Source organism: Mycolicibacterium gilvum, assembly GCF_900454025.1.
Classification (GTDB): Bacteria; Actinomycetota; Actinomycetes; order Mycobacteriales; family Mycobacteriaceae; genus Mycobacterium; species Mycobacterium gilvum.
Window position 1 is genome coordinate 2,928,416 of the sequence record NZ_UGQM01000001.1, and the last position, 57,671, is coordinate 2,986,086.

47 protein-coding genes, 1 tRNA gene and 1 pseudogene (2 of these 49 running past the window's edge) are annotated in these 57,671 nt (G+C 65.2%); 25 read left to right on the forward strand and 24 right to left on the reverse strand.

The genetic code is table 11. The features are described 5' to 3' along the window. The 8 genes from DYE23_RS13950 to DYE23_RS13990 form a co-directional block, all read left to right on the forward strand. Positions 1-695: the 3' portion of a ParA family protein gene (locus DYE23_RS13950; protein WP_115327434.1), read on the forward strand. Its footprint begins 217 nt before the window's first position; the window shows 695 of its 912 coding nt (coding positions 218-912); its start codon lies off the left edge, out of view; the stop codon is at positions 693-695. Beyond that, positions 692-1,519: a segregation/condensation protein A gene (locus DYE23_RS13955; RefSeq protein WP_011894355.1), complete on the forward strand. Its 828-nt coding sequence runs from the start codon at positions 692-694 to the stop codon at positions 1,517-1,519. Before DYE23_RS13950 ends, DYE23_RS13955 begins: the two co-directional genes overlap by 4 nt. Positions 1,520-1,527: 8 nt before the next feature. Next, the gene (scpB, locus tag DYE23_RS13960) at positions 1,528-2,259 is read left to right on the forward strand and encodes an SMC-Scp complex subunit ScpB (protein WP_115327435.1); all 732 of its coding nucleotides are present in this window, start codon (positions 1,528-1,530) and stop codon (positions 2,257-2,259) included. Position 2,260: 1 nt separating this feature from the next. Continuing rightward, on the forward strand, positions 2,261-3,004 hold the full coding sequence (locus DYE23_RS13965) for a pseudouridine synthase (protein WP_011894353.1): 744 nt from the start codon (positions 2,261-2,263) through the stop codon (positions 3,002-3,004). After that, on the forward strand, positions 3,001-3,687 hold the full coding sequence (cmk, locus tag DYE23_RS13970; protein ID WP_115327436.1) for a (d)CMP kinase: 687 nt from the start codon (positions 3,001-3,003) through the stop codon (positions 3,685-3,687). Before DYE23_RS13965 ends, cmk begins: the two co-directional genes overlap by 4 nt. Beyond that, positions 3,684-5,123 carry a ribosome biogenesis GTPase Der gene (gene der, locus DYE23_RS13975; protein WP_115327437.1) on the forward strand — a complete coding sequence of 480 codons (1,440 nt, stop codon included), beginning with the start codon at positions 3,684-3,686 and terminating at the stop codon, positions 5,121-5,123. The genes cmk and der overlap by 4 nt, the downstream gene beginning before the upstream one ends. A gap of 48 nt (positions 5,124-5,171) precedes the next feature. Continuing rightward, entirely contained in the window at positions 5,172-5,939 is a 768-nt protein-coding gene (locus tag DYE23_RS13980) for a sulfite exporter TauE/SafE family protein (protein WP_172527917.1), read from the forward strand. 212 nt (positions 5,940-6,151) lie between these two features. Beyond that, the gene (locus DYE23_RS13990; protein WP_115327440.1) at positions 6,152-7,087 is read left to right on the forward strand and encodes a sulfite exporter TauE/SafE family protein; all 936 of its coding nucleotides are present in this window, start codon (positions 6,152-6,154) and stop codon (positions 7,085-7,087) included. Here the strand turns inward: DYE23_RS13990 and DYE23_RS13995 are convergent. After that, positions 7,067-8,584, reverse strand: a complete 1,518-nt coding sequence (locus DYE23_RS13995) for a cryptochrome/photolyase family protein (RefSeq protein WP_115327441.1) — start codon at positions 8,582-8,584, stop codon at positions 7,067-7,069. The two genes, DYE23_RS13990 and DYE23_RS13995, sit on opposite strands and share 21 nt — an antisense overlap. 69 nt (positions 8,585-8,653) lie before the next feature. Between DYE23_RS13995 and DYE23_RS14000 the strand changes: the two genes are divergently transcribed. Together DYE23_RS14000 and DYE23_RS14005 are read left to right on the forward strand one after the other, a co-directional pair. Continuing rightward, positions 8,654-8,727: transfer RNA gene (locus tag DYE23_RS14000), tRNA-Pro, on the forward strand. Positions 8,728-8,906: 179 nt separating this feature from the next. Continuing rightward, a complete protein-coding gene (locus DYE23_RS14005) occupies positions 8,907-9,890 on the forward strand; it encodes an abortive infection family protein (RefSeq protein ID WP_083612342.1) in 984 nt (327 codons plus the stop codon). A 24-nt stretch (positions 9,891-9,914) separates the two neighbouring features. On the opposite strand, the gene DYE23_RS14010 is transcribed toward DYE23_RS14005, so the two are convergent. The 6 genes from DYE23_RS14010 to DYE23_RS14035 form a co-directional block, all read right to left on the reverse strand. Next, the gene (locus tag DYE23_RS14010) at positions 9,915-10,724 is read right to left on the reverse strand and encodes a tyrosine-type recombinase/integrase (RefSeq protein WP_235660390.1); all 810 of its coding nucleotides are present in this window, start codon (positions 10,722-10,724) and stop codon (positions 9,915-9,917) included. After that, entirely contained in the window at positions 10,721-11,143 is a 423-nt protein-coding gene (locus tag DYE23_RS31400) for a hypothetical protein (protein ID WP_235660391.1), read from the reverse strand. The genes DYE23_RS14010 and DYE23_RS31400 overlap by 4 nt, the downstream gene beginning before the upstream one ends. Next, on the reverse strand, positions 11,143-11,349 hold the full coding sequence (locus DYE23_RS14015; RefSeq protein ID WP_073696401.1) for a helix-turn-helix transcriptional regulator: 207 nt from the start codon (positions 11,347-11,349) through the stop codon (positions 11,143-11,145). Before DYE23_RS14015 ends, DYE23_RS31400 begins: the two co-directional genes overlap by 1 nt. A 7-nt stretch (positions 11,350-11,356) precedes the next feature. Further along, the gene (locus DYE23_RS14020; RefSeq protein ID WP_308207175.1) at positions 11,357-12,649 is read right to left on the reverse strand and encodes a replication initiator; all 1,293 of its coding nucleotides are present in this window, start codon (positions 12,647-12,649) and stop codon (positions 11,357-11,359) included. A 74-nt stretch (positions 12,650-12,723) separates the two neighbouring features. After that, complete coding sequence (locus DYE23_RS14030) at positions 12,724-14,127, reverse strand: FtsK/SpoIIIE domain-containing protein (protein WP_073696403.1); 1,404 nt, start codon at positions 14,125-14,127, stop codon at positions 12,724-12,726. Between the two features lie 75 nt (positions 14,128-14,202). Continuing rightward, entirely contained in the window at positions 14,203-14,586 is a 384-nt protein-coding gene (locus DYE23_RS14035; RefSeq protein WP_073696404.1) for an SCO3933 family regulatory protein, read from the reverse strand. A gap of 161 nt (positions 14,587-14,747) precedes the next feature. On the opposite strand from DYE23_RS14035, the gene DYE23_RS14040 reads away from it, so the two are divergent. Both DYE23_RS14040 and DYE23_RS14045 read left to right on the forward strand, forming a co-directional pair. Further along, entirely contained in the window at positions 14,748-15,950 is a 1,203-nt protein-coding gene (locus DYE23_RS14040) for an NsdA family TPR-like regulatory protein (protein WP_073696405.1), read from the forward strand. Between the two features lie 29 nt (positions 15,951-15,979). After that, positions 15,980-16,687, forward strand: coding sequence for a creatininase family protein (locus DYE23_RS14045; protein WP_073696406.1), 708 nt, complete (start codon positions 15,980-15,982; stop codon positions 16,685-16,687). Positions 16,688-16,884: 197 nt separating this feature from the next. Here DYE23_RS14045 and DYE23_RS14050 read toward each other — a convergent pair whose 3' ends face one another. From DYE23_RS14050 to DYE23_RS14080, 7 genes are all read right to left on the reverse strand, one after another. Beyond that, positions 16,885-17,763, reverse strand: coding sequence for a DUF4062 domain-containing protein (locus tag DYE23_RS14050; protein WP_115327443.1), 879 nt, complete (start codon positions 17,761-17,763; stop codon positions 16,885-16,887). A 62-nt stretch (positions 17,764-17,825) separates the two neighbouring features. Then, positions 17,826-18,719, reverse strand: a complete 894-nt coding sequence (locus tag DYE23_RS14055; RefSeq protein WP_073696408.1) for a hypothetical protein — start codon at positions 18,717-18,719, stop codon at positions 17,826-17,828. Next, positions 18,716-19,252: a hypothetical protein gene (locus DYE23_RS14060; RefSeq protein WP_073696409.1), complete on the reverse strand. Its 537-nt coding sequence runs from the start codon at positions 19,250-19,252 to the stop codon at positions 18,716-18,718. Before DYE23_RS14060 ends, DYE23_RS14055 begins: the two co-directional genes overlap by 4 nt. Then, positions 19,249-21,345 carry a UvrD-helicase domain-containing protein gene (locus tag DYE23_RS14065; RefSeq protein ID WP_073696410.1) on the reverse strand — a complete coding sequence of 699 codons (2,097 nt, stop codon included), beginning with the start codon at positions 21,343-21,345 and terminating at the stop codon, positions 19,249-19,251. Before DYE23_RS14065 ends, DYE23_RS14060 begins: the two co-directional genes overlap by 4 nt. 18 nt (positions 21,346-21,363) lie before the next feature. Next, positions 21,364-25,467, reverse strand: a complete 4,104-nt coding sequence (locus DYE23_RS14070; protein WP_073696411.1) for an Eco57I restriction-modification methylase domain-containing protein — start codon at positions 25,465-25,467, stop codon at positions 21,364-21,366. Next, entirely contained in the window at positions 25,464-28,331 is a 2,868-nt protein-coding gene (locus tag DYE23_RS14075) for a DUF8741 domain-containing protein (RefSeq protein ID WP_073696412.1), read from the reverse strand. The genes DYE23_RS14070 and DYE23_RS14075 overlap by 4 nt, the downstream gene beginning before the upstream one ends. Next, positions 28,328-33,463: a DEAD/DEAH box helicase gene (locus DYE23_RS14080; RefSeq protein WP_073696413.1), complete on the reverse strand. Its 5,136-nt coding sequence runs from the start codon at positions 33,461-33,463 to the stop codon at positions 28,328-28,330. Before DYE23_RS14080 ends, DYE23_RS14075 begins: the two co-directional genes overlap by 4 nt. Positions 33,464-33,608: 145 nt before the next feature. Here DYE23_RS14080 and DYE23_RS14085 point away from each other — a divergent pair, with 145 nt between their 5' ends. The 4 genes and pseudogenes from DYE23_RS14085 to DYE23_RS32035 all read left to right on the forward strand — a co-directional run. Beyond that, positions 33,609-34,220, forward strand: a complete 612-nt coding sequence (locus DYE23_RS14085) for a type IV toxin-antitoxin system AbiEi family antitoxin domain-containing protein (RefSeq protein WP_073696414.1) — start codon at positions 33,609-33,611, stop codon at positions 34,218-34,220. A 113-nt stretch (positions 34,221-34,333) separates the two neighbouring features. After that, entirely contained in the window at positions 34,334-36,022 is a 1,689-nt protein-coding gene (locus tag DYE23_RS14090; RefSeq protein WP_073696415.1) for a DUF262 domain-containing protein, read from the forward strand. After that, positions 36,019-37,236 carry a type II toxin-antitoxin system HipA family toxin gene (locus DYE23_RS14095; RefSeq protein ID WP_073696416.1) on the forward strand — a complete coding sequence of 406 codons (1,218 nt, stop codon included), beginning with the start codon at positions 36,019-36,021 and terminating at the stop codon, positions 37,234-37,236. The genes DYE23_RS14090 and DYE23_RS14095 overlap by 4 nt, the downstream gene beginning before the upstream one ends. Positions 37,237-37,515: 279 nt before the next feature. Then, positions 37,516-37,638, forward strand: a pseudogene (locus DYE23_RS32035) (acyl-CoA dehydrogenase family protein); the annotation flags it as partial. A 55-nt stretch (positions 37,639-37,693) separates the two neighbouring features. On the opposite strand, the gene DYE23_RS14100 reads toward DYE23_RS32035, so the two are convergent. The 4 genes from DYE23_RS14100 to DYE23_RS14110 are packed head-to-tail and all read right to left on the reverse strand — an operon-like array spanning position 37,694 to position 42,062. Next, the gene (locus DYE23_RS14100; protein WP_235660393.1) at positions 37,694-40,045 is read right to left on the reverse strand and encodes a multicopper oxidase domain-containing protein; all 2,352 of its coding nucleotides are present in this window, start codon (positions 40,043-40,045) and stop codon (positions 37,694-37,696) included. Between the two features lie 60 nt (positions 40,046-40,105). Then, entirely contained in the window at positions 40,106-40,267 is a 162-nt protein-coding gene (locus tag DYE23_RS31405; protein WP_235660397.1) for a hypothetical protein, read from the reverse strand. Further along, the gene (locus tag DYE23_RS14105; protein ID WP_099961744.1) at positions 40,264-41,364 is read right to left on the reverse strand and encodes a DUF8744 domain-containing protein; all 1,101 of its coding nucleotides are present in this window, start codon (positions 41,362-41,364) and stop codon (positions 40,264-40,266) included. Before DYE23_RS14105 ends, DYE23_RS31405 begins: the two co-directional genes overlap by 4 nt. Then, positions 41,361-42,062 carry a helix-turn-helix transcriptional regulator gene (locus tag DYE23_RS14110; protein WP_115327444.1) on the reverse strand — a complete coding sequence of 234 codons (702 nt, stop codon included), beginning with the start codon at positions 42,060-42,062 and terminating at the stop codon, positions 41,361-41,363. The genes DYE23_RS14105 and DYE23_RS14110 overlap by 4 nt, the downstream gene beginning before the upstream one ends. 82 nt (positions 42,063-42,144) lie before the next feature. Between DYE23_RS14110 and DYE23_RS14115 the strand changes: the two genes are divergently transcribed. After that, positions 42,145-42,909, forward strand: coding sequence for a DUF2249 domain-containing protein (locus tag DYE23_RS14115; RefSeq protein WP_099961742.1), 765 nt, complete (start codon positions 42,145-42,147; stop codon positions 42,907-42,909). Positions 42,910-43,047: 138 nt separating this feature from the next. Beyond that, entirely contained in the window at positions 43,048-44,331 is a 1,284-nt protein-coding gene (locus DYE23_RS14120; protein ID WP_235660399.1) for a hypothetical protein, read from the forward strand. Positions 44,332-44,355: 24 nt separating this feature from the next. On the opposite strand, the gene DYE23_RS14125 is transcribed toward DYE23_RS14120, so the two are convergent. After that, positions 44,356-44,979, reverse strand: a complete 624-nt coding sequence (locus DYE23_RS14125; RefSeq protein ID WP_115328964.1) for a TetR/AcrR family transcriptional regulator — start codon at positions 44,977-44,979, stop codon at positions 44,356-44,358. A gap of 15 nt (positions 44,980-44,994) precedes the next feature. Then, positions 44,995-45,765, reverse strand: a complete 771-nt coding sequence (locus DYE23_RS14130; RefSeq protein ID WP_099961741.1) for an SDR family NAD(P)-dependent oxidoreductase — start codon at positions 45,763-45,765, stop codon at positions 44,995-44,997. Between the two features lie 91 nt (positions 45,766-45,856). On the opposite strand from DYE23_RS14130, the gene DYE23_RS14135 reads away from it, so the two are divergent. Genes DYE23_RS14135 through DYE23_RS14150 form a run of 4 tightly spaced genes read left to right on the forward strand, consistent with a single transcriptional unit; the run spans position 45,857 to position 50,049 of the window. Continuing rightward, positions 45,857-47,101 (forward strand): alkyl sulfatase dimerization domain-containing protein, encoded by a 1,245-nt coding sequence (locus DYE23_RS14135; protein WP_115327445.1) that lies wholly within the window; start codon positions 45,857-45,859, stop codon positions 47,099-47,101. After that, positions 47,098-47,847, forward strand: coding sequence for an SDR family NAD(P)-dependent oxidoreductase (locus DYE23_RS14140; protein WP_013471736.1), 750 nt, complete (start codon positions 47,098-47,100; stop codon positions 47,845-47,847). The genes DYE23_RS14135 and DYE23_RS14140 overlap by 4 nt, the downstream gene beginning before the upstream one ends. Positions 47,848-47,860: 13 nt before the next feature. Further along, the gene (locus DYE23_RS14145; protein ID WP_011894339.1) at positions 47,861-49,042 is read left to right on the forward strand and encodes a sulfotransferase family protein; all 1,182 of its coding nucleotides are present in this window, start codon (positions 47,861-47,863) and stop codon (positions 49,040-49,042) included. Next, positions 49,039-50,049, forward strand: coding sequence for a zinc-dependent alcohol dehydrogenase (locus tag DYE23_RS14150; RefSeq protein WP_011894338.1), 1,011 nt, complete (start codon positions 49,039-49,041; stop codon positions 50,047-50,049). Before DYE23_RS14145 ends, DYE23_RS14150 begins: the two co-directional genes overlap by 4 nt. A gap of 58 nt (positions 50,050-50,107) precedes the next feature. Here the strand turns inward: DYE23_RS14150 and DYE23_RS14155 are convergent, their stop codons facing one another. The 3 genes from DYE23_RS14155 to DYE23_RS14165 all read right to left on the reverse strand — a co-directional run bounded on the left by DYE23_RS14155 (position 50,108) and on the right by DYE23_RS14165 (position 55,347). Then, positions 50,108-52,456 carry a putative bifunctional diguanylate cyclase/phosphodiesterase gene (locus DYE23_RS14155; RefSeq protein WP_115327446.1) on the reverse strand — a complete coding sequence of 783 codons (2,349 nt, stop codon included), beginning with the start codon at positions 52,454-52,456 and terminating at the stop codon, positions 50,108-50,110. A gap of 117 nt (positions 52,457-52,573) precedes the next feature. After that, positions 52,574-54,094, reverse strand: a complete 1,521-nt coding sequence (locus DYE23_RS14160; RefSeq protein ID WP_115327447.1) for an HNH endonuclease signature motif containing protein — start codon at positions 54,092-54,094, stop codon at positions 52,574-52,576. A 41-nt stretch (positions 54,095-54,135) separates the two neighbouring features. Further along, positions 54,136-55,347, reverse strand: coding sequence for a cytochrome P450 (locus tag DYE23_RS14165; RefSeq protein WP_115327448.1), 1,212 nt, complete (start codon positions 55,345-55,347; stop codon positions 54,136-54,138). Between the two features lie 163 nt (positions 55,348-55,510). On the opposite strand from DYE23_RS14165, the gene DYE23_RS14170 reads away from it, so the two are divergent. Further along, a complete protein-coding gene (locus DYE23_RS14170; protein ID WP_011894333.1) occupies positions 55,511-56,104 on the forward strand; it encodes a TetR/AcrR family transcriptional regulator in 594 nt (197 codons plus the stop codon). A 9-nt stretch (positions 56,105-56,113) separates the two neighbouring features. On the opposite strand, the gene DYE23_RS31750 is transcribed toward DYE23_RS14170, so the two are convergent. Continuing rightward, the gene (locus DYE23_RS31750) at positions 56,114-56,236 is read right to left on the reverse strand and encodes a hypothetical protein (RefSeq protein WP_255207395.1); all 123 of its coding nucleotides are present in this window, start codon (positions 56,234-56,236) and stop codon (positions 56,114-56,116) included. 62 nt (positions 56,237-56,298) lie between these two features. Between DYE23_RS31750 and DYE23_RS14175 the strand changes: the two genes are divergently transcribed. Together DYE23_RS14175 and DYE23_RS14180 are read left to right on the forward strand one after the other, a co-directional pair. Further along, positions 56,299-57,435, forward strand: coding sequence for a serine hydrolase domain-containing protein (locus DYE23_RS14175; RefSeq protein ID WP_013471732.1), 1,137 nt, complete (start codon positions 56,299-56,301; stop codon positions 57,433-57,435). 224 nt (positions 57,436-57,659) lie between these two features. Continuing rightward, positions 57,660-57,671: the 5' portion of a helix-turn-helix transcriptional regulator gene (locus DYE23_RS14180; RefSeq protein ID WP_235660400.1), read on the forward strand. The gene runs 945 nt beyond the window's last position; the window shows 12 of its 957 coding nt (coding positions 1-12); the start codon lies at positions 57,660-57,662; its stop codon lies beyond the right edge, outside the window.

Genomic DNA, 57,671 nt, shown 5'->3' on the forward strand with positions numbered 1-57,671 from the left:
GCCTCGCCGAGTACGGCAGACGGGTGCTGCTGGTCGACCTCGACCCTCAGGGCGCGCTGTCGGCGGGTCTGGGTGTGCCGCACTACGAGCTCGAGCACACCGTGCACAACCTGCTGGTCGAACCGAGGGTGTCGATCGACCAGGTGCTGATCAAGACCCGCGTGCCCGGGCTGGATCTGGTGCCGAGCAACATCGACCTGTCGGCCGCCGAGATCCAGCTCGTCAACGAGGTCGGTCGCGAGCAGACGCTGGCCCGGGCGCTGTATCCGGTGCTGGACCGCTACGACTACGTGCTGATCGACTGCCAGCCGTCGCTGGGGCTGCTGACGGTCAACGGGCTGGCGTGCAGCGACGGCGTCGTCATCCCGACCGAGTGCGAGTTCTTCTCGTTGCGCGGCCTGGCGCTGCTGACCGACACCGTCGAGAAGGTGCACGACAGGCTCAACCCGAAGCTGGAGATCAGCGGGATCCTGATCACCCGCTACGACAATCGCACCGTCAACGCGCGCGAGGTGATGGCCCGCGTCGTCGAACGGTTCGGCGATCTGGTGTTCGACACCGTCATCACCCGTACCGTCCGATTTCCCGAGACCAGCGTCGCGGGCGAGCCGATCACCACCTGGGCGCCGAAATCGGCTGGCGCCGAGGCGTATCGGGCGCTGGCGCGTGAGGTCATCCACCGGTTCGGCGCGTGAGCGAGCCCGTCAGCCCGGACGAGCCCGCCACCGAGTCGACCCCCGCCGGATTCCAGGTCCGGCTGAGCAACTTCGAGGGGCCGTTCGACCTGCTGCTGCAGCTCATCTTCGGGCACCGGCTCGACGTCACCGAGGTCGCGCTGCACCAGGTCACCGACGAGTTCATCGCGTACACCAAGCAGATCGGCCCCCAGTTGGGTCTCGACGAGACGACGTCGTTCCTGGTGGTCGCCGCGACGCTCCTCGACCTCAAGGCCGCCCGACTGCTGCCCGCCGGTGAGATCCACGACGAAGAGGATCTTGCCCTGCTCGAGGTGCGGGACCTGTTGTTCGCGCGGCTCCTGCAGTACCGGGCGTTCAAGCACGTCGCCGAGATGTTCGCCGAACTGGAAGCCGCGGCGATGCGCAGCTACCCGCGGGCGGTGTCGCTGGAGGACCGGTACTCGGATCTGCTGCCCGAGGTGATGCTCGGCGTCGATGCGACTCGGTTCGCGGAGATCGCCGCCGCGGCGTTCACGCCCCGCCCTGTCCCGTCCGTCGGTCTCGACCATCTGCACCAGGTGTCTGTCTCGGTACCCCAGCAGGCGGCGAACCTGATCGCGCTGCTCGAGCGGCGGGGGATCGGCCAGTGGGCATCGTTCACCGATCTCGTCTCGGACTGCCAGGTCCCGATCGAGATCGTCGGGCGCTTCCTCGCGCTCCTCGAGTTGTACCGGGCGCGGGCGGTAACATTCTCCCAGCCAGAGGCGCTTGGCGTGCTCCAGATCTCGTGGACAGGGGAGCGGCCGGACAGCCAACAGTTGGCGACCGCTGACGCGGAATAGAAAAGACTATGACAGAAGACATTTCGACCGGCACTGCGCCCGACGCGGTCACCGACGTCGACCCCGAAACAGATGTGATCGACGAGACCGATGACGCGCCGGCCGTCGAACTCGACGACACCGAGCTGGACTCGGTGCTCGAAGCCCTGCTTCTCGTGGTCGACACACCGGTGACAGTGGACACACTTGCCGGTGTCATCGACGCGCCCTCGGCGCGGGTCGCGGCCAGGCTGCAGGTGCTCGCCGACGGATACGCCGCCCGCGACAGCGGCATCGATCTGCGCGAAGCCGCGGGCGGATGGCGGATGTACACCAGGTCGCGGTATGCGCCGTATGTGGAGAAGCTGCTGCTCGACGGCGCTCGCTCGAAGCTTACCCGCGCCGCGCTGGAGACCCTCGCGGTGGTCGCCTACCGCCAGCCGGTCACCCGCGCCCGGGTCAGCGCGGTCCGTGGCGTCAACGTCGACGCGGTGATGCGGACGCTGATGGCGCGCGGGCTGATCACCGAGGCGGGTACCGACGCGGACTCCGGGGCTGTCACGTTCGCGACCACCGAGCTGTTCCTCGAGCGGCTCGGGCTGACGTCGCTGACCGACCTGCCCGACATCGCACCTCTGCTACCGGACGTCGACGTGATCGACGATCTCAGTGAAACCCTCAGCGACGAGCCTCGTTTCATGAAACTCAACGGCGCGTCCGCTCCCGAGGCGCCGGCGGCCATCGACGTGGATCAGGACTGACATGACAGACAACGACGGAGTACGCCTGCAGAAGGTGTTGTCCCAGGCCGGAATTGCGTCCCGCCGTGTCGCGGAGAAGATGATCCGCGACGGCCGGGTCGAGGTCGACGATCGGATCGTCACCGAGCTCGGTACCCGTGTCGACCCGGCGGAGTCGGTGATTCGCGTCGACGGCGCCCGCATCACCGTCGACGACACGCTGGTGCACCTGGCCATCAACAAGCCGCGCGGCATGCACTCGACGATGTCCGACGACCGCGGCCGGCCGTGCGTCGGCGACCTCGTCGAACATCGGGTTCGTGGTAACAAGAAGCTGTTTCACGTCGGACGTCTGGACGCCGACACCGAGGGGCTGCTGCTGCTGACCAACGACGGCGAGCTCGCCCACCGGCTGATGCACCCGTCCTACGAGGTGCCCAAGTCCTACGTCGCGACGGTGCTCGGTTCGGTTCCGCGCGGGCTCGGCCGCAAGTTGCGCGAGGGCGTCGAACTCGACGACGGTCCGGTGCAGGTCGACGATTTCGCGTTGGTCGACACCACGCCCGGTCGCACGCTGGTCCGCGTCACGCTGCACGAGGGGCGCAAGCACATCGTGCGACGGCTGCTGGCCGAAGTCGGCTTCCCGGTGCAGAACCTGGTGCGGACCGACATCGGCGGGGTTTCCCTCGGCGATCAGCGGCCCGGGAGCATCCGCGCGCTCACGCAGAAGGAGATCGGCGAACTGTACAAGGCGGTGGGTCTGTGAGCCGTTCTCTGGTGATCGCGATCGACGGTCCCGCGGGAACCGGAAAGTCCTCGGTGGCAAAGGGTTTGGCGCGTTCGTTGAATGCCAGCTACCTCGACACCGGCGCGATGTACCGGATCGTGACGCTCAACGCGCTGCGTGCGGGGGTCGATCTGGGTGACGCCGCGGCGATCGCGGCGGCGACGGCTGAGGTGGATCTGGCCGTCGGCTACGACCCGGACGAGGACCGTTTCCTGCTCGCCGGCGCCGACGTGTCGGCCGAGATCCGCGGCGACGCGGTCACCAAGGCCGTCTCGGCGGTCTCCGCGGTTCCGGCGGTACGCGCCCGTCTGGTCGAGATCCAGCGTCAACTCGCCGCGGCGGCAGGAAATGTCGTCGTCGAGGGCCGCGACATCGGGACCGTGGTGCTGCCCGACGCCGACGTGAAGATCTTCCTGACCGCGTCCGCGGAGGTGCGTGCGCAGCGGCGTACCGACCAGAACATCGCCAACGGCCGGCCCGGGGACTACGAGTCGGTGCTGGCCGATGTCCGGCGCCGTGATCACCTCGACTCGACCCGCGCCGTGTCACCGCTGCGGGCCGCCGACGACGCGATCGTGGTCGACACCAGCGACATGAATCAACCCGAGGTCGTCGCGCACCTGGCCGAACTCGTCGAGCAGAGAGCGGGGGTGTCCCGATGACCGGCGAGGACGATCAGTCCGGCGGTGACGGCGTCTGGTTCGACGAAGGGGACTGGGAACTCGGCGCCGACGCCGACGAGGTGGCCGCCGCCGTCGAGGAGGCCTCCGCGCCACCGCCGGTGCTGGCCGTCGTCGGCAGGCCCAATGTCGGGAAGTCGACCCTGGTCAACCGCATCCTCGGACGCCGCGAGGCCGTCGTGCAGGACATTCCCGGCGTGACCCGGGACCGGGTCTCCTACGACGCGAGCTGGCTGGGCCAGAAGTTCGTCGTCCAGGACACCGGCGGGTGGGAACCCGACGCCAAAGGGCTGCAGCAACTCGTCGCCGACCAGGCCTCGGTGGCGATGCGCACCGCCGACGCGATCATCTTCGTCGTCGACGCCGTCGTCGGGGCCACCACCGCGGACGAAGCCGCCGCAAAACTGTTGCAGCGCTCCGGAAAACCGGTATTCCTCGCGGCCAACAAGGTCGACAACGAGCGTGGGGAGGCCGACGCCGCCGCGCTCTGGTCGTTGGGTCTGGGGGAGCCGCACCCGATCAGCGCGATGCACGGCCGCGGGGTCGCCGACCTGCTCGATCGGGTGATCGAGGAACTACCGACGATCTCGGAGGTCAACGCCGGTGGCGGCGGCGGTCCGCGCCGCGTCGCGTTGGTAGGTAAGCCGAACGTCGGCAAATCGTCTCTGCTGAACCGGCTTTCGGGCGACGAGCGATCCGTGGTGCACGACGTCGCCGGAACCACCGTCGACCCCGTCGACTCGCTCATCGAGATGGACGGCAAGCTCTGGCGCTTCGTCGACACCGCCGGCCTGCGCCGCAAGGTCGGACAGGCCAGCGGTCACGAGTTCTACGCGTCGGTGCGCACGCACGGCGCGATCGACTCCGCTGAGGTCGCGATCGTGTTGATCGACGCCTCGCAGCCGCTCACCGAACAGGACCAGCGGGTGCTGTCCATGGTGATCGAGGCCGGCCGGGCGCTGGTGCTGGCGTTCAACAAGTGGGATCTGGTCGACGAGGACCGTCGCTATCTGCTCGACCGCGAGATCGATCTGCAGCTCGCGCAGCTGCAGTGGGCGCCGCGGGTGAACATCTCGGCGAAGACGGGCCGCGCGGTACAGAAACTGGTGCCGGCGCTGGAGACCTCGCTGGCGTCCTGGGACAAGCGCATCACCACCGGCCAGCTGAACACGTTCCTCAAAGAGGTGGTCGCCGCGACGCCGCCGCCGGTCCGTGGGGGCAAGCAGCCCAGGATCCTGTTCGCGACGCAGGCGACCTCGCGTCCGCCCACCTTCGTGCTGTTCACGTCCGGCTTCCTGGAGGCCGGGTACCGCCGGTTCCTGGAACGGCGGCTGCGCGAGACCTTCGGCTTCGAGGGCAGCCCGATCCGGATCAATGTGCGTGTGCGCGAGAAGCGGGGCCCGAAGTCCCGTCGGTGATCCGGACCGGCCCACCCCGATAGGGTCGGTCGAGTGTCTGTCCTTGAGATGGTCCTCATCGCCGTCGCCGGTGTCGGAGCGGGTGCGATCAACGCCATCGTGGGTTCCGGCACGCTGATCACCTTCCCGACGCTGGTGACGCTGGGTTTTCCGCCCGTGACCGCGACGATGTCGAACGCGGTCGGCCTTGTCGCCGGCGGTGTGTCGGGAACCTGGGGATACCGCCGCGAACTGCGCGGTCAGTGGGACAGGCTGCGGTGGCAGTTGCCGGCGTCGTTCATCGGCGCGGCCGGCGGTGCCTGGCTGCTGCTGCATCTGCCTGAGCGGGTGTTCATTCAGGTCGTGCCCGGCCTGCTGGTCCTCGCGCTCGTGCTGGTGGTGCTGGGCCCTCGGATCCAGAACTGGGCGAAGACCCGCGCCGAGGCCGACGGACGCTCCGCCGACCATGTGTCGGCCGCCCGGATGACGGCGCTGGTCGCCGGAACATTCCTCGTCGGCGTGTACGGCGGCTACTTCACCGCGGCGCAGGGGATCCTGCTGATCGCGGTGATGGGGGCGTTGCTGCCCGAGGACATGCAGCGGATGAACGCCGCGAAGAACCTGCTGTCGCTGGTCGTGAACATCGTCGCCGCGGTGGGCTACACGGTGGTGGCGTTCGACAGGATCAGCTGGGCCGCCGCGGGGCTGATCGCCGTCGGCTCGCTGATCGGCGGGTTCCTGGGCGCCCATTACGGGCGCCGTCTCTCACCCACCGCGCTGCGCGCGGTGATCGTCGTGGTGGGCCTCGTCGGGCTGTGGCGTCTGCTGACGGTGTAGGCTGACCGAGGTTTTGCAGGCTCACAGTAGGGAACCGTCGAATGGCTGATCGCGTGCTCATCACGCCGGCGCCGTCCGATGTGTCCGCTCTTGAGGGATTCTGGCCGTCGCGGCGCCTGATGGCTTTCGACGAGTGGTGTTGTCCGCGTCCCTGACGCGCCCCCACCCGTCCTTACGGTCACCTGCGGTGACCACAGCCCCCGAAGGCAGCCATGCGTTCGCTTCTCATCTTCACCCTTGTCGGTGCAGGCGCCCAGCTCGTCGACGGCGCCCTGGGGATGGCCTTCGGCGTCACGGCCACCACCCTGCTGGTGCTCTCGGGCGTCGGCGCGGCCCAGGCCAGTGCGGCGGTGCATCTCGCCGAGGTCGGGACCACCTTCGCGTCCGGGCTCTCGCACTGGAAGTTCAAGAACATCGACTGGGCGTTGGTGCTCAAGCTGGGCGGGCCGGGTGCGGTCGGCGCGTTCCTCGGCGCGACGGTGCTCTCGTCGCTGTCGACCGAGCACGCCACCCCGCTGATGGCGGGCATCCTCGTGGCCATCGGCACCTATGTGCTGTTGCGGTTCTCGTTGCGCACCCCGCTGACCTTCGGGGCCAGGGGAGCCAGCCACAGCACGAAGTTCCTTGCGCCCCTGGGGTTGTTCGGTGGCTTCATCGACGCCTCGGGCGGCGGTGGCTGGGGGCCCGTCACCACCAGCACGCTGCTGTCGCAGGGCAAGACGGCGCCGCGGACCGTGATCGGGTCTGTCAGCGCGTCGGAGTTCCTGGTGGCGGTGTCGGCGTCGCTGGGCTTCCTGATCGGCCTGCGCCAGGAGTTCCTGGAGAACTGGCCGGTGGTCGTCGGTCTCATGGTCGGCGGCGTGATCGCCGCTCCGTTCGCGGCCTGGTTGGTCAGCCGGATCAGCCCCGCGCTGCTGGGCACCGCGGTCGGCGGCGTGATCGTGCTGACGAACAGCCAGAAGCTGGTGCACTTCTTCGACATCCAGTGGCCGTGGTCGACCGCGATCTACACGCTGATCGTCGTCGCGTGGGTATCGCTGGTGGTGTACGCGTGGCGGGTGTCGCGGGCACCGAGATTCGCGCCGGAAGGCGCCGACATGGCGCCCGGTGCGACGCCGGACGCGGCGTCAGAAACCATCACGCGCTGACTCCTGTTCCAGCACCGCCTCGAGGTCGCCGAGCCGCTCCATCGACGACACCGCCCGTCGCGTCCGCATGTTCTTCGCGAGCCGGTCGCGGTGGCGGTGGGTGAATGCCCAGTAGCCGGCCGTGAAGGGGCACGCGTCCTCACCGAGGCGCTTCTTCGGGTCGTAGGGGCAGTCGCCACAGTGATCGCTCATCTTGTTGATGTAGGCGCCGCCGGAGGTGTACGGCTTGGTGGCCAGCAGTCCGCCGTCGGCGTGCTGGCTCATGCCGACGACGTTGGTGGGCATCACCCAGCGGAAGCCGTCGACGTAGGCGGTCGCGAACCATTCGGTGAGTTCGTCCGGCCGGTAACCGCGCTGCAGCGCGTGGCTGCCGAGGATCATCAGGCGCTGGATGTGGTGGGTCCAGCCGCGGTCGCGGACACCTTTGAGCGCGTGGTGCAGGCATTGCGCGGTGACGGCGTCGGCGTCGAGGTCGGCCCACCAGTCCGGTAGCGGCGTACGGGCGTTCAGTTCGTTCTTCTGCGTGTAGTCCGGTCCGAAATGCCAGTAGAGATGCCACATGTACTCGCGCCAGCCGAGGATCTGCCGGATGAAGCCCTCGACCGCCGCCAGGGGTGCCTGCTTGTCGCGGTAGGCCCGTTCCGCAGCCTCGACGGCGTCCAGCGGGTGCAGGACGCCGAGGTTGAGCGGCACCGACAGCAGTGAGTGCGACATGGCCCAGTCCTGGCCCATCATCGCGTCCTCGTAGCGGCCGAAGTGGGGGAGACGGTGCTCGACGAACCGGGAGAGTGCGCGCTTGGCCTCGGCGGGCGTGACGGCGAACAGGCGGGGCCCGTCGACGCCGACGGTATCGAGGTTCATCGCGTCGAGATCCTCTCGGACCCGGGCGTCGATGTCGTCCTCGCGAGGTTTGTAGGGAGCCGGCACGTCGAGCGTCGTCTGCTTCTTCGGCGGGGGTTCCCGGTTGTCCTCGTCGTAGTTCCACCGGTTGCCGACGGGCTCGTTGCCGTCCATCAGGACGTCGAAGCGGCGCCGTTGGTCGCGGTAGAAGTCCTCCATCCGAAAACGGGTTCGTTTTCCCGCCCAGTCCTGAAAATCTTTGCGCGGTAGCGCGAATGTGGGGGTCGGCAGGATGTCGGCGACCAGGCCCCGTTCCTTGAGTCGGTGGACGAACCTCTCGGCGGCGTGCGAGGTGGGTTCGTGGACGAGGACGGGCCGCTTGAAGGTCTCCAGGGCGTCGGTGTAGGTATCGGCGCGGAGCAGGGTCGCGCGGTCACTGAGATCGTGGGCGGCGTGGCGCAGCGCGGACAGAACCAGGTGCAGTTTCTGGCGGTGGTAGCGCCGTTTGCGCAACGCGGCGGTTGCTTCGACCAAGAGGACCTCACGGTGGGCGTGCTCGCCACCGTGGACGGCCGGACCGAGCTGGTCGGCGAACAACCACAGGGGAGTGTCGTCGGTGCTCACGTCGTCGGGATGCCCGGTGGCGGGGGTGACCATGCGGTTGGGATTCCGGTGTCACGCTGATGTAAGCTTTCGACCGCCTACCGGCGATCCCGGGAGGCACCGCGGGCTGTGGCGCAGCTTGGTAGCGCACTTGACTGGGGGTCAAGTGGTCGCAGGTTCAAATCCTGTCAGCCCGACAGAGAGAAGTAGGCTTGACCTGCCCTTTAGCCGGAGGAGGCCAGGTGGGTGCCGGGGGTATTGGGACCACCTTGGGACCAGATTGGCCGACCCTCGGTGGGTGCGCTGGTACCTTGGCCACCACTCGTCCGGTTTGTAATCGGCATTCGCTATCGCGGCGGGGACACTAGGGGACGGTATGTCAGACGACCTGGCACTCGACCGTCCGCTGGGTATCGACGGGCAGGCGTGGGCCGCGATCGTTGGTCACCGCGGTCGCTTGGCCGAAGCTAGGCCTGGTGCCGACAGGTCACTAATTCTTGGGCGCGCTAAGGAACTTGCCGAATCTGTCGCAAGAGTCGTGATCACTGAGCGCGGGGAAGTGGCTCCAGCTTCAACAGATTTTCCGGCACTCATCGATTCCGCTCATGCGGTGCTCAAGCGCCAGCCGGGAGCGCATCTCAGCAACGATCCTGACCTACGCAACCTCGTTCAGAACGCGATGAAGATCGTCAAGAGCGTCGGTGTCATCCGCAACACCTTCGGCTCCGGTCACGGCCGCGCTCGCGAGCCTGTGGTCGAGCAGGAGATGGTCGATGTCGTTGTTCCAGCGACGATGCTGTGGGTGCGCTGGGCTCTGCGCCGACTGGCGCCACTGATCCTCGGCCAACCCGCAACTTTGATCAGTGACCTGCTCGACGGTGCGGTCTTCTACAAAGGAAACCTTGCAGAGCGACTACGGGCTGCCAACATCGCCGGCCTCGACGCGGCGATCCAACAGAAGCTCGGGAATGCGGTAGGTATTCGTGCAATGCGCGATACCGTGCTCGTCCAGGTCGAGGGCGTTCAAGCATGTGCGAATTCTGATTCGCTCGACGACTGGCCGGCGCACTACCGGCGCGGTGTGGTGGACGGCCTACTGTTCGACGAGAACGGCAACGCGCGACCTACACGGTGGGCCTTCGAGCGCGTGCCTGGCGTTCTCGGCCCGATCGAGGACCAGGCCGTCGAGCTGGACAGGCTGTGTCGGCTTCTTGGCAACGAGCATTTCGAAACTGGCGATTACCCAACGGACTATGAGCTGTGGTCCTTCGCTAAGGGACTTAGCGAACGGTTTGGGCTGTCCGCTCGCTCGCATTGGTCAAACATCGTTTCGCTCTTTGATCCGGGCGCGCCATTCTGACCCGGTATTACATCGGGGAGCGGTCTAGATTGCCCGCAGCTTGCGCCCAGCGGTCGACGACAGATGGCGCGTGAGCAACTCACCGGCATCAGCGACGGATTGCCGATCGGGATGTAGGTAGCGCTGGGTGGTGGTGATGCAGCCGTGGCCGGCGATCTTGCGCAGGCTGTGCAGTGGGACGCCAGCATCGGCCATCCAGGTAAGGCCCGTGTGTCGAAGGCCGTGCCGTTTAAGCTGGTCGTAGCCCAGCTTGGTGACCACCTCATCCCATGAGGTCGCGTCACGCAGGGTGGCAGTGGTAATGCGGCCGCCCCGCGGGCCGGTGAAGAGCCGGGCATCCGGCTCGCCGTTGGCGACTTCGATCCGCCGCCGGACCAGATCGCGGATCGACTCGATCAGCGGCACCTGGCGTGCCCGTCGGCCTTTGGTGTTCTTGTCGACCAGCCCGCCACCAGAGGCGCTCGTACCGCAATCTTGGAGTTCACCGGGAGACGGCGTGGTCTGACGACACACGGTCCAGACCCAGTTGTCAGTGTCGATGTCGCGCACCAGACAGCCGGAAACTTCACCGATGCGCGCGGCGGTGCAGGCCTCGAAGATCACGGCGTCGCCCCAGCCTTGGTACTTGTCGGCGGAGTTCGCAACCAATGCGTCAGCGAGGCTCACGAGAGCGGACCAGTCCGGTAGTGCCAGGGCACGCGGGTCGTCGAGCTCATCCTCGGCGAGCTTGTACTCGCGCTGCCATCCGCTGATGCGCGCCGGGTTCCGATCGATGATGCCGTCACGGTGGGCCTGCTCCATGACCCGCACCAGCACGGCGAGACTGTTCTTCACGGTCGACCGACTGCAGTCGTCGGCGATCCACGCGTGGACGGCCCGATCGACCGCTCCGTTGGTGATCTGGCGAGAGGCAGATGGCCAAGCGACGGGACGACTCGCTTGCGCCACCCGGCGAGGTAAGGATCGGTGGTTTTGCTTTCGAGGCCACGCAGCGCCAGCTTCATGTTGCCTGTGCCATAGTCGGAAAGTGTCGTGGTTGCCGCGTTCGGATCGATGCCGCGGCCGGCGGACTGACGCATCCGAGCGATCCACTCCTCGGCGGCTTCGCGCGCGGCGAACGTCTCGGATTTGGAGACTCGCTTTTGGGCCGCCGGATCGACCCACCGGACACGTGCGCGGTACACTCCGCCGGAGCGCGGTTCGATATCGGCCGATAACGAAATGCCCAGTGGCAGGGTAACTTTGTCGGCCACTACGCCACCTCGCTTGGATCGAAGCGCCGACTGGCGAGCCACTTCTCAACGTCGTCCGAGTTGTACATGAACACCCGACCAGATATTTGAACGAATGCCGGGCCCTGCGGCGGTCGCGCGGTTCGCCAACGTCGGATGGTCGACGCGTCGACGTGAAGGAGTTCGGCAAGCTCGTTGCTACTGTACCAACGCCCATCCACAAGCATCGTTGGTTCACGCCCCTTCCTTCAATGCGCTGCGCCCGGCGAGCCGTTGCTCACGAGCGCGAGTAGAAGCCGAAACGACCAGCAGGCGGTCACCGACGTTGTCGTAGCCCGAGCGGTCGAACTCCCACATCAGCGGCTGGACGGTGGTGCCCTCCGATCCCGAGTCGGCCTGCTCGCGGCGCCAGGCAGCGCGCTGGTCACGCAGCGCCTTCATGGTCGTCGAAAACTGTCGGGACTTGCTCGTCACGTGCCCTCGGAAGCCGAGGGTGTGCAGCCAGAGGACCATTTCCTGATATCGCTCTTCGCGGGCGACGGAAGCGATCGTATGGAGTATGCGGCGCACATGGTCCGTCACATCGATTTGATCGATTCCTTCCTCGCTCAGACGCCGGGCATCAAGGCCAAGATCTGTCACGGACTTGGTGACGTACTTGGCCAGATAACCGGCAACGCGGCGGTTGTGGATATCGGTGTCAGTGCCGGCCATACCGGCCCCGCTGATGCACTTGATATCCAATTGCTCGCCGAAGCGCAGAACGGCCTCGTTGCCGATCGCGAGCTTGGTGTCGAACGCCGCCCGCCGCACCAACTCGACGAACGCGCCCATCTCCAGATTGGCGTCCGGAGGAGAAAGCGCTTCTCCCGGAGGCGACGCCGCATCCAGTCGGATGACGGCGTGGAAGTGAGGAACGCCCCTTCGTTGTAGCTCAACAACTTTGACGAAGGACGGCCGTGTACCCATCGGATCGACTCCGCGGGTTCTCAGTTCTTGGGCGAGGAATCGACGGAGACGAATCGTAAATCGACGCCAGAGTTCGGGAGCGTGCCAGGCGAACAGAACGTGACCCACGTAGTCATAGCAATCTATGCATATCGGCTGGCCCACGGCGGGGTCCTCAGCGTGATGAGCGCAGTCGCATCGGACGATTCGTCCATGACCGCACTGTGTCGCCTGCCGACCGCCGGGATGGCACTGCCCGTTGTGTCGGATTGTGTGGACAGCGCCGAAACTCGGCGCGGTGAGCGTGACGAACAACTGGGGGTGGTCGGCCACGGTGTTGGGAATACCGTGATGGCCGCCGTCGAGGCCGGCGTGGATCAGCTGCCAGATGTCGCGGGCATACAGATCAGAGCATGACGGGCACGCCAACGCGCGACGGTTGTTACACCTCGTAAGTACGTGATGCTGTCGGCCGAACTCGTCGGAGGCCTCCAGGCGAATTGGGCTCGCGCAGAACCCGGACCTCTCTGCGGTATCCCACCAGGTGTCGAAACCAGGAGACGAAGCCCGCCGCACCATCTGTGCCAGAAGCGCGGTTCCGTCGACGTCGGCCTGTGCCCCTGGCAGCGTGGGGATGTCCGCAGCGAACCTATTCACCGTGCTGACTTTCCAGGGCAGGGACTGAAATGCTCAGCAAGATAGTCGATATCGTCGTCAGTGACATGGAAAGCGCGCACCCTTAGCGGTTCGGCGCGCCCGTCCTGACAGACATACGCCACACCAGGAGTCGCCGTCGATATCTCATCGCAGAGCGCTCCAGCGTCACGGGCAGCGGCGCCCAGGACCATCGTTGTCTGCGTGGTCTCGGTCATCCGCATCCCGACCCGAACGGAGAACAACTGCCGGATCGGTAACACGTCCTTCGAGGGGTCTTGCACTGCCGCGACCACGGAAACACCAACCGCGCGACCCTGAGAGAGCAACAACCCGAGGAGTTGCTCGACTTCGGAACGAACTTTGCGATCGCTGATATAGGCAGTCAGCGAGGCGATCTCATCCACCACGACCACGAGGAGGGGCGCAGAGGTTGACGGGGTGTGCAAGCGGGTGTGCCCGCGAAGGCGCTGCGCCCGGTGCTGCATGACCTGGGCCGCCGCCCGCAGCAACGCGAGTGTGCGTTCGCCGTTGTCGTAGGCGAATCCGGCGAACAGTCGCTGTCCACGACCAAACTCCATGCCTCCCTTGGGATCGACGACCAAGATCCGGACGGTCCCGGCCCGTATTCCTGGGGCGAGGCCGGAGATGAGCGACCAAAGAACTGATCCTTTACCCGCGCCGGTGGCGCCAGCGACCATAATATGGTGGCCCAAGACCGGTATACGCCAAGGCTTTCCGGACTCGATGATGCCGATATCGATGTTCGTGAGGTCAGCACGGGATTCACGGATCGGCCGTCGCAGCCGGATGGAGACGGCCAAAGCATCGCCGTGATGCACGGTGATGTTGACCTCGCCGGGTTTGTGAGAACGAACTGTCACCCGCTCGGCCCGGAAGGCTTCGGCGAGCGCGAGCGTCTTTTTCTGCCAGTCGGCCGCCGACTGCCCGACAAGAATCTGAACGACAACGACGTCACGGGTCGCACCAATCGATACCGACCGAAGCGTCGGCACTAGCGTGCGATTGGCCATTGAGGCCGTCAGACCATGCAACGTGCAGATGGTCTCCCAGCGGTGTCGATAGATCCACCAGGTCCGCCATCGCGACCGCATCCTGGCGGTAATCCATTCGTCGAACGACTCGGGTGAGAGGCATGCCCACGCCGCCAGAGTTGTCCCCGATGCGACGGCGACGAGCAATCCAAGGATCGGCGCGTACTGAATTCCAACCCAGAGGCTCACGAGCAAGGGCAGGCTGATCATCGGAAACAGCACCGACCACCAAATGAGGACACCGAGTCCCTTCGCCACACCCGTGAGGATCAGCGTGATGGTCTCGTCCCACTCGGACTCAGTGCTGCCTGACGCTTTCGGCTTACGGGCGTTCGAGGAATCAAACATTGCATTCTCCTTCGAGAATCGGGGACTGCATCACCGCTTGACCGCGGTCGATGACGCAGTCCCCGACCAACTCGCTCAGGCGGCCGTCTTGCCGGGACCGGCCGGCGTTCCTGATGGGGGCGCCGATCTCGGCGGGGCGACCACCCCAGATAGCGGTGCACCGGAAGCGCGGATGGCGTCTGCCCGGTAGGCGACACCGCTGCGCCCGTCTTGGTTCCAAGGGGACGCGATGAGGCCGTCAACCTGAACGGGCTGGGCAACGCTCACTCCGGGGTCACCGGCGACGGTGACGGCGATGACCTCGGCACCCGAAACATCGAGCGCCATCAGCTGCACCTGCCACAGCGGCTGGCCGGTCTCGCGGTCGATCCGGGGTTGCCCCGTGTCGAATGCCACGCGCTGCTCCGGTGCCCGCGTGCAGACGAACGACACCCCGGTTGTATCAATCTTCAGTTTCATCGGATTTGCTCCTGACCTGTTATTTGTTGTGGCGATCGCCACTAGGCCAGAACACCAGCGGGCTGCCGATCGGTGTAAGGGAGCTGCAGGGAGACGGGGGGAGACCGAAACCGCGCGCAAAGGTGCAGCTAGCTGTCCGGTTGATCAGGCAAAATCGGAATGTGGCCGACGCCGCAGCTTCACGACCAGCAAGCGCACAGCGACTTCGTGCTGCGCGCGCTGATTGGGGCTGGAGTCAGAACGACCTGACCGCTGAAGTTGCGCGGGTTCGGGCAAAGCAGCGGCTGGAACCCATCGACCCTGATTCGCTTCGGCGGCAGATCGTCGAGTTCGAACGGGGGCGTCAGCCAGGCCCACTGTGGAGGGGGCTCTTGGCCGAAGCGCTTCAGGAGGATGAGGACCGGCTATTCGGTTTGGCCGTCGACACGAATCTTCCGCGTCCGCTGCTGGTTCAAACTGAGTTCGACAGCGACGTGCTCGCCGTCATCTTGGAACAGCGTGCGGCGCACATCAGGGCTGAACACCTGTTCGGACCCGCATACGCCCGAGAACTGGTGGACCGTGACTTGACCACGATTGAGGAACTGATCCGCACTGCTCCGCCAGCCATACGCCCCGAGATGCGTCGGGCCGCGGGGCGCATCGCTGAGCTTGGTGGCTGGATTGCCCAGGACAGCGGTGATGGGCTGAAAGCCCTGGAGCTGACGACACGAGCAGAGGATCACCTCCGGTCTGCGGACCCCTCGTTGCAGGCGACCATCCTCATGCGCCGCTCCAACATCGTGCTGCACTCCGATCCAGGTCTTGCGCTCGAACTGGCAGACGCCGCGGCGCGACTCATCAGCGGGATCTCCGTAGGGCGGCTCGCGGCAAGCATCGCGCGCCAGCAAGCGCTGGCAGCTGCTGCCGATCGCGACCGGCGGGCCTTTGCCCGGCTATCTGCGCACGCAATCCACGTCGCACAGATCGAGCCGATTGCCGACGATCATGCGATTTATGCCTCGCCTGCCTACGTTGCCGGCGAGATCGCCTCGGGGTTGATGATGTTCGGCGATGCGGCGAATGCGTTGGAATTTCTCCGCGAACACCATCGGAGCTGGCCTAGCGGCCAGCATCGCGATTTCGCCGTGGCCTCGGCTCGGTTGCTGCGAGCGACGATCATGCTCGGGGACTACCACAGCGCGGTCGAACAGCTTCCGCGGACGGTCAGCGCGTACTTGTCGGCACCGTCAGACCGGACACGGCGCGAACTACGCCAGTGCCGCAAGCTAATTCGTGACCGATCCAGAGCGGCAACGACTCTGCCTCTGCAAACGCTGCGCAGAAAAATCGAGGATACTTTGCGAGGAGACCTAACCCCGTGACTCACAACCAAGGAGAGTTCGGTTTGGACATGCCGACGACGACAACTGAGGACAGCAGGACGAAGGCCCCAGTGGCGCTGCTTCCGATCGGATCATTCGAGCAGCATGGCCCCTACCTTCCCCTTGTCACCGACACACTGATTGCGACAGCCATCGCCGATTCGATCAGCAGCCAGCACAGCGTTTTTCAGCTTCCCGTGTTGGCCTTCGGGTGTTCGCATGAGCACGCGGACTTTTCGGGGACGGTGAGCATCGCCGCGACGACGTTGAACAGTATCGTCTTCGACCTGATCGACGCACTCAACAGTCAGGGAACCCGCGGCCTCGTCATTGTCAACGCACACGGCGGCAACTATGTGCTGGCGAATGCGGTCCAAGAGGCCAACACCAAAGTCGGGATCCGGGTCGGGTTGTTTCCGAGTCGCGAAGACTGGACAGAAGCGCGAGAAGCCGCCGGTATCACCAGCACGAATCATGACGACATGCACGCCGGCGAACTCGAAACGTCAATCCTGCTCGCCACGCATCCCGGCCAGGTCCTCGACGGATGGCAGACCGCCGATCACAGCGCGCCCGACCGTCGGCACCTAGCCACCCTCGGCATGAGCGCGTACACCGATAGCGGCGTGATCGGCTACCCCTCTCTAGCCAGTGCGGAGAAGGGGCAAGCGGTCCTCGACCATCTCGGCAAAGCAGCTGGCGACCTGATCACGGTGCTTTCCGAGCCGCGAACCTGACGTCAACGCCGTGACGGCTCCCGTCCGCTGGCGCTCCCGTCCGCCGCCACGGACCGAGCTTTCGTGGCTAACAGGAGACCGGTTCCGAACGTCGGCTGACAACAGTGGTGAGAATTTTCTTTACTGGGATCAAGACGGAGGTGGTGACGGCCATTCGGGACGGTGGCACCGACAAGCGGCACGGAGCTCGGCCTACATCACAATGGTCTGGACCTGCGAGTGTGGGCCGTCGTCGTCCTCCCATTCGACCCGGAGTTCAACGCGATCCAGCACGCCAGACATGACCGACAACGCGAATTCGACATGTCCCCCGCGACCAGCGAATTGATCGGGGCATCGAACGCTCCGTGGACCAGCGGAATGCTGTTGCGGTCTTCGGCAGGGTGATCCCACGCCAACTTGACGTTCCGGGCGTCACCTTCGCCCTTGTTCTCCAGGATGAGGTAAGTGCGCCGATCAACCTTCGGATTGCCCCGTGAGTCAAACCGCTGGCTTTCCCGGCGCTCGACGCGGGCAACCGGACGTGCCCGCTGCGAGGTGGCAACGGGCTCGGTCACCTGCGGAAGGTTGAGTTGGTCCCGTACCGTGGAGAGAAGGTCGCGGCGGGCGTGTTGGACCAGTTCCTCGACCCCCGAGTACTCCCGGTAGATACCCCAGGACTTCGCACGCTCCTTGAACTTCTGGACCTGCTCGAACTGCTCATTGTCGATCGACCCGGGGATTACGGGTGTGTTGGAGAAGTACAGCAGCGCTGGCTTGCCCGCCGCTACGAATCGTTCCAACTCGTGGACGCTTGCAGGGGTCGCGCCCTCGAGTAGCTGTCCGATCCGCGTCCAGAAAATGCCAATGGCGATGTCAGAGGAGTCGACGATCTGTTCATCCAGGATGTCCTGCGGCGCCGCGCCCAATCGAGGCGTGCTGTTCTTCTCCCACGTGCGTGGCAGCAGCACGACCTTGTTGGCCGGGGTGTGCTCGTCGTTGAACTCCCAGATTGCCTCACGGAGGGCTGTGCGTTCGGCAGCAACATCGGAGGGCGACGCGATCAGCACATGGACGACATGGGCGGGGTAGACCATGCCAACAGTCTGATACCTGGGTCCGACAACAATGTGCTCGGACGGTGCGTGTCGTCCAGCAACTAGTGCGACGTCCTGCGCCGCTCAGGTCGGGTCGGTCTCGGAGGTATTTTCACGAACCGAATACTCATCGATTGGTTGTCGGGATTGTTTTCGTCGGCCGTCCCAATTACCTGGTCGATGACCTGCATGCCCTGCGCCATGAGCGGTCCGAGCTGCTTGTAGCGGAAACCGTGCTGATCGAAATACACAAAACTGCTGCTGTGAGAGGGGATGTCGGTGCCATCGAGGTTGCTCATGACGATTCCGTGGCCCATCTGGGTGGATGGAATGGTCACGGCCTGAGCGTCGGCCCCCACCAGCGGATCCTTACGGTGGACCCGCCGCTGGTTCTCCACCAACAGCTTGATCGCACGGTTGTGACCGTTGGCCTTGTCCTTCCGCAAAATGCGCGGGACGTAGCGAGAGAGAAGGCGCTGTTCAAGGTCACCCAGTCCCGCTCCAACAGAGTGGCTGCCGGTCGTTCGTCCGGGCGGAGGCTGGGCATACCTCAGGCGGAAGCTGTCCGGGTCATGGGTGACGTTCGTGGCTGTGTCGAAGTTGGCGATCTCGGCAACGAGGGGAATCTGCCTGAAGTCGAACCCAGCGACGACGATGGCCAGCCTCTTGTCGGCCCAGGACAACTTGGAGACTCGGCTCTCCGCCTCCAGGCGAAGTGCCTGTACACCGGGAACGAACGCTGTGTAGTCGCACAGCACTTCGGCGATCCATTCCGCCGTCGACTTCCTAGCACGCCGGTCAACACGAGCGATGCCGGTGAACCCCGCCGAGAACGTCTGGTTCCAGCAGACTAACTTCGTGTACTCATCATCGAACACCGCCCCGTTCAGAGTGAGTCGGCGGTCCGACACCTGGATGATGCGGTCTCCAGAAAAGACGGTCTGAAGCAGAGTCACCCTTGTTGGTTCCGATCAAGAGCTTTGAACTGCTTGATCTGCTTGCGCCGAGTCATCGGCTTGGTCTGGATCGCATCCAAACCACTTACAATACAACGAATTTCACGGCGTAGAGCGGTGAAATGGTTGGTCAGGTTCGCGCGTTGTTTCGCCTGATAGCGGCCATCGAAGACTTCGTCGCTCGTAGGCGGTATTCGGGTCTCGTCGAATGCGGCGCGGGCCGATTCGAAGGTGTCGATCAGAGTTTGGAGCTGTCGGGGCGTGGGGGCGACAAAGCTGCCCTTGGTGAGAGCGATGGACTCACTGAGCTTGCGAAGCTCGTCACCGATGTCGGCGGCTGGAATCCGGTCCTGAAGCTGGTTGAGAATCTTCTCAATCCGCCAGTAGTCGAACCGATGCAGGTTGTTCCGCAATTCATTACGCAGCGGGGTCTGTAAGTCGCGGACGTACGCGTACCGCGTGTATTGGTAGTTCACGATGCCCAGGAAAAGGGAGCCCAGGCTGATCAGGATTGCCGCGTAGGACACGATCACGGCTCGACGACCGCGGTCAGAAACGGACTCGGCTCGCCGTGCCACGTGACGAGCAACTCCTCGCGCGCCCGCGTGCAGGCCACGAAGAGCAGGCAGCGTTCGCGTTCCAGGTCCTGCTGGTGCGTCTGCTTGTCGTCCTCGATCGGGGTGACGGCGTTGGTGGCGGGCACCGTCGTGGCGCTGACCCCGGCGACGCACATGCATCGGAACTCCAGGCCTTTCATGCGGTGCATGGTGCCGACGCGCACCGCGTCGTCGGCATCGGCGGCCTTCGCGAGGTCGACGCAGTCGATGCGGGCCTTTCGCAGGGCGCTCTCGATCTTTGATGCCGACCACTTCGCGCGCACCGCGATCCCGATCTCAGATGGCGCGATTCCGCTGTCGATCCAGTCCTGCACCGTCTCGGCGATGAAGGCGGCCTCGGTGTCGGCGCTGTCTTGCCCGCTCAGCTCTGGTGGCTTGCCGTGCACGTGGGACTTGCAGCCGGCGATCGAGTCCAGTCCGCCTTCCATGTCGTCGATCGGTTCGCCGCGGAGCAGACCCAGGCTCCATCCGAGGATCTCGGCGGTGGTGCGGTAATTGATGTTCAGCCGCGAAGATCGACCGGCGATGTTGATGCCGACCTCGCGCAGGCTGACTCGGTTGTCGTAGATGCGCTGGTGCGTATCGCCGGCGATGAAGATGTCATCGGGTGCTTCGGCCACCGCGGCGCGTAGCAGCCGGCACTGGTCGGGGCTGAGGTCTTGCGCCTCGTCGATGATGATGTGCCGGAACGGTTTGTCGGTTGATTCGTCCAGCAGCCGGGTCGCCTCACGCCGGATGGTTTCGTGCGTCCACATGCCCTGCCGGGCCAGAGTCTGCTCGAACTCCGAGATGGCCTGCCAGACCTGCGCGCGTTGAACCGATCCCAGGGCGCGACCGCGGCCGGTCCGTTTGGCAGCCAGGTAGGCGTCGGCGGTGCTGATGCGCCGCGCGAGCACTACCTGTCGCCATTCCTCGGACAGGAACACCGGGTTGAAACTGAGCCCGAGCTCGTCAATCAGTCCGGCCCACAACGCCTTCTCATCCTCGGTGCCGAGCAGGTGCGGTGCGCCGTAGGTCTTGCGGAAGACACGGTGGGCGATGCGGTCGACGTGCGACACCTCGATGCGGCTCTCGGCCTGCTCGTCGTCGACGAGCATGTCCAGGCCGGTCTGCAGCGTCTCGGACAGTGTCGAGGTGAAGGTGGTGACGAGCACCTTGCCCTCGCCGCGTTTGGCGAGCATGTGTGCGCGGTGCAGGGCGACGACGGTCTTGCCGGTGCCCGGCCCACCGGTGACACGGGCCGGTCCCTTGTAGGAGGCGTCGACGACGGCACGCTGGGTCGGGTGCAGGTACACCCGCCAGGTGGCGAACGGGTAGGCAAAGACATCCATCAGTTCGTCGGGTCCGCTGACGAGGACGACGCGGTCGCTGCTGCGCAGGATGGCGGCGTCGATGTCCTCCGTGTCGACCGGTTCATCGAGAATCTGCGCGCCGAGGTCGGCCCACACCTCCTCGGCAGTGAACCCGGCGGCCAGGCCGAACAGCACATCCCACTGCGTCTCGGGCAGAAAGGATTTCGCCGCATCCAGTTGTGCGGCGTCGGTGACGGTCCGGGCGAACGCGAGCACCTTCTCGTCGATGCCCAGCTTGGTCAGCTCACCATCTTTGACGTGGGCGAAGATCGGGGCGCCGGCGGCCTTGGCGGCTTCTTCGCGTTCGGGGATCTGGCGGTCGAGTTCGGCTTCGTCGCGGATCTCGATGCCACCCGTGGCGGAATTGACCGATACGTTGCTGCGCTGCGCCCACGCGTAGGCATCGTCGTGGTGCAACACCTTCAGCAGGGTGTAGACGTCGCCGGTGACGGGAGCGAGCACGATGCCACGCCAGGCCTGGTCGATGCGGATCGACCGGTAACGGGGGTTGCGGGCATTGTTGATCTTCTCCAGGTGCAGCCCGGTGTGGGTGGCGGAGTCGAACTCGTCGAAGACCTCGGCGACCCGCTTGGCGACGGGCTTCTCCATTTTGGCGAGGTCGGTGATGAATCCCTTGTCGATCGCGAGTGTCGGCATTGTTCTTCCGTTGCTTGTCTATCCGGGGTGACGGGGGCCGTGGCCGGCGGGTGGATAGGCGAGCGGCTTCCAGCCCTTGCCGCCGTTGGCGATGGCCTCGGCCATGCGGTCGTAGGCCTCAAGGACAAGGCGTTTCGTGCGGAATTCACCGAAGTCGCGCTCGTCGTATTTGCGGACGATGGGAAACGAATCGAGTACGTGTTCGGCCTCGTCACGACTGAGACCGTAAACGTGCAAGAAGCAGGCATCGAGATCGGCGCGAAGTTGTGCTCTGCGCGGGGGTTGCCAGCGGAAGGGCGCTCCGTTGTCACCAAGGTCTTTGGCATAAGGCTGCAACCGCGTCGACGTACACGACAACTCAAGCACGTACGGAATCAGCCATTCGCCGAGTGAGTCATGTGGTTGCCATGGTGCAGGCTCTCCGAATGCGCCTGGTGCGGGCGTAGCGAGCTGGTGGATGACAGAGTAGGTCATATGTGTACCACTCAGCTTCTGGCGTGAAATGTAGTCGAATACGATGCTTGACCAGAGCCCGTGAAGGTATGGAGCACGGGACGCATCCTTCGGGAACACGAGTGGGAAGACGTGCCCTACAGCGGATAAAGGTAATACCGCCGGAACGAATGTGCGCACCTTCTCCATGCCCGTAATATCGCGCCAACCGAGAAGCCATTCGGCTTCCCACCTGCCGTCTACTTTGTCCGCAAGTTCTTTTGAAGCAACCCAGTATCGTGCGAGTGACTCAAGATCTGGATCGTCGTGTTCGTTGTCAGTGATCCGCGGCAGTGTTTGCATCCTTAACTGAGCTGCCGTTGCACCCCTGTAGGTCGAGAACCGATGGTCGAAGTGCCACAGTAGTTTTCCCTCGTACAAAGGAACGTAGTTCGTCCCGCCGCGCCTGTAAGCCCAACCGTCGAATGTCGCGCCGGCAAGATCATCCGCTGAATGAAAGAGTTCAGAGTCCGACGACATGTTGAAGAGCCCTTGGCTGAACGAGAGGCCCCACGGGTTGCCGTCGGGGTCACCCTCGCGGATGAGCACGGGATGGCGGGAGTAGATTCCAAGCGTGATATCCGCGTCCTTGCGGCTGCGGAACATCGGCAGTGTCCCGGTATTCGGGTTCAGCGTCAGAACTTCCTTGGCTGCCAGCTGAAATCGCTTGTCGGGTACATCGGAGAGGTGGCGGCTGAGGAATGCAAACTTGGTACGTTGAACCTTGCGCTGAACTCCAGTTATCGCTGTGACGGCAAATCGGTAGGCGTGATGTACATCTCGAAAGACTTTGGCTTCGTTCTCGAAATCATAAAAAGCATACAGGCGGTGACTGCTCAATGTGTCTGCGAAGAATGATGCCGTGTTGCTGTCGGTAGCAAGGCCGGTCGGAGTGATCACTCCTGCTATCCCGTCGGGGCTCACGACTGTGCGCATCGTTTCGGCAAAGATACTGTAGGTGTTGATCTTTCCCTGTGCAGTGAGCGGGTACCGACCAGCGCGTACCAGATGAGTGGTTGCATCTGACTGACGGCGAGCGCTGTTGTAGAGCTGATACAGTTCTGGATCATTGTCCGCGAGCTTCGCGATCATCTTTTTGCGCGCATCAGCGTTCGCGGCTTTTTCTATGTCGGTTCGCCCAAGGTTGCCAAAGAATTGTTTGTCCTCCAGTTGAAGTGATTCCCACGGTGGGTTACCGACGACGCACGAGAATCCGCCCGTCCATCCGGTACCGGCGTCGGCGCTGCCATCGTCGGGGACAGTGAAGATGCCAGGAAATTCCAAGTGCCAGTGGAAGAACCGGTACTGGCGGGCCAGGGAATTGACCTGGTTGATGATGGTGTCGGGCACTGATTCCGGGGTTTCGGACAGCGCGCGCACGGTGGCGTGAGTGATGCCCTGGCCCGACGTGGTCGACCCGGTCTTGGGTTGCACGAAGGCTGCGCACCAGGCGTCGGCCACTAGTTTGGCGGCGATAAGGTCGGGGTCGGCTTCCAGTCGTCGCCAGGCGTCGGCGCGCGCCCGGAGCGCTGCAACCGTGGCGACGGTACCGGTGTCGGCCTCGTGGGCAGCTTTGGTGAACTGGCTGGTTTCGACGTTGAGGGTTTCGGGTCCGAAGCTGAGGGACAGCTGATTCTCGTCGGTTTCGCGTTCCTTCTTGTTGCGTTTCTTGAGCAGCGAAGTCCACTCGCTGTCATCGTCGCCCAACACTTTGAAGGCCTCGTCAGGAATGTTGTGCCGCAACAACTCCGGGGTGGTGCCCAGCAGAGCGTTGCCAACACGGAAGTGCGCGTCGAGGAACGGGAACGGCCGGTCGGCGTCGAAGGCCTCCAGCCACAACGCCACCTTGGTGATCTCGATGGCCAGGTCGTTTAGGTCCACACCGTAGACGCAACGTTCGATGACGTCGGCGGTGGCCGCCCGCAGCGCACCAGGGGTGGGCTCGGTTTCCCCGGTCCGGACAGTGGCCAGCGCACTGGCGATCCGCCGGGCTGCGGCGACAGCGAAATGTCCACTGCCACAGGCGGGATCGACGACTGTGAGTTCTAGGAGCGCCTGTTCGGGATTTGCTTCGCGGAAGGCTTCGTCGATCAGCGGGTCGAGTGCCTCGTCGAGCACCAGCGCGATCAGGTCCGAGGGGGTGTAGTAGGAGCCGGACTTCTTGCGGTCGTTGCCGGTGGCGACGTCGAGGGTGAACGCTCGCTCGTCGGCGTGGTAGCGCGGTGTGTAGGCCAGCAAGCCCTCGTACATTCCGCCGAGTTCTTCGCTGTCGAGGTTGCGGTAGTCGACCGGGCGCGGCAGCCCTGTGACGGGGTCGTCGATCTGGGCCAGCGCGCGCACCGCGGCCAGTAGTGCTCGGTTGGGTAGCTTGGCGCCGTAGAGGATGCTCAGCGCGTCGCGCGAATACAGGCTGGCGCCAAGGCCACTCAGTCCCAGGGTGGGTAGCCCGTCACCGGCGAGCGCGTCGGTGACGATCTGATGCGCCTCCCACAGATCGGTGTGCCAACCGCCGATCGGCGCAGCCGCCAACCGACGCAACCGGGCCGTGGAGAAGTAATCCGCATACAGGGTGCGGGCGGCTTCGGGGACATCGGAGCGGTGCAGAAGATCGCGGTCCTCGACCACGAACAGCACGATCAGCCGGTACGCGATGCGCAGCAGGGCACGTTGCAGGTCGCGGTCGGCATCGCTGGCCGCGGCCAGCGTCTCCCGCAGCGCGGTGTTGGCGGGGTGCGCGACGAACCCGGTTCCCAGTTCCTGCAACGCGGCCGCGACGCCGTGCTGCAAGTTCAGCAGCGCGCGGGCACCGTCGTCGATGGCGGTGGTGCGCCAGCGTTCCAGCCAGCAGTTGTCGAGTTTGGGTTCGGCCTGCTCAACCTCGGTGTCCCCCCCGGAATCCTCGTTGTCGGCAGCGGCTTTGGCCGCCTTGTCATCGAGGCGGGGCGCGAACCGGCTGGCGTGGACGCTCAGGAACAGAATGCGGAAGTCGGCGTAGAGCTGGTCGGTGAAGATCGCGTCGAGGTCGAACTCGACAAAGGACTGCCGGGTGAGGCTGGAGGCGTCGCGCAGCAGCCGCAGCAGATGGCCGTTGGAGACGACGGCCCACAGTGCGTGGTCTTCCCGGTTGAGATAGTCCTGCACCATGGCCTGCGGCGCCCGGGCGGTCACGCCAGTGGTCTTGGTGTCCAGGTCGACGCCGGCACCGATCAGGTGCAGCGGCACCCAGGCGGTGGCGTTCGCGGCGTCCGGCCAGGCTATGCGATGCGAGATCGGGAAGTGCGGAGCCTCGGTCTCGCCGAGGCCAGGCGGCACGGGCAGCCCGCCGCTGACGACATCGGGGCGGCCCCATCCAAGTTCGTACATCAGCGGCAGTAGCCACTTGTCCCGGGTGAGTTTAGTGGCGGCATCCCCCTCCGGTAGTCGCTCCAGGGCGGTGCGCCAGGCGCGGTGTGCGGCGAGCATCGCCTCCCAGGCGCGGGCGATGGCACCGTTGACCGCCATCCCCGGCGACAGCTGATAGGCCTCGGCGGTCTGACCGGGCATCCGCAGTTCGTTGGCCCGCGGGATCGCCTCTGCGGGCAGCGCGGTGCCGACCGTGCGGACGGCTTTAAAGACATTCAGCGCGGTCATCGGGCACCCGCTTCCGGCAGGAAAACGTAGATGCCGAGGACATCGGCGGGGGGCAGGAACCGCACCGTCGGTGCGCGGCCGCCGGCCTTGGAGGCGCTGCGTACCGCCTGATGTTCGGACACCAAATCCTTCGCCGCGTCTCTACCGGTCATGGTGAGGTGCTCGGTAAGTGCGTCCAGGCGGCCCAGTGCGCGACCCAATTGCATTCGGGCCAGCGAATCATCCACGTTTCCCGACGGTTTCAGTGTCAAGAGCGTGTCGACGTCGGCCTGCGGCAACCAGGTGAGGGTTTCCCCGGTCGCGGTGAACGCCAGGAACTTGGCTTCCTCGGCGACCTGGGTGACGGTGGTGGCCGAGCCTGAGATGGTGATCTCCAGCCGGTGGCGCACCATTAGCAGCGTCGTCACCTTGTCGACGTCGCGGGTCCGCATCACCCCGGCGCGGCGCGCGGGCCGGGCTGCCGGGTCGAGCCGGGAGTCAAGCGCGGCGTCGAGGACGTAGCGCGACAGGGCATCCACCGTGGTGTCGGTTCGGGTCAGCACGCTGTGCCCGGTCGGTACCGGCAGTGAGCGGTGGAAGTGCAACCGACCACGCTTTGCCGGTGGGAGCTGGTCGCGCACCGCGGCGGGCAGGGTGTCGATCACGGCGGTGAACCCGTCGCCGGTGTCGCTGACTGGAGCCCCCAAGAGAGACAGCGCGGTGCGGGTGAAGGTTTCAACGTCAGCTGGCCCGCCCAGAGCGCGTCGCACCTCAGTCAGAGCCTGTTCGACGGTGTCGGGTTTGAGGCCGGCTTGGCGGAACCGCGAACGCGAGACTTTCTCCCGTTCGGCGGCGTTGGTCCATGCGACCTCGACCTGATCGGCCAGCGACTTGGAGGTGGCCGCGCCGAAGTCCAGGGTGAGCTGTTCGGCTTCCTTGCCGCGCAACAGCAGCGACTCCCAGATCGCCTTCATCACGGTGGTGGAATCGACAGGAATCGGCACCGCGACACCGATGCTGCGCTTGATGTTCTCGTGGCGGCGGATGAGGACCTCCAGCACCAGGCCGTCGATGCCGTTGTCCTCGCCGTAGTAGGTCACCGTGCGCACCGTGGGGGCCTGCTGGCCGAACCGGTCGACGCGGCCTTCACGTTGCTCGTGCCGCGTCGGGTTCCACGCCAGGTCGTAGTGCACAACTGCGGTGAAGCCGTCCTGCAGGTTGATCCCCTCCGACAGACAGTCGGTCGCGATAAGCAGGCGGGGGCCGCCGTGGGCGCTGAGGGTCTCTACGCGGGCTTCACGCTCCTCGGGTGGCAGCGTCCCGGTCACGGCGTCGATCTTGAGGTCCTTGACCTTCGATAGAGCCGATCCCAGATGCTCGGCGAGGTAGTCGGCGGTAGGGATGTAGCGGCAGAAGACGATGGGGTGGTAGCCCTGGTCGAGCAGTTCCTTCAACAGCGGGATGAGGCGTTTCAGCTTCGCGTCGGAGCGCGGACCCTTCAGGGCCGCCGCTTGTGCCCCCAACTCGCGGAGCCGCTTTCGTGCCTTGGTGTCGGTGTCGTCGCCCTCGCCGGTGTCGGCGCCGACGGTGACGTCCTCGGCTTCCAGCGTGTCGTCGAGGTCGGTGTCGAGCACGCGCGGTTCGGCATAGGTGTCCACCTCGTTCTGGTCGTCGGCGGCGGCAACCGCGGAGCGGTTGAGCATCGTCTGCTCGGCCGCGGCCGGGCTGGATGCTAGGCAGCGCAGCAGCGCGATCGCCGACCACCAGCGGACCCGTTGGCGCACGGCGCTGAGCTTGGGGTCGGTGACCTGTTCGCGGACGTAGTCCATCACGTCGTCAAACAGTTGGCGGTATCCGGCGGTGAGTTTGTAGGCGGTTTCGGTGGTTTCGCGGTCCGGGAACGGGGTGTCCTCGTTGAGGTATTCGCGGATGTCGGCGCGCTGGCGCTGGATCATGTACTTGGCGAGCAGCTTGCGGTCGTCTTCGCGGTCGCGCCCGGACAAGTCGGCGGGTAGGTCGCCAAGCCCGTCGTCGAGCAGTCCGATCAGCGACTGCCAGGCTGTGTCATCGCCGCTGTGCGGCGTCGCGGTCAGCAGCACCAGGTGCCGATCCTTGTTGTCGGCAAGTTTGCGCAGCAGGGCGTAGCGCAGGTGGGCCTGGCTTGATGTGCCGACCCCCGCCGCCGCCACGCAGGTGTGGGCTTCGTCGACGATCACCAATTCCGGGCAGTGCAAGGCGAACTCGTCGCGCCGGGTTTTCTGTTTGATGAAGTCGGTGGAGATCACCAGATGGGGGTGATGCTGGTAGAGGTTGGAGCCGAACGGGACGCTGCGCATCAGCCGGTTGACCGTGGACGGCAGCAGCAGTTGGGCGTCGATGCCGAACTTGTGCCGCAGCTCGCTTTGCCATTGCGGGGCCAGCTGGGGGGAGCACAGTACTGCCAGGCGCTGGGTTTCGCCGGTGGCCAGCAGCTCGGCGGCGATCAGTCCGGCCTCGACCGTCTTGCCGATGCCGACGCCGTCAGCGATCAACAGCCGGGTGACGTCCTGGTTGGCGGACATCATCAGCGGAACCAGCTGGTAGTTGCGCGGTGTCACGGCCAGGCGCGCAAACGACCGGAACGGGCCGCCGCTGGCACTGAAGGAGAGCCTGAGCGCATCGCGTAACAGGCGGGCCCGGCTGGCGTCGCCACGGTCATCGACGGTGGGCGGTTCGAAGGTGGCGGCGGCGAAGTCATCGATGTCCGGCAGCAGGACGGTGGTTTCGTGCTCGTGGCCGCCGAGGGGGCGCACCAGCAGCGTGCCGTCGGGGGAGCCGGGCAGCACCAGCCAGTCCCGGCCGCGGGCGTTGACCAGGCTGCCGGCCGGGTAGTCGAGAGTCGTCATGCGCTGGCCTTGGCTTCGCCGAAGACGCCGCTATGTTCGGCGATCGTGTTGAGCCAGCCGGTGTCGGCGTCCTGGTAGGGGAATCGCAGCACCAGCCAGCCGGCCTCGTCTTCGAGCTTCATGCGTGCCTGTTCGTCCTTCTCCTGCTGATGGGCTGCGTCATGGTGGGGGCCGTCGACAAAGATGGCGACGTCCATACCATCGACGTGGTAGGCGAAATCGGGCCGGACATAGAAGCCCGTAACGATCTGTTGGGCGTCGTCGGGCAGTCGGTAGCCGTGCTGCACAAGCAATGTCAGGAACTTTTTCTCCAGTTCGCTGTCGCAGGCCTCCTGCAGGCGCTCGAGTTGAGTGTCCGGGGCTTCGCCGCCGGCGCCGACGGCGACGCTCGACGCGGCGAGCCGTTTGAGCAGATCCAGGACGCAGTGTCGGTCCAGGTGCTGGTGGTCCCACTGGTTGCTGTAGGACAGCAGGCAGTCGTAGCACGCTTGTGCGCAGTCTTCGGTCGCGTGTGGGGCATGTTTGACGTCTTCACCGGTGTCGGGGTCGAAGTGCATAATTTCCAATGCTTTTCGTGCCACCTGCGTGAGTTGTCCATCCTCTGTTGCCAGGCGCCGCAACACGCCAGCACCACCTTCGGCGGCTTCGAAGAACAACAGCCGCGACCAGGCGTCGTCTCCGGTGTTGGAAGGCAGGGCCTCGACCGCGAGTTCGGAGCCCTCCAACTGGTAGACGGCTTCGATTCCGCGCTTGAGGGCATACATCGCGGCCATCCGCTGGTCGGTGCCGATCGATGGGTCCAGGTGCAGCAGCAGCGCGTTGCGGTGGTCCTCCACATACGGGATCACCCGCTGATACCGCGGTGCCTCACCGTGCACGTTCTTGGCCAGGTCGGATTCCTTGCACCAGCGGCCTTCGACGGTGTCCAGCACGTAGCCACGGACATCCTTGTCCTTGCGGCGGCGCAGGCCAACATTCATCCGGCGAATCAGCGCGGTGTCGCCGTAGGTCATGGTGCCCAGGTCGTGCCCGTCCTCGGTGATGGTGCTGGTGAGTTGTCCGGCCCGAACCCCGTGCGGCACAAAGCGAATGGTCGTCACGATCTCGTGCCCGGCGCGCTGGCGTTCCTCTTCATCGGCGCTGATGCGGTCACGGCGGCGGGTCTTGACCGACAGCAACCGCATCAGGTTGCCCATGGTGCTCTCGATACCGAATGGGCTGCCGCAGTGCTGGCAGAGGTCCGGCTCGGTGGATTCGTGCAGGTACCCGCAGGCGCCGCAGCGTTTGATTTCGCTGATGTGCACGCCGGTGCCGTCTTCGCGGGCGGGCAGGCTGACCCGGTTGACCTCATACCGTGCGCCTTCGTGGTAGATGAACGCACCGGGCCCGAACTCGCTGATCGCCATGAACCGTGGGCGCTGGATGAAATCTCCCTCCCCGCCACTGCGGGTACGGCGTTCGGCCGGAATGAACGCCGACAGCGGGAGTCGCGGGAAGGAGTAGCCGGGCAGGAAGCCTTCCGACGCGAAATAGCGATAGGTGTAGAAGTCGCCCTGCAGCACGTCGTCGACCTGGCCCTTGAGCAGGTCGAGAGCGGCACGTGCCTCCGAAATACGCCCCCGCGCACGCTGTTTGGAGGCTTCCGACGCGCCGATGGTCTTCAGGGTCTGGTTCGCCTGGTCGAGCTCGTTCTGGGCTTCGTTGTACAGGCCCCGCCAGCGCGCGGCGGCGTTATTGAACCGGGCCGTCGCCTTGTCGACCGTGTCGGTGACCCAGGTTTCGGTCCACCACGGGGCGCTGGTGACCTCGGTGGCGGCCTCCAACACCGCGGTGATGGCGGTGATCGCCTCGGCGCGGCTGGATTTCGATTCGATGGTCGCGAGCACCTCGGCGCGCATCGGTTGTCCCGGTTGGTCGATCTCCAACAGGTCGACCATGCTGGCTTTGAGGTCCAGGCCGCATTTCACCAGCCAGATCGAGTGGGCGTGGGCGCGTACCAGATCCTGGTTGCCAAGCTCCAGCCGCGGCGGTGCGACCGCTCCGGCGACCATGTCCTGACTGCGCCGGAAGTAGTAGGCGTCGTGCGCGTTGCCGGTGGCGCAGTAGGTCAGGGCGATGGCCGGCTGACCGGACCGGCCGGCTCGTCCGGAACGCTGTGCATAGTTGGCCGGGGTGGGCGGAACATTGCGCATGCCAACCACATTGAGACTCTTGATGTCGACGCCGAGTTCCATCGTGGGGGAGCAGTACAGCACCGGAAGCCGGGCGTCGCCGAATTCTTCTTCGCGCTTCTGGCGTTTCGACGGCTCGACCTGCGCGGTGTGTTCACGGGCCTCCAAGTCGAGGAGTGATTTGGCGGTCTCGGCATAGAGGGATTTGAAGTACGGGTTGACGCGGCCTTCGGTCTGATTGCTGCGGATGGGGTCCGGCGCCCGGTGCTTACCGTCGCCGGGAACCCAGGCGATGAGATCAGCGCGCAGCTGGTAGCCGGTTGGCCGCTTGGGCACGGCGATGCGCACCAGAATGCCTGCCTTCGCCATGACCTCCATCAGGTGCTCGATGATCACCTGGGCGTCGGCGGTCTTCAGCGCATGCTGAAACACGGGGAAACGATTGGGACGGCGCAGCCAGCGCCCGAACGCACCCAAGCCAGACAGGTGCAGATCCGCTCCGATCCCAGCCACGTTCTTGGGACGGCCGCCAGGGTAGGCCAGACCGCTGTATGTCCCGGCTTCATCAGAGATGGCCCACGGGTCTTTCAGCCATTCCCGGCTGGCCCTGCGGACGGCGTCGAACTTCTCGTCGGTGAGGAACTCGGTGTCGATGCACAGGTTTCGGCGCAGTTCGTCGAGGAGGACATGCATCACCTCGCGTCGTGTCTCGGTGCCAGCGCCTGCCAAGGGTTCTCCGCAGCTTGCCCATTTGTCGTCGTTGGCGGCAAGCTCGTCCACCCCCTCGTAGGCCAGGCGTAGCTGCCCGGTCTGCTCCAGGTTGGGCATGGTGATGCGCCAGCCGCGCTTGAGGTCGGCCCACAATCGGTAGGTCACGACATCGCGCAGCGCCCGGGTGATCTTCTTACGGGGGATGGGTTCGTCGGCGGTTTCCTCGTCGCGGGCGAAAAATTTCAACCCCTTGCCGCTGAGGGCTTTGACGACTTCGGGTCCAAGGTTCTCATCGGTAAGGGGTTCGCCCTCGCGCTCCTCGTGGTCGGCGGCCGCGCGGAAGAGAGCGGAGCGAATCATCCCGACCAACACAAAGTCGTTGAAGTGACCGGCCTGCAGGCTCGCGTCCTGGCGATTGTCACTGAACGCCAAGAACTTTTGCGCTTCGTCATCGAGATCGTCTTCAGTGCGCAGAGTCCGCACGACAGATTGGGACAGCACCGTCACGGCACTGGCGCGGCCCTCGGTGCCGAGGCTGGCCACCCGGGAGAATTGCGACTGGCGGGTACTTTCGTAACTGGTCTTGCAGGATGGGCAAAATTCGAGGCGCTCGAAGAACGCCACCGGCATCCCGTCGTCGGTGATGGTGCCGAACTCGTCGACACGTAATGAGTTGGGCAACTTGGGAACCCGGGCTTTGTCCAGCACCTGGCCCGACCCGTTGGATACCACCCAATCCTCCGGCACCAGATCGAGCAGGGCCGGATCACTCGGGTCCGGCCACGGCTCCTTGGTCAGGAACAACAGGCCTTCAGCGTCGGGGTGCTCGACCAAATCGGAGTTGGGGATACGGGGGCTGAAGTTCTCACCGCCGCGCTCCAGGTTCACGACCAGGAACTCCTGACCGCACTCGCGGCAGAACGCCAGTGGGAACAGGGGTTGACCCAATGGGCGGTTGGGCGCGCTGCGCTGATACTGCGTGGTGAGGTATCGCTTCTCGGGGGGCTCCAGCGTGGTGTAGACGGTGTCGCCTTTACCGATGAACTGATGCAGCTTGAACGCGAACAGCGCGCGGCCCTGCGGATCGCGCGCGCGGGAACCTGCAAGCAGCAACTCCTGCAACTTCTGCTCGCAGGCAGTTTGGTCTACCCCTGTTTCGGTGTGCAGTTTCTTGGCCGCGTCTTTGAGCTTTGACGGTGGGCGTCGTGCGAGCTTGCCCTCGTCGTCGGTGTGCAGGCCGAAATGGTGTTCGGTCCAGACGGCCAGGGGGTCGCACTGCAGTGCTTGCCAGTCCGTCGGCGCCGATTCGGCCAGGCGGGCCGTGAGCGCGGCGGGGTCTGTGTCGCCGGTGGTCGCGCGGCGGAGGGTTTCCCCGACAATGTTGGCGGCCGGGATCGGGACACCGAAGATTCTGGTTGCCAACTCGGCGACTTGCTGGCGCTGCTCGGCTTTGGTGCCCGGGCCGGCGAGTGTCGCACTGGTGCCGATGCACTGGATGTCGTTCGATGTGACGGCGCTGCGCAGTCGGCGGACCAGCATCGCTACGTCGGCGCCCTGGCGGCCGCGGTAGGTGTGTAGCTCGTCGAGAACCAGAAATGACAGGTTCGCCGCGCTGCTGATGAGGTTCTTGCGCTCCTTCGGGCGGGTGAGCATCAGTTCCAACATGACGTAGTTGGTCAGCAGGATGTCCGGGGGAGAAGCAAGCGTCTTCTCACGCTCTTCCCTGTTCTCCTGGCCGGTGTACCGGGCGAAGCTGACTTTGGGGTTCGTCTTGCCCAGGAACTTCTCCAGCTCATTGCGCTGGCTGTTGGCCAGGGCGTTCATCGGATAGACGATGATGGCCCGCACGCCTTTGCCGGAGCCCTCGCACAGCACCCGATCGACGATCGGAACGATGTAGGACATGGACTTGCCCGACCCGGTTCCGGTGGTCAGCACGTAGGACTCGCGGCGGTTGGCGATCTCGAAGGCGTCGGTCTGATGGCGGTGGAAGGCGATCTCGTTGCCGGCCGGGTCACGGAAGATGTTGGACGACTCGGGGTCGAGAACACCCTTCCCAGCCAGTTCGCTGACCGTACCGCCGGACTCGAACGCCGGATTCAGGGCGAGCCAGGGTTCCGGCCAGAGCAGGCCGTCGGCGATCTCCTTTTCGACCTTGCTGCGGATTTGGCCGTCCTTGATCTCCAGGAAGCCCTTGACGAAGTTCTCGTAATCGCCCAACACCTCGTGCAGGACACCGAACGCGTCCATACGGCGCCCCTTTCCTAGACGTCAAGCACCAAACGAAGCTGACCTTACTTTGCGGGGCCGACAGTGCGGGGGATTGTCACGCTGCCGGTTGGCCAGTTTGTGCGAGCATCGATCCTTCGCTAGTCATGTGTGGTAAGTCTTTGGTTTGTGTGCCGAAACGTATCTAGTTGATACGATTGCGCACATGGCAATCTGGGATCAGCTTGTTGAATTTGCTGCCGAGCGGCACGGCTACGTGACGACTCGTGACGCTCGGGATATTGGTGTGGACCCCGTGCAGCTTCGTATTCTGACGGCACGCGGACGTCTTGAGCGTGCCGGTCGCGGTGTCTACCGGGTGCCAGTCTTGCCGCGTGGTGAATACGACGATCTCGCAGCTGCCGTGGCGTGGACGTTGGGACGGGGCGCGATCTCGCATGAATCGGCCCTGGCGCTTCACGGCCTTGCTGACGTGAACCCTTCGCGCATTCACCTCACGGTCCCGCGCGACAACCATCCACGCGCGGCAGGGGGTGCGCTGTACCGGCTTCACCGTCGCGGCCTCCGGAAAGCCGACATCACGTCGGTCGACGCCATACCCGTGACAACGGTTGCGCGCACCATCAAAGACTGCCTGGACACGGAGACTGATCCCTATCAGCTTCGGACAGCGATCGAGCGGGCCGAAGCGGAGGGCACACTTCGTCGTTCGCCCGCGGCTGAGCTCCGTGCCGCGCTCGATGGGTACACCATTGGGCCGACCTGTTCCCAGTGTTGATAGTCGATTCTGTCGGCTCTGGTCGCTATGGTGCTGGCTAAGGCCGCGTTTGCATGGTCATGCCTACCTCTCCAGTGTGCGAACCTGCCCGAAGACAGTGATGCGGAGGCGTAGTGTCCGACCAGACCACGAGGTCTCGGAATGATCAACTTAAAATCCAGGAGCTGGTACAGCTCGTCGGTGAAGGCCGCATCCGAGTTCCCGAGTTTCAGCGTTCCTTTCGGTGGGCGGCTGATGACGTTCTTGCCTTGTTCGACAGCATTCTCCGCGGCTACCCGTTCGGGAGTCTGTTGTTATGGAAGCGTCCCGCCCCTGCGGCGCACCTCAAAGTTGGCGCTCTCGCTATCGATGCCCCCGCGGTGGCTGATGCGCTTTGGGTGGTCGACGGGCAGCAGCGAATCACCAGCCTGGTCAACGCGGTAGATCCCGTCGCCGGTGACCAGGACGAGCGATTTCGTATTGCCTACTCCCTTAACGAGCGGAAGTTTGTCTCGCCGAGAGATCTGAAGGGGTCTTTAGGAATCCCACTAGCAGATCTGTTCGATCTAAGTAGGGCGTTCGCCTGGCTGCAGAAGAACCCCGATGCGGCCGAGTACGCAGCCGAAATACAGCGGGTGACGGGGCTACTGCGCGATGTCGAAGTTTCGGCATCGGTCATTCAGCAAGCCGACGAAAGCGTCTTGCGAGTAGTGTTCGACCGGATCAACTCCGCGGGTAAGCGGCTTCGAGGGTCAGAGATCTTTGATGCGATCCACGGTTCAACCGAGTCAGCGGACGGGCAGCCGCTGACGGTTGGCGCAATCGCCGACAGATTGGACCAAGCAACCGACTTCGGCCGTCTAGATGAGCAAATTGTGTATCAAGCTATTCTGGTTCGGCGCCACCCGGATGTAACGCGCGACGCGCATATGGAGTTCAGTGCGGAGCGAGCAGCCGTTTCTCCGTTCGGTCATGAATCGAAGTCGGACGCCTATGAGAGGACTGAGGCTGCGCTCGAACGTGTCATTAGATTTTTGCAGGACAGAGCGGGAATTCCGCACTTTACTTTCGTGCCGTTCCGGTTTCATCTACTCGTTCTCACTCGGTTCTTCGGGCTATTTGAGTCGCCGACCGCGCGTAACCTTGAGCTGCTGAGTCGATGGTTCTGGCGTTCCACTGCTGCAGCACCGCGACTCGGCTACACGGGTTCGACAGGCGACATACGAACACTTGCGGGCCTAGTTGCAGCCGGCGATGAAAGTGGATCTGTGCAGCGGCTGTTGGCTGCGACAAACCCAAGTGAACCGGTGCCGACGCCTGCCTTAAATAAGTTTCGTACTAACCATTCTTCAGGCAAGGTCATACTGGCCGCACTATGGGCACGAGGTCCGATTGATCCGGCCACTGGTGAGACGTTGACCATCGGAGACCTCGCACCCTACCTGTCCGGCGAAAGTTCTCCGTCGGCGGTGGCGTTGGAAATCTTCCCCCGAAGATCTCTCGACTCTGAAGCATCCAGCGCCGCGAACCGGGTGATCGCAACTGTCGACCGAGATGTCTTTGTCGGAAGCTTGGATACGCCACACAAACTGGAGAGTCTGCTTCTCGATGATCAGATGCTCGATGCGATCAACAACGGCGATCACGTGTCATTCATCAGTCGTCGGACCGAAATTCTTGCGGGCTACCTGCGGTCGTTTTTAGACGACAGGACCGGCGCCGGGTTTGAAATCACTCCTCCGTTGTCGGAATTCGATTTTGATGATGATGTCTCAGATGGACTGATAGATGACGTGGTTATGGTTGATGGTGATTCCGGTTGATCGAGGCGGTCCATGCTGTTCTGCTTAAGGGCAATCGAATTGGTTCGATCCTCCAGCGCGGGGACGTAGCTCGGTTCATCTTTGAACCCGGCTATTGGGACGATCCGAATCGGCACGTATTGGGACTTTGGTTCGAGGACGACCCCCGTCGTTCCCCGAAAGCTGCATTACGGCTTCCGCCGTGGTTCTCGAATTTGCTCCCGGAAGGGACGCTGCGCGACTGGATTGCACGCGATCAGGGCGTGTCAGCTGACCGTGAACTTCAGTTGCTATTGAGAATCGGCCGAGACCTCCCGGGGGCTGTAGAAGTCGTTGCCTCCGATGCCGTGTTTGATCCGGACCTGCTCAAGGAGCCTCACCGGTCAGCAACGCCAGAGGTCGGTCGAAACGCTCGATGGAAATTCTCCCTGGCGGGGGTTGGTCTCAAATTCTCGCTTCTGAAGCAGAATGAACGGCTGACCATCCCGGCCTCTGATGAGCTCGGTGACTGGATCGTGAAGCTGCCGGACGCTCGCTACGCGGATGTCCCCACTAACGAGTTCGCCACGATGACCTTGGCGCGCGCTGTCGGCATCGACGTTCCCGAGGTTGCGCTCGTTCACCGTGACGAGTTACCGGTGTTACCAGCACGCGCGTGGCCAAGTCCTGAGAAGCTAGCGTTCGCGATAGCTCGCTTCGATCGAACTCGTGACGGGGAGCGCGTTCACATTGAAGACCTCGCTCAGGTACGGGGCTTTTACGACAACGCGAAGTACACGGGGAGTTTCGAGACGGTCGGGGCGCTGATCTACAGAAACCGTGATCTTGACAGTTTGCGAGAGTTCGTTCGGCGCCTGACATTCAACGTGCTGATCGGTAACGGTGATGCACATCTGAAGAACTGGTCTTTGATATACCTCGATGGGCGTGTTCCGACTCTGAGCCCTGCCTACGATCTGGTATCGACCTCCCCGTATGCGAGCCCACACGAACCAGATGATTTCGGATTGAGCTTCGGCGGCACGAAGGTGATGGACCGGATTAGCCGCACTACGTTCCGGCAATTTCAAGACAAGCTAAGTCTCGGCGCAACCGATGTTCTTGATGTCGTCGATGAAACGGTTGCGAGATTCCAGACGGCATGGCCTGACGCGCGGCCGATCTTTCCCACGTTTGTCGATCACTGGATCGAAGGCCGGCGTTCGGCAGTGATAGCGCGCCTGGCGTCGTCATGAGCAATCCATGTGGCCCCTTCGAAGGCTGGGACCATGTTGGGACCATACGTCATGCGCGATGCCGAACGACCTGCGCGTCCATGAACGACATGCATTTCGCTGCCGGCGCGAGAATTGCCAGCGACCTGGGAAAACGTCCTACCGCTGCTACCTGGGGGTCAAGTGGTCGCAGGTTCAAATCCTGTCAGCCCGACACACGAAAAGGCCGTTTTCCGCACAGGGAAGCGGTCTTTTTCATGCCGCCGCAGCGCGTCCGCGTACGCCCCTGGAAAGCGCATGCTCAATGCTTACCTCACCTCCATCTGCGGTGGCACCGACCAGATCCAGCGCAACATCACCGGCGAGAAGATGCTCGGACTTCGTCGAGAACCGGAGCCCTGCCACGGCCGCCCGTTCCGCGAGTTGCCGCACGACCAGGGCTGCTGCGGACGTCGCGGAGTTCGGATATTTCTGTGCGTCAGTTGCCCACAGCGATCTCGCCATGGGCACCCCGCTCCGCGTCGACCATCGCGTGCGACACGAAGGGGTAGTTGCCGGGTTCGGGGAAGCTCAGCTCGACGAAGCCGCCCTGCGCGGGGAACAGTCCCAGCGTCTGGGAGCCGCCGGCTCCAGGCCTGAGCCGATAGGCGCCCTCGGCCCACACCGTGTCGAACTGTCCACCGACGACATGAAACGCGGAGCCACGGTTGGGCCCGGCGGCCAACACCCAGATCCGGACCCGTTCGCCCACCCGGGCGGTCAGCGGGGCGTGGTCGTACTGCTGGGCGTAGCCGTTGAACACCACCAGATCTGGGGTGTCGGCGGCGACTTTATCGGCGTCGACCTCACCGCCGTCGGCGCCCAGATAGAACTCGGACTGCACCATCAGGTACTCGCGATCCACCGTCGACAGGTCCGGCGGATCGATGACGACGGCACCGAACATTCCGTTGGCGATGTGTACCGACATCGGCATGGTGGCGCAGTGGTAGAGCCAGACACCGGCCCGTGTAGCGGTGAACCGATAGACCAGCTGTGCGCCGGGTTCAATGGTGCGCATGGGTCGATCGGGCGCCAGCGATCCGGCGTGGAAGTCGATCGAGTGGCCGATCGTGCCGTCATTGATCAGGGTGATCTCGAAGACGTCGCCGACCCTTCCCCGCAGGGTGGGTCCGGGCGCGCTGCCGCCGAAGGTCCACAGCCGCTGCGTGATGCCGGGGGAGACCTCGCGTTCGACCTCGCTGACCGTCAGGGTCACTCGGTGCTCGGCAGTCTCCGCGGCGGAGAGCTTCGGGTCGCGTGCGGCGAATCCGGGGCCGGGCCGGCCGCCGAGGCTACGGGCGATGTCGGTTGCGGTCAGCGACGGGTCCGGGCCATGGCCCGGTAGCTCATGCTCGTGACCGCTCACCGGTGGGGTTCCGATCGCCTTGATGGTCAAGGTCATACCCATCTGCCGGTGCCCGGCGATCGAGCACCATCCCGCGAGATCGGAGCCGATGACACCGGCGTCGAGCACCGCTGTGACGCCCGGTGCGACTCGGTCGGTGCGGGCGCCGTTGGCCAGCACCAGATCATGTCGATCGGTCCCGGTGTTGTGGAACGTGATCCGCAGGCGATCCCCGGCGGGGACGGTGATCGTGTCGGGCACGTAGCGCATGCCGTCGACCCGAACCCGTACTTCGGTGGTGTGACCGGTCGGTGCCGCCGTAACCGTTGGCGCGGAGCCGATTCCGAGGGTCGCGGGGTCGGCGGCCACCCCGGCGGCGGCCGTCAGGATGACGACACCGAATCCCGCGGCGGCGATTCCGAGCCGTTGTCGCAGCGGGGGCGGGTCCAGTCGGCCAGGTGTCGAGCGCACACCGGTGTTGCGCTGAGCCAGCCAGACTGCACGCACCAACAGTGGCAGGAACGCCCCGTAGGCCACCAGCACCAGCGCGGAGACCGCGACACGAACCAGGTTGGGGACGGGCAGCACACATATCAGCAGGCCGAAGTTGGCCACGCTGAGCCGCCAGGGCGCACCGCGTTCGAGTTCGGCGGTGGCCGCCAGCGCGGAGGCTCGACCGCCCACGACCATCGGGATCAGGTACGCCAGGGAGCCGAACAGAACCTGCACCAGGAAACCGGCCAGCAGGGCGGGGCCGGCCGCCGCAGTGACGGTTGCGGCCGCCATCGAGTTCGGTGCGGTCAGCAGTCCGACGCTGAGGTAGCCCAGTGACCCCGCCAACCACACGACGCCGCACAGCACCGACAGGGTGGGGAAGTCGGCAGGCCTCTTGCGTCGAACCTCGTCGATGTGCGGCCACAACACGAATCCGACCGCGGTCAGGAAGCTGAGTGCGCCGACACCGACGACCCGTGACGACCCCAGAATCGCGCCCGCCACCGCGACGGCCACGCTCAGCACCAGGGCGGGGAGGCCTCGGCGTGCGGCTCGTTCGACCCCGTCGGCCATCCGGGTGCGCAACATGGTCGGCCACAACGTGACCAGGGTGCCCAACACCGTCAGGCCGACCCAGCCGAACAGGTTCAGTACCGCGTGGGCGGTGCGAAATCGCTCAGCCAGGATTCCCGGCAGCGCCGAGTTGGCCATGGCGACACCGAGTCCGGCGCCCACGGCCAGACACGCCGCCGCCGCGACGTAGTAGTGCACGGTGATACTGAATCGGGCGGGTAGTGCCGCGCGCAGGAACCGCATCAGGTCGCCGGCATGCACCGCAGCGACCGCCGCGACCAGCACGCCACCCGCCAACACCACCGGCCACCAACCACCCAGCATTCCGGTGATGACGGTGACCGCGCCGATGTTGAACGCCAGCAGCCGAATCACCTGGCCCGGGTAGGGCGGGTCCGGACTGCGCCGCAGCAACGCGTCGGCGAAATGCCGGCTTCAGATCAGGATGGCGTTGCTGGCAGCACCCAGACCGAGCAGGTGTATCAGAAGCCAGTTCGACAGCGCGATGTACGGATGTGCAATCGCCGCCATGACCAAGGCGACGAGCCACCCGAGGACCACCGAACCGGCGCGCAGGTGCCAATTGGAACGCTTCATGCGGCCACCCGTTCTTGTCGGTTCACCGTCGACCGGGCGGCCGAGAACACCGCGACGGCGATGAAGCCAAGTACGGCAACAATATTGAGGACGCCGCCGATCTGCACTACGGCGGAGACGTCACGGGCATCGCCGACGGCAATACGCAGTAGCAGTGACGTGTGCAGCAGCACCACCGGCCCGTACATCAGCGGCGTGTAGGGCAGCGGGCGGCGTAGCACGGCCGGCATGATGACCGGTGCGTGCGCCATGATCATCGACATCACGAAGCCGAGCATTACCGCGTGCACGACGGCGTCGTAGCCGCGTCCGCTGATGACCTGACCGCTGAGCAACCAGATGACCGCGGGCACCAACAGCCAGGTGTAGCCGGCCAGCAGGCACACCGCCATGTATCGCGGTAAGGCGGTGGCGCGCACAGTGCGCCGCGCGATGTCATGCCAGGCCAGCCAGCCGGTCAAAGCCAGCAGGGCAGCCCCCAGCAACGGGTAGCCGACGGTCGGCCAGAGCAGCGTGGCCAACGCACCGGCCATTTGGGCGGCCGCTACGGCGGCCAGGGTCAACTCGGTGCGTACGGGCAGCGCGATGACGCGGGCGAGTTCGAGGCGTTCACCCGCGATCGTCAGAATCAGGAATCCGGACAGCCACGGAATCAGCGTCGGCACTCCGATGTCGACCAGCCACAGCAGGGCGGCACCGGTGGCCAGCAGGGCGCCGCCGGCTTGAATGAGCACCGCGATGTCTGTCGATCGCCGCCACAGCGGGACATACAGTCCGAGTAGCCCGGCGGTGCCGACGAGCAGCAGGGCGTTGGCGAATGACGGAGGCGCTGGTGTCGCGAGCAGGACTCCGCCCACGCCCAGCGCCGCCGGGGCCAGGTAACCCAGTGTCCTGCCCGCGGCCACAGCGCGTTCCAGGGCCACCACGGTGCCCACGAAGCCGAGCACCAACAGCACGCCGTGCACCTCGGCCAGGCGGGTGATGGTCACCGGGGCGGGTAGGTCGAGGAGGGTGAGCGCGGAGTTCAGTCCGATCAGCAGAGCCAGGCCACCCGGGATCAGCAGCAGTGCCCGGGCGGGGATGCCGGGGTGTGTCATGGCCGATTCCTTTCGGGGACAACGGGATCGGGAAGGAACAGCCGGCATGCCCCGGGCTCGGCGAAGGCGACCAGTTCGGGTGCGGTGTCGGTGACCGCGCCGAACCGTTCGAGCACGCCCTCGACGATGCCCAGGTGGACCTGGCAGACGATGGCGGGGTATCGGCGCGCCGCCTCGAGGAGGGGGCAGCTGCGCAGGGCGATGCTTCCGTCAGGACCATCGGCGTCGGGTCCGAAGCCCAGGCGGGCCAGCACGGTGAGCACCGCCGCACGCGGATCGTCGGTGGTGACGGTGTCGTCGCACAGCTCATGCCCCCAGGAGGCTCCGGCTGCCCGGGCGTCGCGTTCGGGCTGCGTGCTGGTGCGGGCGATGTGACCGGCCAGTGCCGTGGCCAACCCGGCGTAGTCCTGCGCGGGTATCGCGGGATCGGCCGCGGATGGACGGTACAGCGCTGCGGGACGTCCACGCTTGCTGGGGGTTTCGGTGACGCGTTCGGCGAGGCCGTGCCGGGTCAGTGCGTCGAGGTGCTCGCGCACCGTGTTGGGGTGCAGATCGAGTGCGGCGGCCACGGCGGTGATCCGCACGGGCGCGTGCGTGCGGACGTAGTCGAGTACACAGAGGCGTTGTCGCGACAGCGGCGGATAGCCGGCGACGGTGCGGGTCGGGTGCGGGCCCAGAACCAGTCCCTCTTTATTCACGGAATTAACTGTAGTAAATTGAAGGTCCTGAGGCCAGCAGCGGGACGGCAAGCCCCGTAATGCGTCGAACAAGGAGGCCGCAATGTCAGTCAACGAGGTCATCGTCTCGTCAACAGCTGCCGACGCCGAGGCGGTCGAGACCATCAAGAGCCACCACGCCCAACTCGCCGGAAGCCTTGCCGCGCTCACCGAGGCGATGCTGGCAGCGGCCGAACGCGGAGGCGATGTCGAGGCAACCCGGGCGGCAACAGTGAGGTTCGTCAGCGAGGAACTGCTGCCGCACGCCGTCGCAGAGGAGGACGCGCTGTACCCGGCCGCGGCCCGAGACGATCGGGCCCGGCCGCTGATCGAGTCGATGATCGCCGCGCACCGTGTCATCGGGGTGCTGGCGGAGCGAATTCGCAGTGAGCCCTCCGGGCTTCGTGCCGCCGCCGCGGCCGAAGCGCTTCGGGTCATATTCGATGCGCACCTGGCCGACGAGAACGATCGGATCCTGCCGTTGGTGGCCGCTGACCCCGGTGTCTCGCTGGCCGAGGTGACCCATGGGATGCACGAACTGCTCGGCCACCAGGCACACGCCGACGCAGCCGGTCACGCCTGTGGCTGCGGCGCCGCCGATACCGGTGATCCGGTGCTCGATGTCCGGGAGGTGCCGCACTCCATCAGGCACGCAACGGTTTTCGGTGCCTTCGATGCGGTCGAGGCGGGCCACGCGTTGATCCTGGTGGCCCATCACGACCCCATCCCGCTGCTGCAGCAGCTACACGACCGCACCGGCGGCCGGATCCGCGTCGACTACCAGGAGCGCGGCCCGGAGGCTTGGCGGTTGCGGCTGACCAAGCTCTGACCGCGGCGGGGCGAGACCAAAGGAACGTCGGTTATGGGTTCGCTCAATCGTGCGACGGCAACTCGACCAGCACCTCCCGCGCCTGATCCACCACGCGGGTCCGGCACCGTCGTGGGTCTCGCCGCTGGGGTCTTCGCGGTGATTCTTGCCGTCGTGCTGGCCGATTCGGGACATCAGATCGCGGTCGATCAGCCGGCTTCCGGCCAGACCCGCACCGTCGATATCGCGCTGGACGGCATGCGGGTGCGGCCGGGCGCGCTGCAGGTGCCCGCCGGCACCAGACTGGTCCTGCGGGTGACCAATGTCGACGCCACTCCGCATGATCTGCGGATGGCTCACCGTCGACGCGTTCATGGAGTCGGGTTGTCAGAGTGCAGGCGAATACTGCCGGTTAGAAGCGCTGCCATCTCGGCGGTGCATATCCGGCAGGGGGACATCGTGGGGAATCGGGCGAACATCGTGTTGGTGAATGAAAGCGGCTGGCAGCTGCGCTACGCGCACTGGGCGGGATGCCGAATGCTCGACGCCATTCTTGCAGGGCCGGAGATGGCTGCCCGCTACATCCTTGCCCAGGAAACCAGCGACTTCTGGACCGACGAATTGTTTTCCGACGGCGGCCTGCTCCTGGACCTCGTCGAACACCGGCTGCTGTTTTTCGGCGAAGAACTCATGACGACAATGAACGAACGACGCGCGGTCTTCGAGATGCTGAAGATCCTCTGGCCGGGCTACTCGATCTCTTGGGCTTACGGTGCGACGGCGGAACTCGTCGAATATGTGGGTGCGCCGGTCATGTTGCGCGACAGTCCTTCTGAACCAGAACTGATTCTGGCCGAAGATACCGACCGCTTGCATCATCTCGTCACGGTCGACAATGGTATCGATCGGATGCGGGCATGGCCGCTGTGGTGGGGCAGTAGTGCCGCGTGGCATGGTCCACAGGTGCTCGACAGGTTGCCCGGTGTCGGAGCGCGGTCCCTGCAGTTGGGGACCGTGCCCGAGAGTGGCGTTCACATCAACGTGCCCGACAAGACCCTCGGCCTGTGGGTGACCAATCCGGTTCCCGGGCTCCTGCGCTGGCTACCGCGATTGTGGCCAAGCTGGCGCATCGAGTTCTGGGAGGACCGCTACGAGGAACAGTTTCGCCAGTGCGGCGGCCTCATCACGGCGCCGCCGCTCGACACCGAATCTGGAGTGAAGGAAGCTCAATCATGGCTGAAGAAAAGGGTATATCAGAGCTATGAGGACAGCCCGATGGGGCGAATCGACGGCCTCGTCGCGCTGATCGATGCCGACGGACTTCCGAGTCCAACCGTCAGCGACTCGGCGGTCCGCGACGCGGGGATCCGGCCGACTCCTGCGGAATGGGCGTTGTTCGAGAGTGCCTGTGCGCAAGTGCGCACCGGAGGGCGCGCGGCTTGATGCAGGTTATGGGCGAAAGGGCACTCAGTTGTTCTCACCGAATTCGTGAGCCGCGGCGTCGGCGATGGCCTGAAGTTGCCGTGACAGCTTGCCGGGATCGTTGAAGGTCTGGTCGCCGGCGACGAAGCGGAGAAATACCCCGGCGATGAAGGTCGTGACTGCCGAGGTTTGCGCGTCCAACAGGTCGGGGTCGGTGATACGGGGCTGCAGCCGGGCAATGGCGGTGCGAGTCAGCGCGATCACCTCGCTGACGAGTCCTTGGGCAGGTCCGGACAATTCGGGGTCGCGAGCGGCGTTGAGCAGCAGTTCGTGGCGCGCACGGTTGAGCATCAGCCCGCGGCCGTGGGCCTGCATGAGCGTCAGTTCCGCCAGATGCGCGAAAGGCGCGCGGGGATCGTGGGGGCGGTCGGCCAGCGACCGGAGGTTGGCCACATCGATCTGGGCGACTCGGTCGCCGACTCCACGCAACAGCGCGGCGCGGGTGCGGAAGTAGTACGAGGCGGTGCCGTCGGGCACCTTGGCGCATCGGTCGACCTGCGCGTGGGTCAGGCCGCGGGAGCCGTGCTCGGCCAGTACCTGAATTCCTGCGTCACACAACTCGCGGCGGCGCTGGTCGCCGTCCCGCTTGCGGGGTGGGGAAGTAGTCATGGGCACCTGCTCTGGTCAGCGCAATACTGTACCGCCGTCGATGTTGACGACTTGACCGTTGATCCACTCTCCCTCGTCGGACAGCAGAAAGGCGACCAAGCCGGCAACGTCCGACGGTGCTCCGACCCTCGGACCGCGAATCCGCCGTAATGCGCCCGCCTCCAATTCCGGCCACTGCGGAGCGGCGCGGATGGCATCGGTCGCTGTGAATCCAGGAGCCACTGCGTTGCAACGGATTCCGTCTTTTCCCCACCGGGAGGCGACGTGACGGGTGAGCGCGCCGATGCCCGCTTTGGCCGTGGCATAAGCCGGGCGTGCAGGCTCTCCCTGGAATGCGGCCGCCGACGACATGTTGACGATCGCGCCTCCACCACCCTCCAGCATGACCGGGATCGCGTACTTCAGCGCTGCCGCATAGCCGCGCAGGTTCACCGTCATCACCCGGTCCCACACGTCCAGGTCGATGTCGACCACGTCGCTGTCGAACCGAATCGTCGACATGTCGGCGCCGACATTGAAGAGCAGGTCGACATCGCTGAAGGCGTCGACGGCTGAGGTGAACAGGGCGGCCACCGAGGGGGGATCGGCCAGGTCGAAGACGACGTGGGCCGCTGTTCCGCCTGCCTCGGTGATGCGCCGAGCAGTCTCGGCCGCTGCGTCTTCGGATAGGTCACCGACGACCACCCGACAGCCTTCCTCGCCCAGGCGGGTAGCCGTGGCGGCACCCAATCCGGTTGCGCCGCCGGCCACGACGGCGACCTTCCCGGTCAATCCGCGAAGTCCCATGGCAGATCCCTTCTGGTGGGCGCACAGACCTATTGACTTTACCTCTATGGCCTTAGAGGATCAGCTCTAGACCTCTAAAGGAAGAGAATGTATGGCAGGCATCCACCGCCAACGCCCGGGAGCGGACCACCTCGCAGCAGCCACCGACACTCCCGCCGTCCCGCTGGGCAATGACGTCTGGATGTCGCCCGGCGTCTCCAACTCCTATGCGGTAGCCACCGACGACGGACGAGTGATCATCAACGCGGGCTTGGTCTTCGAGGGGTATCTCCGCAAGAGGGCCTTCGCCGACATCGCGGGGCCGACGCGCGTGATCGTCATCACCCAGGGTCATGCAGACCACTGGGGCGCGGTCAACGAACTGCGGGAGGCCGGCACCGATGTGGTGATGCACCGCAATTACCACTATTGGCGCGACGACAATTCCCTGTTGATGGGGTACCGCGTGCCGAAGACGGCGTTCGCATTCCAGAAGTTCTCCGACGCCGTCATGGAACATCTCAAGGTCATCGACGCCGGCTCGATCGACTTCTCGTTTCCCGAACCCACCATCACATTCGACCGACACCACAGATTCGATGTCGGTGGGCGCCGCTTCGAGTTGGCATGGACACCGGGTGGCGAGACCACCGATTCCCTGGTCGCCTGGCTGCCGGAGGATCGAATACTGTTCACCGGCAATCTCTTCGGGCCTCTGTTCGGGCACGTGCCGAACCTGATGACAATCCGAGGCGACCGCTATCGGGACCCTGTTCTGTACATCGAGTCTCTGAACACCGTGCTCGACTACCACCCCGACACCCTCATCACCGGACACTTCGACCCGATCGTCGGGGCCGACCGCATCGCCGAGGAGGTCACGGCCATGCGCGACGCGATGCAGGCGGTCCACGATCGCACCGCTGAGCTGATGAACTCCGGAGCGGACGTGCACACGGCGATGCGTGAGGTGAAGATCCCAGACCATCTCGACGTCGGTGAGGGTTACGGCAAGACCTCGTGGAACGTGCGTGCCATCTGGGAGATGTACGCGGGTTGGTTCCGACATCAATCCACCACCGAGCTGTTCGGTGTCAGCCCAAATTCGATCGCCGTCGACGTGGTGGCCGCCGCGGGCGTCGAACCACTGCTGGACGCTGCGCGGGCGCATCTGGCCGCGGCGCGCCCCGTCGAGGCGTTACACCTCACCGATCTGGTGCTCGCCGCGAACCCCGGAAACCCCGCGGGTCGCGAGGTGGCGATCGACGCCCACGAGGCACTGCTGGCGCGCACCGAGAACTTCTGGGAACGAGCGTGGTTCACCAAATCGATCAACGAATTGAGAAATACTCGATGAACAAGCTCAGCTTCGATTTCACCGGCACCAACGTGCTCGTCACCGGCGGCACCAGCGGTATCGGCCACGCCATCGCCACCGACTTCGCCACAGCCGGTGCAAAGGTCACTGTGACCGGAACCCGCAGCACTGCAGCCGACTACCCCGAAATAGACCTTGCGGGGCTGCGGTTTCGGCAGTGCCAGATGTCGGATAACGACGCCATCGATGCCCTCGCGGACTCTCTCGGGGACCTCGACGTTCTGGTCAACAACGCGGGCGGACCATACGCCGGCCAGAAGGACGAATGGGATCCCGACGGCTATGCCGGATCGGTCGCCGTCAACATGTTCGCTCACATGCGGCTGACGATGGGCTGTCACGAAAGGCTCAGAGCCAGTGCAGCTCCCGGTGGAGCGAGCGTGGTCACCATCGTGTCGATGTCGGCCTTCGTCTCGGCGGTCAACGTCCCGGCCTACAGTTCGTCGAAGGCCGGCATGGTGGCCTTCACGAAGAATCTCGCCCGCCGCTGGGTCGATGACGGAGTGCGCGTCAACGCCGTCGCTCCCGGCCTGATCGACACCCGGATGACCCATCCGGTGCTCGACATCCCCGAGATGCTCGAACCCGAGATGCGTCACACCCCGATGGGCCGCATGGGGATGCCCGACGAGGTCTCCCCGGCGGTGCTGTTTCTGTCCAGCGATGCCGCCCGCTACATCACCGGTACCACGATCGCCGTCGACGGCGGCTACCTGACCGTCTGAAAGGGCAAGCAATATGGGTGAATTCGACGACATCGCTACGCCTGACGACGTCCTCAGGCTGGCGGCGCAACGCACCGGGCTGTCCGATGTCGACGGTGACAGTTGGCGTGAGGGCCTGGCGATCGTCTTGGACGAAGTCAACAACTGTCCGGCTTTCACCGAAACCGGCCGGGCGCGGATCATCGACGACGCCACCAAGGCACTCGCGCGCCGTCTGCAGGTTCACGACTACATTCAGCAGCACCCAGAAGTGCTCGAGGTGCCGGTGGAGCGTCCGTTGGTCACCCTCGGAATGCCGCGCACGGGTACCACTGTCATCAGTTACCTGCTCGCCGCCGATCCGAAGCGGCGGTCGCTCTTGCACTGGGAGTGCCTGAATCCGGTACCGCCCGCGACCACCGACACGCTGCGCAGCGACCCGCGCTGTGTCGCCCTGTTGGGCGAGCAGAAGCTGATCCTGGACATGGTGAAGGCGGCGAAGATGCCGATACCGCACTGGGAGGATGCGGACGGACCGACCGAGTGCATGTTCATCCACAACCAGGACTTCAAGGGTCTCTCGTGGGATGCCTTCATGGCCACCCCGCGCTACGCCGAATGGCTGCTCAACGATGCCGACATGATCAGCGCTTACGAATACCAGAAGCGGTATCTGCAAGTGCTGCAGTCGAAAGCGCCGGGTACCTGGAGCCTGAAGATGCCCTCGCACTCGGTGCACATCGAGGCCCTGCTGACGGTCTTTCCCGACGCCCGACTGATCTGGGCGCACCGTGACCCGTACAAGGCGACAGGCTCATTGGGCAACCTGCTCACGTTGCCGAAGAGCATGGTTCTGAATCCCGAAGCGATGACCACCACCGAATGGGGCGCCAATCTCAAAGACCAGATGCGGCAACATGTCGAGCGCCCGCTGCGCACTCGCGAGCGGATTGGCGATGATCGCTTCTTCGACATGTACTACCACGAGATGATGCGCGACCCGATGGACGTCATGCGTCGCCTGTACGACTGGGCAGGCGATCCGCTCACCCCGGACACCGAAACCCGGATGCAGAGCTGGCTTGCCGAGCACCCTCAGGGCTTGCTCGGGCACAGCTCGTACAGCCTCGATCAGTACGGGTTGAGCGTGGAGGAGCTCACGCCGGTCTTCGCCGAGTATCTCGGCACCTTCGACATCGAATTGGAAGACGCGTGAAGTCCACCATCGTCACCGGTCCTGGCTCCACCGAGGTCATCGACATCACCCGGCCGCAGTGCGGTCCCGACGATGTGCTTGTGCGCATGCGTGCGTGCGGAATCTGTGGCTCCGACGCGTTCTACATCACCATCGGCGGCATCCCGCCGCGCCAGGGACACACCCCGCTGGGGCATGAGCCCGCAGGTGAGGTTGTCGAAGTCGGAGCCGCGGTCACAGGCGTGGATGTCGGAGATCACGTGGTGATCAACCCGATGGCGGCTCCCAGCGGAATCATCGGAAATGGCGGGGCCACTGGCGCTTTGGCCGACTATCTGCTGATCGAGAACGCGCAGCGCGGCAAGAGCCTGGAGGTCATTCCCAAGCACATTCCGTGGGAGGTGGCAGCGCTCAACGAACCGATGGCCGTCGCCCGGCATGGGGTCAATCGGTGCCGACCCCGGCCGGAACACCAGGTCGTCGTGTTCGGAGCCGGGCCGATCGGATTGGGTGCGACGCTGGCGTTCAAAGCGCTCGGGGTGCGTCACGTCGTGGTGGTCGACATCGTAGCGTCGCGTCTGGCCAAGGCCCTCCAAATCGGAGCCGACGCCGTCATCGACTCCTCGGAAGAAGATGTCGTCGCCCGTCTCATCGAGTTGCACGGCGAAGGTGAAGCGATGTGGCCCGGAAAGGCAGGCACCGACATCTACCTGGACGCCGCCGGTGCAGGCGCGGTGGTCACCACCGCGCTCGCCGCAGCGAAGGCCGGTGCCATCCTGGGCGTCGTCGGGGTGCACAAAGAACCGGTTCCGGTCGATTTCGCCGGCATCATGAGCAACGAGATCACCATCGTCGGCTCCATGGGTTATCCCGAGGAGATCTTCCAGGTCACCGAGGATCTGGTGGAGAACTGGGAGAAGTACGCGCTGATCGTCAGCCACACCATCCCTTTCGACAAGGTCCACGACGCGCTGGAGCTGGCCGATACCCCGGGTGGTGCAGGCAAGGTAGTGGTGACGTTCGACTGACAACGGATCTGGCGCCGTGTGATCGGGTGGAGCACCTCGACCGACTCTGACCGCACCGCTAAGACGGCCCTACTGCGAGTCGGCCAAGGCTGGGGACATCGGCGGGGTCGACGGGCTTGCCGAAATAGAAGCCCTGGCCGATGTCGCATCCACTGTCGCGCAACCAGTTCGCCGTCGCCGCCTCTTCGATCCCTTCGGCGACCACAGTCATGCCGAGACCGTGGGTGAGTTCGATGATGGCGCGCACCACCACGGCCGCGCGCGGGTCGGTCGTGACCGCTGCGATGAAGCTGCGGTCGAGCTTGATTTCGTCGATCAACAGGTCGCGTAGGTACGACAGTGCCGAATAGCCACTGCCGAAATCGTCGATAGACACCCGTATTCCGTGGTCGCGGAGCTGCCCGAGGACGGCGGTGACCCGTTCCAGATCGTTGATCACGAGGTCCTCGGTGATCTCGACGGTCAACAAATCGGCGGGTAGACCGCGACGCTCGAGAGCCGCGCGCAGCGTCGCCGGCAGCCGGGCGTCGATCAGCGACGGAGCGAACAGATTGACCGCGACCGGTATCGGCGCTCCAGTGCCTACCCACCGCGCCGCGTCGTCCAGCACCTTGTCGATCACCAGATCTGTCACCGGCCGAATGAGCTTGTGCTCACGGACCAGCGGCATGAACGTGCCCGGATACAGCAGGCCCAGTTCGGGATGCGGCCACCGCAACAGCGCCTCCACGCCGACGACCTGCCCGCTGACCAGGTCGACCTTGGGTTGGTACGCGAGTTCCAGATCGCCCTGATCAACAGCGCGGCGCAACTCGCTCAGCAGGCGGACCTTCGCCGCGCCCGTAAGGGCCACGCGATCTGTGCTGCGGTCACCGCCCTGCGCGGCGTCGGAATCGATCGTCGCCATGTCGTCTTCGAAGTCGTCCTCGATGTCGTCTTCGAAGAAGCGGACCCTGGGGAAGTGGGATCGTTTGGCGACCCGCACCGCGATGTCTGCCCGCTTGAGCATCGTCTCCGGGGTGACCTCCGGCTCGTCGGCGAACGCGACGGCGACCCCGACGCTGCACCGGATGGTGACTGGTTCCCCATCGACGTCGAATGGTTCGTCGAACGTCGCGACGACTCGCTGCAGCACCCGTTGGGAATCGTGGACGTCGCCCTCCAGCAGCAGCGCGAACTCGTCACCGGCGACGCGGCCCACGGTGTCACCGGGCTGCACACACGCCGCGATCCGCCGGCCGGCGTGCACCAGCAGTCGATCCGCGGCCGGGTGGCCGAGGTTGTCGTTGACGAACGCGAAGTCGTCGAGGTCCAGCGACACCACCATCACCGACCGGTCGCCGCGCGCATGCAGCATCATCGCGTGCCTCAGTCGGTCGTGGAACAGCGTGCCGTTCGCCAACCCGGTCAACGGGTCCCGCAGGGAACGCTCGGCTGCGGCCTTGAGCCACTGCCGGTTCTCCCAGGCGGCGAAGAACTGACGCAGGCAGACCGTGATGACGATGGCGGGGGCGACGTACCGTTCCAGGCCCGTCGTCACCAGCGGAGGCACAACTATCCCCGCCACCAGCAGAGGCAAGTACGGTGCCCACAGGGCGGTGCCCGACGGCACCGAGAGCGTCGCCGGGCGCGGCGGTGGTGTCCGCCGGCTGACGAGCGCCGCCATGCCGATCATCGCCGACGAGACGGCCCATCCGACGTCGATGATGCTGCCGGTCGTGTAGCTGTCCTCGGCGACCCCGTAGGCGAACGTGCTGTCGGTGACTGCCATGACGGCGAAGGCGACGACCAGCAGCCCGAGCGTCGCCCGCTGGCGAGTGTCGACGCGGGCGAGTACGGCGACGGACACGGCGAGGATCACGATGTCGGCGGCCGGATACAACAGCGCCAGAGCGAGGGTCAGCGTGTCGTCGCGGTAGGTCTCGTAGACGGTGTTCAGCGCCAGCAGCCAGGCCAACAGGAACACACACAGCGCGACGGTGATCCCGTCGAGCGTGATGCGGATCTTCGCCTGCCTCCTTGCCAGCGCATCGAACGGGGCCATGGCCAGCAGGCCGGGGACGGCCAGAACGCTGAACGCCAGATAGAACAGATCGGCCGGCGACGGGAACGGCTCGATATGCAGGACGTAATCGCACAGCAGCCAGATAAGGTCTGCGACCGCCCAGGAGCCCAGCGCCGCGGCCATGATCGCCCACGCGGTGCGCATGCGCCCAGCCGCCGAGAGGGCGGCCAGGACGGCGCACACGGTCGCATAGGTGGACAGGCCGAGGATCGTGATGTCGTCGATGAGCGGTACCGCAGAGCCGCCGCGGTCTACCGCGAGCAGTACCGCGAGACCGATGCACGCCGCGGCCGGCAGGGCGATGGGCAGCCTCGTCACAAGCCGCCAGCGGCCAGAACCCATCGTGCTCCTGCCTCGACCCGCAAACCCCGTTGCGCGACGCTAACGCATCACCGGCGCCGACACGCGCAATTGCTGAACGCATTCGCGAGCATCCACGGTAGGTCGAGGGAGGAGACCTCAGGCGGCCTCACCTTCGGGTGGTGCGGGTCCGCCGGGTTCGCCGGGGTCATCGGCGGGCCGTGGCGCCTGCGCTTCCGGGTCGCCGATCGCCAGGTCCTCGACGGGTTCGGTTTCCGTGCTGCGGGTTCGGTGGGGTGGTTCCGGGTCGTCGGGTGGTGCCAGGAGTCGATCGGGCCGGTGATAGTTGTTGACCTGGGCCTGTCCTGTGTCCAAATCGGGTGGGGGGATCCATTCGACTTCGCAGCGGTCGTTCATCCTTGTGGTCCAGCCGCCGTCGGTGACCGAGCGGTTGTCAGGCCCGCAGGCCAGGCCGAGTGCATCGATGTTGGTGTTGCCGCCGTGGGCGTAATCGGCCTCGGCGTGATGAACCTGGCAGCCGTAGGCGCCGACGGTGCAGCACGGCTTGGTGCAGCCGCCGTCGCGGGCGATCAGCATGACCCGTTGCGCCGGGGACGCGACACGTCGGGTGCGGAACAGATCCAGCGCCGAGCCGGTCGCGCGGTCGAAGACGGCGAGGTAGTGGTTGGCGTGCCCGGCCATCCGGATCACATCTTTAATCGGTACGACGGTGCCGCCACCGGTCGTACCAACCCCGGCCCGCGATTCCAGGTCTTGCAGCGTGGTGCGAATGATGATCGACACCGGCAGCCCGTTCAACTGTCCGAGTTCGCCGCTCATCAACGCGATCCGCCCCACCGCGACGAGCGCGTCGTGCTGGCGTTGAGCCAGGCTGCGCTGATCGTTGTCGATCTGCGCCTGGGTGGGTGTGCCCGCGGTGCAGGGTTCGGGATCGGCCGGGTTGCACATGCCGGGCGCGGCGTACTTGGCGAAGATCACTTCTAATACTGCCCAGGCTTCGGGGGTCAGGGTGCCGACCAGGTCGATCATCCCGTCGGGGCGCTGTTTACCTTTCGTCAGGCCGCGTTTGCGGGCGCGCTCGGTGTCGTCGGGTTCGGGCCCGTCCTGATCCAGCAGGAACAGGGTCAGCTCGGCGGCGTCTCTGAGTTCTTTGGGTCCGTTGCCGACAGCGGTGCGGACCAGGTTGACCTCGAACTGCTCGCGGGTCGCGACATCCACCCAGCCCGGCAGCTTCTTGACCGCTTTGCGGATGACCGCGACATGCTCGGCGTTGATCAACCCGCGGGCCTGGGCGATCGCGGTCGCCGCCAACTGCGGCGGCAGCGCCGGACCCGTCAGCGACGGACGCGGCGCCAACAGCCCCGCCTCGGTCAGCCGGCGATTGGCTTCGGTGGTCGAGATCCGCCACCGCACCCGCAACACCTCCGACCACGACTTCGCACCCAGCTGCTGCGGCGTCGCCTCGACCTGCAAACGCGCCAACAACCGATGCCCGACCGCCGGCAACTGGCAGGACAGCTCCTCCAGATCATCGAGAGCGGCAACCAGCTCAGCACGGGTCAGCAGGTCGATCTCCGCCGCAGCGACGTCATCGAAGGCCGCCCGCAATGCGGCGATCCTGGCCTGCAGATCCCCACCCGACATGATTCGAACATACATTCGACCACCGACAAATTTACCGACTCAGACTTGCGGCAGGGTCAGCGAATCTTCAGTCGGAGATGCTCGAGTCGGCGCACCAGGATGCTGGGTAACCAGGGGCCGACGTCGGCCGCCTCGATCCACGTGGTCCGCTCGAGCAACATTGCCAGGACGATGCGCGCCTCCAAGCGGGCCAGGGCCGCGCCGACACAGAAATGCGCGCCCTTCCCGAACGCGACGTGCCCCTTCGCCGAACTGCGGTCGAGTCGAAAGTCGTTGGCGCTGTTGAACTGCCGGGGATCACGATTGGCCGCCCCCCACATCAGCAGCAGGCGTGAATCGGCGGGCAGCTCGACACCGGCCAGGGCGGTATCTCTGACCACATGCCGATAGTGGCCGCGAAACGGCGACTCGAACCGCAGCGTCTCCTCGATGAAAGCTCCGAGCAATCCGGGATCTGCGCGGAGCTGCTCCTGCACGGCGGGGCGATCGGTCAGGATCCACGCGGCACTGCCGAGCAGTGACGCGGTCGATTCGCCCGCTGCGCTGAAGAGGGTGAGCATGATTGCCAGCGCCGAAAGCTGTTCCAGTTCGCCCGACTGGGTGCGCCAAGCAAGGTCGCTCATCAGCCCTGGTTGCGGGTCGCCCGTGGCCTTCTCGAAGTGCTGCAGGACGTAGGTGGCCAGTTCCATCGCGGCCGTCCCTGCGGCTTCCAACTGGGTCGCACTGACAATCCCGTCGAGCAGGGTGGTGGTCGCGTAACCCAACCGGATCAACTCGTCGACATCGTCCTCCGGGAGCCCGAGCAGGCGTGCGACCACCATCATCGGCACTCGGTTGGCGATGGCGCTCATCCACTCGATGTGTCCGTCGACCAGCGCGTCGGACCACAGTCGGTGCGCGGTGACCTCGGCGAACTGCTCGATCACCCGGATCCGTTTCGCCGACAGGTGCGGCAGCAACAGCTTCCGGTGTGACGCGTGCAGCGGGTCGTCCGCGGTGGCCAGCGCGTGCATCGGGCCGCCGAGCGCGCCCATCTCGAACGGTGTGACGGTCCCGTCATCGTGGAACACCATGGTCGCCGTCAGGTTCGACGAGAAGTCGTCGACACGGTTCACCGCCTCCTGGACCGCATCCCAGCCGCATACGGCGTAGAACGGGGACTCGCCGATCCGATTGACCGCGGCTCGGTCGCGCATCATGTCGTACATGGGGGCGGGGTCCTGGATCGCGGCACCGCCGAAGAATTCGCGGGGGCTCACCACACTCATGGTCCGAGGCTGTACCTGGTCTCGGAACGGCGTCAACGGTCTGCGCCGAGGTTGCGGAGCGGGGCCGGCGCCACAGGGTGCGGCCGTTCTCAGGGCACGGCGCGCATCAGCCACAACGGTGAGAAGTCCGCCGGAAAGATTCTCACGGTGATAAAAAGATGCCATGAGTTCGCCGCGCGCGGGCGACCGGCCGAAAGCGACACCGGACTGGTTGATCGGTCGGGATCGACGCAGCGAGGGCGCGGAACGGATCTACGTCGCCGCAGCCGACCTGATGGCGCGTCGCGGCTACGACGGGTTCGGCATCGACGCCCTGGCTGCCGCCGTGCACTGTTCACCGGCCACGATCTACCGCCATGTCGGCGGTAAGTCGGCGATCCGTGATGTGGTGCTGGAGCGTCAGGCCGAACACGTCCTCGACTCGGTCCGCCAGGCCATCGCAGGCCTTGAGGGTTCCGAGCGCATCGTCACCGCCACCCTCGTCGCGCTGCAGCGCATGCGCGCCGCCCCCCTCGCAGAGGTCATGCGGTCGATGCCCGGTCCTCCCGGCACAGGGTGGCTGATCGACTCTCCCGTCGTCGCTCGTCTGGCCGCTGAAATGGTCGGCACCGCCGATGCCGACCCCCTGGCCGCTCAATGGCTCATCCGCGTATTCCTCGCGCTCTGGTACTGGCCGATGCACGACGAGGAGGCCGAGAAGGCTGCGGTCCTGCGCTTCCTGGGTCCGCCCTACGCCGGTGCTCCCGACGACCCGTGAGCCGTCGCCTCAGCAGCGAGTCTGCCGCGCAGGGTCGTCGATGATCGCGCGCAGCGCCGCGCTTCCCGTCATTCCGGTGCCGACGTGGACCACTCGTCGCGGGGTCGTCGCTCTGCCGGCCGGCACGGTCACGGATCACCTCACGGGGCTCGATGTCGTCGTTACTGTGTACCTCACCGGCAAGGAGGTATGGGATGGGTTTCGAGCGGATCGACGATCTGCTGCACCGCGTGACCGGCGACGGCTCGCTGCACGGTGTCGCCGCCACCGTGGTCGGCCGCGACGGTGTCCTGTATGAGGGCGCGTCCGGGAGCGCAACGCCGAACTCGATGTTCCGCAACGCGTCGATGACCAAGGCGGTGGCCACCACCGGGGCGCTGCAACTCGTCGAGCAGGGTCGCGTGGACCTTGATGCGCCGGTGTCGTCGATCGTGCCCGAGTTCGGCGAACTCCAGGTGCTGGAAGGATTCGACGACGGCGCGCCGGTGTTACGCGCACCGAGAACTCAGGCGACCGTGCGCCAGCTGATGACCCACACCGCCGGCTGCGGCTACCACTTCCTGAACGAAAACCTCTACCGCTACTGCACCGAATTCGGCTTTCCCGATCCCTTTTCGGGGATGAAAAAGAGCATCAGCGCCCCGTTGGTGCACGATCCCGGCACGGTGTGGGAATACGGCGTGAACACGGACTGGCTCGGCATGGTCGTCGAGGCGGTCAGCGGCCAGACGCTCGGCGACTACCTCACCGAGCACGTCTACCGTCCGCTCGGGATGACGGACTCCACCTTCGCCCCCAGCGACGAACAACGCGCGCGGCTGCTGCCGGTCCACTCGCGCGCAGCGGACGGCAGTCTGGCGCCGACCGACCTCGACCTGCCCGAAGCGCCGCAATGGGACGCAGCCGGCCACGGGTCCTACGGGACGGTCGCCGACTACGGGCGATTCGTCCGCGCCTGGCTCAACGACGGCGAGCTCGACGGAACCCGGATCTTGAAGGCGGAGACCGTGGAGCTCGCCCTGCGGGATCATCTGGACGGGGCGCCGTTGCCGACGAAGATGGAGCCGACCGTCCCCGAGCTGGCCAAAGCCGTCGAGCTGCTCCCCGTGCCGCAGGGCTGGGGCCTCGGATTCCACCTCTACCACGTGGATCTGCCCGGTATGCGCAGCGCAGGCTCGGGGGACTGGTCGGGGCTGTTCAACAGCTTCTTCTGGATCGACCGCACGGCCGGGATCGGCGGGGTGATTGCGACGCAGCTGCTGCCGTTCTTCGACGACACGATGGTCGAGACCATCCTCGCGTTCGAAGCCGCGGTCTACGCGTCCCTCTGAGCGATGACGCAGACGTCAGTCGGCGAATTTGCCAGGAATGGCACATAGGCCGCGGGTCGCTCCTCGTCGATCGTTCCTTCCGACGGAGCCACCAGCAGGAATAGAGTGTTTCGGCGCGTGTCGTCGAATATGTCGGGATTCTGGTCTCAAGGTTGCGCGCACGCCATACTGATGGTTCCAACGCAGGTATGAGGCACTGCAGTGCCCGGAGGGGACGGAAGCGATTGCCTGACGCC

Coding starts and splice junctions, on each gene's coding strand:
- scpB (WP_115327435.1), top strand. CDS start 1,528: ATGACAGAAGACATTTCGACCGGCACTGCGCCCGACGCGGTCACCGAC.
- DYE23_RS13965 (WP_011894353.1), top strand. CDS start 2,261: ATGACAGACAACGACGGAGTACGCCTGCAGAAGGTGTTGTCCCAGGCC.
- der (WP_115327437.1), top strand. CDS start 3,684: ATGACCGGCGAGGACGATCAGTCCGGCGGTGACGGCGTCTGGTTCGAC.
- DYE23_RS13980 (WP_172527917.1), top strand. CDS start 5,172: ATGGTCCTCATCGCCGTCGCCGGTGTCGGAGCGGGTGCGATCAACGCC.
- DYE23_RS13990 (WP_115327440.1), top strand. CDS start 6,152: ATGCGTTCGCTTCTCATCTTCACCCTTGTCGGTGCAGGCGCCCAGCTC.
- DYE23_RS13995 (WP_115327441.1), bottom strand. CDS start 8,584: ATGGTCACCCCCGCCACCGGGCATCCCGACGACGTGAGCACCGACGAC.
- DYE23_RS14005 (WP_083612342.1), top strand. CDS start 8,907: ATGTCAGACGACCTGGCACTCGACCGTCCGCTGGGTATCGACGGGCAG.
- DYE23_RS14015 (WP_073696401.1), bottom strand. CDS start 11,349: ATGCTTGTGGATGGGCGTTGGTACAGTAGCAACGAGCTTGCCGAACTC.
- DYE23_RS14020 (WP_308207175.1), bottom strand. CDS start 12,649: ATGGTGCGGCGGGCTTCGTCTCCTGGTTTCGACACCTGGTGGGATACC.
- DYE23_RS14030 (WP_073696403.1), bottom strand. CDS start 14,127: ATGTTTGATTCCTCGAACGCCCGTAAGCCGAAAGCGTCAGGCAGCACT.
- DYE23_RS14035 (WP_073696404.1), bottom strand. CDS start 14,586: ATGAAACTGAAGATTGATACAACCGGGGTGTCGTTCGTCTGCACGCGG.
- DYE23_RS14045 (WP_073696406.1), top strand. CDS start 15,980: ATGCCGACGACGACAACTGAGGACAGCAGGACGAAGGCCCCAGTGGCG.
- DYE23_RS14050 (WP_115327443.1), bottom strand. CDS start 17,763: ATGGTCTACCCCGCCCATGTCGTCCATGTGCTGATCGCGTCGCCCTCC.
- DYE23_RS14065 (WP_073696410.1), bottom strand. CDS start 21,345: ATGCCGACACTCGCGATCGACAAGGGATTCATCACCGACCTCGCCAAA.
- DYE23_RS14070 (WP_073696411.1), bottom strand. CDS start 25,467: ATGACCGCGCTGAATGTCTTTAAAGCCGTCCGCACGGTCGGCACCGCG.
- DYE23_RS14075 (WP_073696412.1), bottom strand. CDS start 28,331: ATGACGACTCTCGACTACCCGGCCGGCAGCCTGGTCAACGCCCGCGGC.
- DYE23_RS14080 (WP_073696413.1), bottom strand. CDS start 33,463: ATGGACGCGTTCGGTGTCCTGCACGAGGTGTTGGGCGATTACGAGAAC.
- DYE23_RS31405 (WP_235660397.1), bottom strand. CDS start 40,267: ATGAAGCGTTCCAATTGGCACCTGCGCGCCGGTTCGGTGGTCCTCGGG.
- DYE23_RS14105 (WP_099961744.1), bottom strand. CDS start 41,364: ATGACACACCCCGGCATCCCCGCCCGGGCACTGCTGCTGATCCCGGGT.
- DYE23_RS14115 (WP_099961742.1), top strand. CDS start 42,145: ATGTCAGTCAACGAGGTCATCGTCTCGTCAACAGCTGCCGACGCCGAG.
- DYE23_RS14125 (WP_115328964.1), bottom strand. CDS start 44,979: ATGACTACTTCCCCACCCCGCAAGCGGGACGGCGACCAGCGCCGCCGC.
- DYE23_RS14130 (WP_099961741.1), bottom strand. CDS start 45,765: ATGGGACTTCGCGGATTGACCGGGAAGGTCGCCGTCGTGGCCGGCGGC.
- DYE23_RS14135 (WP_115327445.1), top strand. CDS start 45,857: ATGGCAGGCATCCACCGCCAACGCCCGGGAGCGGACCACCTCGCAGCA.
- DYE23_RS14140 (WP_013471736.1), top strand. CDS start 47,098: ATGAACAAGCTCAGCTTCGATTTCACCGGCACCAACGTGCTCGTCACC.
- DYE23_RS14145 (WP_011894339.1), top strand. CDS start 47,861: ATGGGTGAATTCGACGACATCGCTACGCCTGACGACGTCCTCAGGCTG.
- DYE23_RS14155 (WP_115327446.1), bottom strand. CDS start 52,456: ATGGGTTCTGGCCGCTGGCGGCTTGTGACGAGGCTGCCCATCGCCCTG.
- DYE23_RS14160 (WP_115327447.1), bottom strand. CDS start 54,094: ATGTATGTTCGAATCATGTCGGGTGGGGATCTGCAGGCCAGGATCGCC.
- DYE23_RS14165 (WP_115327448.1), bottom strand. CDS start 55,347: ATGAGTGTGGTGAGCCCCCGCGAATTCTTCGGCGGTGCCGCGATCCAG.
- DYE23_RS14170 (WP_011894333.1), top strand. CDS start 55,511: ATGAGTTCGCCGCGCGCGGGCGACCGGCCGAAAGCGACACCGGACTGG.
- DYE23_RS14175 (WP_013471732.1), top strand. CDS start 56,299: ATGGGTTTCGAGCGGATCGACGATCTGCTGCACCGCGTGACCGGCGAC.